At 73.5% G+C, this 55,297-nt stretch carries 59 protein-coding genes, 1 tRNA gene and 1 pseudogene (1 of these 61 cut by a window edge); 16 read left to right on the top strand and 45 right to left on the bottom strand.

The window, feature by feature from the left end:
- From ACIOFR_RS29915 to ACIOFR_RS29725, 39 genes and pseudogenes are all read right to left on the bottom strand, one after another.
- Positions 1-575, bottom strand: the 5' portion of a protein-coding gene (locus tag ACIOFR_RS29915) for a hypothetical protein (protein WP_401002340.1). Its footprint begins 274 nt before the window's first position; the window shows 575 of its 849 coding nt (coding positions 1-575); it begins with the start codon at positions 573-575; its stop codon lies beyond the left edge, outside the window.
- Positions 576-583: 8 nt separating this feature from the next.
- Positions 584-1,510: a winged helix-turn-helix transcriptional regulator gene (locus ACIOFR_RS29910; protein WP_401002339.1), complete on the bottom strand. Its 927-nt coding sequence runs from the start codon at positions 1,508-1,510 to the stop codon at positions 584-586.
- A gap of 49 nt (positions 1,511-1,559) precedes the next feature.
- Positions 1,560-1,919 carry a hypothetical protein gene (locus ACIOFR_RS29905; protein ID WP_401002338.1) on the bottom strand — a complete coding sequence of 120 codons (360 nt, stop codon included), beginning with the start codon at positions 1,917-1,919 and terminating at the stop codon, positions 1,560-1,562.
- Positions 1,920-1,936: 17 nt separating this feature from the next.
- Positions 1,937-2,545, bottom strand: coding sequence for a DUF4913 domain-containing protein (locus ACIOFR_RS29900; RefSeq protein ID WP_401002337.1), 609 nt, complete (start codon positions 2,543-2,545; stop codon positions 1,937-1,939).
- A gap of 381 nt (positions 2,546-2,926) precedes the next feature.
- The gene (locus ACIOFR_RS29895; protein ID WP_401002371.1) at positions 2,927-3,259 is read right to left on the bottom strand and encodes a hypothetical protein; all 333 of its coding nucleotides are present in this window, start codon (positions 3,257-3,259) and stop codon (positions 2,927-2,929) included.
- Positions 3,260-3,383: 124 nt separating this feature from the next.
- Positions 3,384-3,899: pseudogene (locus ACIOFR_RS29890) on the bottom strand (DNA cytosine methyltransferase); the annotation flags it as partial.
- A 182-nt stretch (positions 3,900-4,081) separates the two neighbouring features.
- Positions 4,082-4,621 (bottom strand): hypothetical protein, encoded by a 540-nt coding sequence (locus ACIOFR_RS29885; RefSeq protein WP_401002336.1) that lies wholly within the window; start codon positions 4,619-4,621, stop codon positions 4,082-4,084.
- A gap of 64 nt (positions 4,622-4,685) precedes the next feature.
- Entirely contained in the window at positions 4,686-5,273 is a 588-nt protein-coding gene (locus tag ACIOFR_RS29880; RefSeq protein ID WP_401002335.1) for a hypothetical protein, read from the bottom strand.
- Positions 5,270-5,962 (bottom strand): hypothetical protein, encoded by a 693-nt coding sequence (locus ACIOFR_RS29875; protein WP_401002334.1) that lies wholly within the window; start codon positions 5,960-5,962, stop codon positions 5,270-5,272. The genes ACIOFR_RS29880 and ACIOFR_RS29875 overlap by 4 nt, the downstream gene beginning before the upstream one ends.
- The gene (locus tag ACIOFR_RS29870; protein WP_401002333.1) at positions 5,959-6,495 is read right to left on the bottom strand and encodes a hypothetical protein; all 537 of its coding nucleotides are present in this window, start codon (positions 6,493-6,495) and stop codon (positions 5,959-5,961) included. Before ACIOFR_RS29870 ends, ACIOFR_RS29875 begins: the two co-directional genes overlap by 4 nt.
- Before the next feature lie 68 nt (positions 6,496-6,563).
- Complete coding sequence (locus ACIOFR_RS29865; RefSeq protein ID WP_401002332.1) at positions 6,564-7,169, bottom strand: hypothetical protein; 606 nt, start codon at positions 7,167-7,169, stop codon at positions 6,564-6,566.
- Between the two features lie 43 nt (positions 7,170-7,212).
- Positions 7,213-8,370, bottom strand: a complete 1,158-nt coding sequence (locus tag ACIOFR_RS29860; RefSeq protein WP_401002331.1) for a DnaB-like helicase N-terminal domain-containing protein — start codon at positions 8,368-8,370, stop codon at positions 7,213-7,215.
- Positions 8,371-8,374: 4 nt separating this feature from the next.
- Positions 8,375-9,199, bottom strand: coding sequence for a hypothetical protein (locus tag ACIOFR_RS29855; protein WP_401002330.1), 825 nt, complete (start codon positions 9,197-9,199; stop codon positions 8,375-8,377).
- 74 nt (positions 9,200-9,273) lie between these two features.
- The gene (locus ACIOFR_RS29850) at positions 9,274-9,747 is read right to left on the bottom strand and encodes a hypothetical protein (RefSeq protein WP_401002329.1); all 474 of its coding nucleotides are present in this window, start codon (positions 9,745-9,747) and stop codon (positions 9,274-9,276) included.
- A 63-nt stretch (positions 9,748-9,810) separates the two neighbouring features.
- Positions 9,811-10,632: a hypothetical protein gene (locus ACIOFR_RS29845; RefSeq protein ID WP_401002328.1), complete on the bottom strand. Its 822-nt coding sequence runs from the start codon at positions 10,630-10,632 to the stop codon at positions 9,811-9,813.
- A gap of 238 nt (positions 10,633-10,870) precedes the next feature.
- Positions 10,871-11,704, bottom strand: coding sequence for a hypothetical protein (locus tag ACIOFR_RS29840; protein WP_401002370.1), 834 nt, complete (start codon positions 11,702-11,704; stop codon positions 10,871-10,873).
- 65 nt (positions 11,705-11,769) lie between these two features.
- Positions 11,770-12,180: an XF1762 family protein gene (locus ACIOFR_RS29835; RefSeq protein ID WP_401002327.1), complete on the bottom strand. Its 411-nt coding sequence runs from the start codon at positions 12,178-12,180 to the stop codon at positions 11,770-11,772.
- Entirely contained in the window at positions 12,177-13,943 is a 1,767-nt protein-coding gene (locus tag ACIOFR_RS29830) for a type IV secretory system conjugative DNA transfer family protein (protein WP_401002369.1), read from the bottom strand. Before ACIOFR_RS29830 ends, ACIOFR_RS29835 begins: the two co-directional genes overlap by 4 nt.
- A 139-nt stretch (positions 13,944-14,082) precedes the next feature.
- Positions 14,083-14,637 carry a hypothetical protein gene (locus ACIOFR_RS29825; protein ID WP_401002326.1) on the bottom strand — a complete coding sequence of 185 codons (555 nt, stop codon included), beginning with the start codon at positions 14,635-14,637 and terminating at the stop codon, positions 14,083-14,085.
- 93 nt (positions 14,638-14,730) lie between these two features.
- On the bottom strand, positions 14,731-15,132 hold the full coding sequence (locus ACIOFR_RS29820) for a hypothetical protein (RefSeq protein WP_401002325.1): 402 nt from the start codon (positions 15,130-15,132) through the stop codon (positions 14,731-14,733).
- 17 nt (positions 15,133-15,149) lie between these two features.
- A complete protein-coding gene (locus ACIOFR_RS29815; protein WP_401002324.1) occupies positions 15,150-15,989 on the bottom strand; it encodes a hypothetical protein in 840 nt (279 codons plus the stop codon).
- Complete coding sequence (locus tag ACIOFR_RS29810; RefSeq protein ID WP_401002323.1) at positions 15,986-16,660, bottom strand: hypothetical protein; 675 nt, start codon at positions 16,658-16,660, stop codon at positions 15,986-15,988. The genes ACIOFR_RS29815 and ACIOFR_RS29810 overlap by 4 nt, the downstream gene beginning before the upstream one ends.
- Positions 16,657-17,133, bottom strand: a complete 477-nt coding sequence (locus ACIOFR_RS29805; RefSeq protein WP_401002322.1) for a hypothetical protein — start codon at positions 17,131-17,133, stop codon at positions 16,657-16,659. The genes ACIOFR_RS29810 and ACIOFR_RS29805 overlap by 4 nt, the downstream gene beginning before the upstream one ends.
- A gap of 14 nt (positions 17,134-17,147) precedes the next feature.
- Positions 17,148-17,642 carry a hypothetical protein gene (locus tag ACIOFR_RS29800; protein ID WP_401002321.1) on the bottom strand — a complete coding sequence of 165 codons (495 nt, stop codon included), beginning with the start codon at positions 17,640-17,642 and terminating at the stop codon, positions 17,148-17,150.
- Positions 17,643-17,662: 20 nt separating this feature from the next.
- Positions 17,663-18,673: a hypothetical protein gene (locus ACIOFR_RS29795; protein ID WP_401002320.1), complete on the bottom strand. Its 1,011-nt coding sequence runs from the start codon at positions 18,671-18,673 to the stop codon at positions 17,663-17,665.
- A gap of 201 nt (positions 18,674-18,874) precedes the next feature.
- Positions 18,875-19,834: a hypothetical protein gene (locus ACIOFR_RS29790; RefSeq protein WP_401002319.1), complete on the bottom strand. Its 960-nt coding sequence runs from the start codon at positions 19,832-19,834 to the stop codon at positions 18,875-18,877.
- A 31-nt stretch (positions 19,835-19,865) separates the two neighbouring features.
- Positions 19,866-20,597, bottom strand: coding sequence for a hypothetical protein (locus ACIOFR_RS29785; RefSeq protein WP_401002318.1), 732 nt, complete (start codon positions 20,595-20,597; stop codon positions 19,866-19,868).
- An 8-nt stretch (positions 20,598-20,605) separates the two neighbouring features.
- On the bottom strand, positions 20,606-20,974 hold the full coding sequence (locus ACIOFR_RS29780; protein ID WP_401002317.1) for a hypothetical protein: 369 nt from the start codon (positions 20,972-20,974) through the stop codon (positions 20,606-20,608).
- 49 nt (positions 20,975-21,023) lie between these two features.
- The gene (locus ACIOFR_RS29775; RefSeq protein WP_401002316.1) at positions 21,024-21,476 is read right to left on the bottom strand and encodes a hypothetical protein; all 453 of its coding nucleotides are present in this window, start codon (positions 21,474-21,476) and stop codon (positions 21,024-21,026) included.
- Between the two features lie 280 nt (positions 21,477-21,756).
- Positions 21,757-22,419 carry a hypothetical protein gene (locus tag ACIOFR_RS29770; RefSeq protein ID WP_401002315.1) on the bottom strand — a complete coding sequence of 221 codons (663 nt, stop codon included), beginning with the start codon at positions 22,417-22,419 and terminating at the stop codon, positions 21,757-21,759.
- 46 nt (positions 22,420-22,465) lie between these two features.
- The gene (locus ACIOFR_RS29765) at positions 22,466-22,963 is read right to left on the bottom strand and encodes a hypothetical protein (RefSeq protein WP_401002314.1); all 498 of its coding nucleotides are present in this window, start codon (positions 22,961-22,963) and stop codon (positions 22,466-22,468) included.
- Positions 22,960-23,742, bottom strand: coding sequence for a ParB N-terminal domain-containing protein (locus ACIOFR_RS29760; protein WP_401002313.1), 783 nt, complete (start codon positions 23,740-23,742; stop codon positions 22,960-22,962). The genes ACIOFR_RS29765 and ACIOFR_RS29760 overlap by 4 nt, the downstream gene beginning before the upstream one ends.
- A gap of 94 nt (positions 23,743-23,836) precedes the next feature.
- Entirely contained in the window at positions 23,837-25,363 is a 1,527-nt protein-coding gene (locus ACIOFR_RS29755) for an ATP-binding protein (protein WP_401002312.1), read from the bottom strand.
- 22 nt (positions 25,364-25,385) lie between these two features.
- Entirely contained in the window at positions 25,386-25,796 is a 411-nt protein-coding gene (locus tag ACIOFR_RS29750) for a DUF6238 family protein (RefSeq protein ID WP_401002311.1), read from the bottom strand.
- A gap of 17 nt (positions 25,797-25,813) precedes the next feature.
- Complete coding sequence (locus ACIOFR_RS29745; RefSeq protein WP_401002310.1) at positions 25,814-27,364, bottom strand: SCO6880 family protein; 1,551 nt, start codon at positions 27,362-27,364, stop codon at positions 25,814-25,816.
- A 24-nt stretch (positions 27,365-27,388) separates the two neighbouring features.
- The gene (locus ACIOFR_RS29740; protein ID WP_401002309.1) at positions 27,389-28,795 is read right to left on the bottom strand and encodes a conjugal transfer protein TrbL family protein; all 1,407 of its coding nucleotides are present in this window, start codon (positions 28,793-28,795) and stop codon (positions 27,389-27,391) included.
- Positions 28,796-28,884: 89 nt separating this feature from the next.
- Positions 28,885-29,571: a hypothetical protein gene (locus ACIOFR_RS29735; RefSeq protein ID WP_401002308.1), complete on the bottom strand. Its 687-nt coding sequence runs from the start codon at positions 29,569-29,571 to the stop codon at positions 28,885-28,887.
- Entirely contained in the window at positions 29,572-29,892 is a 321-nt protein-coding gene (locus ACIOFR_RS29730; protein WP_401002307.1) for a DUF6112 family protein, read from the bottom strand.
- Between the two features lie 97 nt (positions 29,893-29,989).
- The gene (locus ACIOFR_RS29725; protein WP_401002306.1) at positions 29,990-31,102 is read right to left on the bottom strand and encodes a C40 family peptidase; all 1,113 of its coding nucleotides are present in this window, start codon (positions 31,100-31,102) and stop codon (positions 29,990-29,992) included.
- 435 nt (positions 31,103-31,537) lie between these two features.
- On the opposite strand from ACIOFR_RS29725, the gene ACIOFR_RS29720 reads away from it, so the two are divergent.
- The 10 genes from ACIOFR_RS29720 (at position 31,538) to ACIOFR_RS29675 (ending at position 40,573) form a co-directional block, all read left to right on the top strand.
- On the top strand, positions 31,538-32,290 hold the full coding sequence (locus ACIOFR_RS29720) for a DNA-methyltransferase (RefSeq protein WP_401002305.1): 753 nt from the start codon (positions 31,538-31,540) through the stop codon (positions 32,288-32,290).
- A 69-nt stretch (positions 32,291-32,359) separates the two neighbouring features.
- Complete coding sequence (locus ACIOFR_RS29715; protein WP_401002304.1) at positions 32,360-33,130, top strand: DUF317 domain-containing protein; 771 nt, start codon at positions 32,360-32,362, stop codon at positions 33,128-33,130.
- 60 nt (positions 33,131-33,190) lie between these two features.
- The gene (locus tag ACIOFR_RS29710; protein ID WP_401002303.1) at positions 33,191-33,946 is read left to right on the top strand and encodes a DUF317 domain-containing protein; all 756 of its coding nucleotides are present in this window, start codon (positions 33,191-33,193) and stop codon (positions 33,944-33,946) included.
- Complete coding sequence (locus ACIOFR_RS29705) at positions 33,943-34,800, top strand: DUF317 domain-containing protein (protein WP_401002302.1); 858 nt, start codon at positions 33,943-33,945, stop codon at positions 34,798-34,800. The genes ACIOFR_RS29710 and ACIOFR_RS29705 overlap by 4 nt, the downstream gene beginning before the upstream one ends.
- A gap of 30 nt (positions 34,801-34,830) precedes the next feature.
- Complete coding sequence (locus tag ACIOFR_RS29700; protein ID WP_401002301.1) at positions 34,831-35,853, top strand: DUF317 domain-containing protein; 1,023 nt, start codon at positions 34,831-34,833, stop codon at positions 35,851-35,853.
- A 182-nt stretch (positions 35,854-36,035) separates the two neighbouring features.
- Positions 36,036-36,632, top strand: coding sequence for a hypothetical protein (locus ACIOFR_RS29695; protein ID WP_401002300.1), 597 nt, complete (start codon positions 36,036-36,038; stop codon positions 36,630-36,632).
- The gene (locus ACIOFR_RS29690) at positions 36,629-37,021 is read left to right on the top strand and encodes a hypothetical protein (RefSeq protein ID WP_401002299.1); all 393 of its coding nucleotides are present in this window, start codon (positions 36,629-36,631) and stop codon (positions 37,019-37,021) included. The genes ACIOFR_RS29695 and ACIOFR_RS29690 overlap by 4 nt, the downstream gene beginning before the upstream one ends.
- A complete protein-coding gene (locus ACIOFR_RS29685; protein WP_401002298.1) occupies positions 37,018-39,132 on the top strand; it encodes a DUF317 domain-containing protein in 2,115 nt (704 codons plus the stop codon). The genes ACIOFR_RS29690 and ACIOFR_RS29685 overlap by 4 nt, the downstream gene beginning before the upstream one ends.
- Positions 39,133-39,196: 64 nt before the next feature.
- On the top strand, positions 39,197-39,670 hold the full coding sequence (locus tag ACIOFR_RS29680; RefSeq protein ID WP_401002297.1) for a hypothetical protein: 474 nt from the start codon (positions 39,197-39,199) through the stop codon (positions 39,668-39,670).
- A gap of 18 nt (positions 39,671-39,688) precedes the next feature.
- On the top strand, positions 39,689-40,573 hold the full coding sequence (locus ACIOFR_RS29675; RefSeq protein ID WP_401002296.1) for a hypothetical protein: 885 nt from the start codon (positions 39,689-39,691) through the stop codon (positions 40,571-40,573).
- A gap of 187 nt (positions 40,574-40,760) precedes the next feature.
- On the opposite strand, the gene ACIOFR_RS29670 is transcribed toward ACIOFR_RS29675, so the two are convergent.
- Positions 40,761-41,663, bottom strand: a complete 903-nt coding sequence (locus tag ACIOFR_RS29670; RefSeq protein ID WP_401002295.1) for a DUF5655 domain-containing protein — start codon at positions 41,661-41,663, stop codon at positions 40,761-40,763.
- Between the two features lie 264 nt (positions 41,664-41,927).
- Between ACIOFR_RS29670 and ACIOFR_RS29665 the strand changes: the two genes are divergently transcribed.
- Positions 41,928-42,641 carry a DUF6083 domain-containing protein gene (locus tag ACIOFR_RS29665; protein WP_401002294.1) on the top strand — a complete coding sequence of 238 codons (714 nt, stop codon included), beginning with the start codon at positions 41,928-41,930 and terminating at the stop codon, positions 42,639-42,641.
- 90 nt (positions 42,642-42,731) lie between these two features.
- Positions 42,732-43,289 carry a hypothetical protein gene (locus ACIOFR_RS29660; protein WP_401002293.1) on the top strand — a complete coding sequence of 186 codons (558 nt, stop codon included), beginning with the start codon at positions 42,732-42,734 and terminating at the stop codon, positions 43,287-43,289.
- Between the two features lie 427 nt (positions 43,290-43,716).
- Here ACIOFR_RS29660 and ACIOFR_RS29655 read toward each other — a convergent pair whose 3' ends face one another.
- Complete coding sequence (locus ACIOFR_RS29655) at positions 43,717-44,100, bottom strand: DUF6011 domain-containing protein (RefSeq protein ID WP_401002292.1); 384 nt, start codon at positions 44,098-44,100, stop codon at positions 43,717-43,719.
- A gap of 615 nt (positions 44,101-44,715) precedes the next feature.
- Here ACIOFR_RS29655 and ACIOFR_RS29650 point away from each other — a divergent pair.
- A tRNA-Lys gene (locus ACIOFR_RS29650) sits at positions 44,716-44,788 on the top strand.
- Here ACIOFR_RS29650 and ACIOFR_RS29645 read toward each other — a convergent pair.
- Complete coding sequence (locus tag ACIOFR_RS29645; protein WP_401002368.1) at positions 44,750-45,178, bottom strand: tyrosine-type recombinase/integrase; 429 nt, start codon at positions 45,176-45,178, stop codon at positions 44,750-44,752. The genes ACIOFR_RS29650 and ACIOFR_RS29645 overlap by 39 nt on opposite strands.
- 598 nt (positions 45,179-45,776) lie before the next feature.
- On the opposite strand from ACIOFR_RS29645, the gene ACIOFR_RS29640 reads away from it, so the two are divergent.
- The 3 genes from ACIOFR_RS29640 (at position 45,777) to ACIOFR_RS29630 (ending at position 48,846) form a co-directional block, all read left to right on the top strand.
- Positions 45,777-45,983 (top strand): hypothetical protein, encoded by a 207-nt coding sequence (locus tag ACIOFR_RS29640; protein ID WP_401002291.1) that lies wholly within the window; start codon positions 45,777-45,779, stop codon positions 45,981-45,983.
- 65 nt (positions 45,984-46,048) lie between these two features.
- The gene (locus tag ACIOFR_RS29635) at positions 46,049-47,467 is read left to right on the top strand and encodes a helix-turn-helix domain-containing protein (RefSeq protein WP_401002290.1); all 1,419 of its coding nucleotides are present in this window, start codon (positions 46,049-46,051) and stop codon (positions 47,465-47,467) included.
- 278 nt (positions 47,468-47,745) lie between these two features.
- Entirely contained in the window at positions 47,746-48,846 is a 1,101-nt protein-coding gene (locus ACIOFR_RS29630; protein ID WP_401002289.1) for a LuxR C-terminal-related transcriptional regulator, read from the top strand.
- Between the two features lie 193 nt (positions 48,847-49,039).
- On the opposite strand, the gene ACIOFR_RS29625 is transcribed toward ACIOFR_RS29630, so the two are convergent.
- The 3 genes from ACIOFR_RS29625 to ACIOFR_RS29615 form a co-directional block, all read right to left on the bottom strand.
- Positions 49,040-50,113, bottom strand: a complete 1,074-nt coding sequence (locus ACIOFR_RS29625; protein WP_401002288.1) for a branched-chain amino acid aminotransferase — start codon at positions 50,111-50,113, stop codon at positions 49,040-49,042.
- Between the two features lie 73 nt (positions 50,114-50,186).
- A complete protein-coding gene (locus tag ACIOFR_RS29620; RefSeq protein WP_401002287.1) occupies positions 50,187-50,570 on the bottom strand; it encodes a nuclear transport factor 2 family protein in 384 nt (127 codons plus the stop codon).
- A 169-nt stretch (positions 50,571-50,739) separates the two neighbouring features.
- Positions 50,740-55,297, bottom strand: a 4,558-nt coding sequence (locus ACIOFR_RS29615; protein WP_401002286.1) for an amino acid adenylation domain-containing protein, incomplete at its 5' end; no start/stop codon positions are given.

Genomic DNA, 55,297 nt, shown 5'->3' with positions numbered 1-55,297 from the left:
ACCAGCCACGCACTGGCGCGGGGCATGCACAGGACCTCCGCGAGCCGGTCGGGGGAGACCATTCGCACGATGTCGGTGCCGCGCCATGCATCGGTGCCGCTCCAGCGGGCTTCGGCGAGGTCGTCGATGGCACTGCTGATGTCCGCGCGGTCGGGCGCTCCGTCCACCGCGACCTGGGCGGCCTCGACCAGGGCCTCGGCGACGGCGGCGGTGATCTCGTCGGGTGCTCCGGCGCTCAGGACCACCCGCCAGTTGGGCCCTTCGGCGTGGAGCACATCCTGCTGCTGGAACGCCTCGGTGGTGGCGAGCACGATCCGGATGCCGCCCCGGGTGAAGCCCTCAGCCCCGTCCCCGGGTAGCGGGTCCCACCGCGCGTCGCGAAGGACACGGCGGGCGGACGCGGTGGGAGTGGCGGTGGCGAGCGCCAGGTAGGCAGGGCGGACGCCGACGAGGTGTCCGCGCTGCCAGTCCGGCCGGACGTAGGGCCTGGTGCCGGGAGGGACGCCCTTGGCGGTTGCGGCGCGGCGCTTGCGGGCCGCGCTGTCCGCGGGAGCGGGAAGGGAGAGGGGTTCCATGCGAGTCCTCAGCGCCGCTGGGCGGCAGTGGAGTTGGCGACGGGAGTGGGCGGCGCGGGCTGCGGGGCCGGCTCGTGACTGAAGACGAGCGCCGCGGCGACGGAGCGCAAGGAGGCGGCCTGGGCGCGGACCGATGCCCGCTCGGCCGGGGACGGCGACACCGCCGCCGCGTGGAACGGCGCGGGCGTGCCCGCCACCGACCGGGCGGGCACGGCCCGGGGGGCCGGCTCGGCGGGCGCGTGGACGCGGGTGCTGGTGCTGTGCGCCGGCCAGGAGCTGCGGTCCGCAGGCGGCAGGTGGCGCTGCGCCCACTTGGTCAGGGCCTTCAGGGGTTCGGACAGCGCCTGTCCGGCCGGGGTGAGCCCATAGAGGTAGTTGCGCGCAGTGCCGGTGCGCTCGACGATCCCGGCCTCCTGCAACTGCGCGAGGCGCTGGTAAAGGTTGCCGGGGTGCATGCCCGCCGGCAGCGTGGTGTCGAGGATCTCGGAGGGGTACACCGGCTCGCCCTCCGCCGCCAACGCCATGATCGTGGCCACGCTGTGGGTGCGGTTGAGCGTGGCCAGCGCCTGCTCGGTGTACGCGCCCAGGCCCGTGCCGGTCTGCGGGGCCTGCTGGTGGGCGGAGGCCCACTGGGTGAACGGGATCTGGACGAACAGGGCCTCGCGGCCGGCGCGGGTGAGAGTGACGGCGGTGCCCGCCGCGCCGCTGCTGCGGGTGAGCAGCCCGTCCTCCTCCATTGCCGCCAGCCTGGAGGCGAGCTGGCCCTCGCTCATCCACGGCGTCTGCTCGGCGAGTTCGGTGACCGGGAGGGTGTCGCCGCTGCGCTTGAGGCGGCGGAGCACGGAGATCGTGTTCTGCGGGCCGAGGATCGACAGGGCGTTCTGCAGCCGCTGGGCCTGGGGGCGGGTGAGTACGACGGAGGTGGAGGCGGGCATGCGTGGTCCTTCGCGGTGATGGGTCGTGCGACGGGCAGGCGCGGGGGTGTCAGGCCGCGGGGCGTGTGGCGCCGAGGAGTTGCAGGCGGCGGGCCGCGGCGTTGTAGACCTGGTGGCCGCTGCGGGGGCCGGCGGCCACGAGGTAGATCCCGCCGCCGGAGCGGGAGGTCGGGGCGGGCGGGCGCTCCTGGTAGACCAGGCGCCAGCACCGGTCGGCGTCGAGGTAGACCTTCCGGCATCCCGTCAGGTCCCACAGGCCGCGCCGCCCGAGGGCCGGTCCGCGCTGCTGGCAGGTCACCAGGCGGCGCAGGTGGTGGACTGCGGCGTCCTGGAGAGCGACGGGGAGGCTGCCGAGGTCGGTGAGCGCCGCCGGGTGGGCGTCGAAGTCGAGGATCGCGGCGGCGGTCACGGGGCGTGGTCCTAGGTCTAGGCGGGCGGGCGGGGCACTCCCGGCTGCGGCAGGGAGTCGGGGTCGGTGAAGACGGGTGCGGGCAACAGGCGGTGGCTCAGGTGGTCGGGGTTGGTGGTGCACGCCGCGAACGGGCCGTCCGGGGACCGGAGTTTGAGCAGCAGTGGTTCCAGGTGGTCGCGCTGCCACACGCTCGGACCAGTGGCGCCGGAGCGGGCGTCCGTCAACTCCTGCCAGGCCAGCCAGCAGTGGTGGATGCGGGCGAGGGCCTCGTCGTGCTCGGGCCAGCGGGTGCACCACGGCCGGCCGGAGGTGATCTCCTGTCCGTACACGGCGAGGAGGATGTGGTCCACCCACGGCACCATCGTGGCGACTTCGGCGGCGAGCGCGTCGTCGTCGAAGGCCAGGATCGTCAGAGGACCGGTGTCCGGGGCGTCGTCGGACGCCTCGCCGTCGGGCACCTCGTCGGTCTCCTGCGGCTCGTACTCCTCGGAGAGCCGGTCGGCGACCACGGCGAGCGAGTCCCGTTCGGCCTGGAGCCGGGCCAGGGTGGCCCGCCACTCGGCGAGGGTCTCCGGGGTGACGCCGGGGCGTCCGGGCAGGTCGGCGGGGTCGGGGGGCGTCAAGGGCGGCTCCGGGAAGATCGGGGGGTTCGTCGATGGGCAAGACTCTGCCCGCCGGCCAACTCCTTGTGCGGGAGATATCGGGTGGTGTATGGGCGCCGGGAATTCAGGCGGAATGGAATTGATGATTCCCGCACAGTGGAATTCCAGGGGTCAGCAACTCGGCTGCCAGTGAAGCCTGTTGGGGGACCACGCCATTCCCCAGGGCGGTGAGCTGGGATGCCCGGGAAAGGCCTGTGATCTGCGTCACCCATCCTTTTTCGAGGCCCATGACCCATTCCACGAATACCGGCGAGAGGCGCCCTTTGGAATCGACCGGTTCGGGTGCCGGGCGGGTGGCGGCCTCCCAGCGGCCGATGGCAGGGGCGTAGGCACCCCAGCGGCTCAGCCGCGCGGATCCGCGCCGTCCATCGGCAGCCGTGTCTGCCCCGGCAGCGGCATCGGGGTGCTGCCGGTCCGGCGCCCCAACACCGTCCGGTCCAGGGTTGTTGGTGTCGGACGCAGCCGCGCTGCGGCGCTTGGCAGCGTGAGGTCGCCCTTGCTCCCTCGCTGGTTCGGGCCGCCCTTCGTGCCGTCGCTGGCCCGCGGCGTCGGCAGGAGATGCTCCACCAGGTCCGAGAGGTTCGGCCCGTGGCCGCCGGCCTTGCGCCGGTCCGGGTGTTGGGAGCCGCCGATGCTGCCGAGGTTCGAGGTCGGGGTGAGCAGCAGCGTGACCACATGCCCGAGGTCCTCCCTGCCGGGGTCCGGACCCTTGAAGTCCCTCGCCCGTGGGGTCGGCAGGCCAGGCGGCGATGAAGACGCGCTCCCTGCGGTGGGGGGCTCCGACGTCGGAGGCGCGTAGAACCTGCCATTTCGCATCGAACCCCGCGTCGGCCAGGTCTGCGAGTACGGCACCGAGTGCCCGCAGATGATGTTCATCGCCGGTGTCTCCCAGACACCACGGGCACGGTTCCACGTCGCCGTCGGAGGGCGCGTTGGCGGGGGTGGACAGCAGACCGCGGACGTTCTCAAGGATCACCAGGCAGGGTCGGAGGATCGATATGGCGCGGGCGATGGTGTGCCACAGGCCCGAGCGGGTGCCCTCGGCGAGCCCCGCCCTGGCACCGGCCACGCTCACATCGGTGCAAGGGAATCCGGCGACGAGCACGCACACCGGCTCGACCTGGCTGAAGTCGACCTTCGTGATGTCGCCCAGGTTCGGGACATCGGGCCAGTGGTGTTCGAGGATCGCGGCGGCGGCCGGGGCGGGATCGGCGTGCCAGGCGATGCTGCCGCCGACGACGGACTGGATGCCGAGGTCGAGTCCGCCGTAGCCCGAGCACAGGGAGCCGATCCGTATACCGTCCGGCCCCGTCATCGGGGCTTCCGGGCGGTCGTGGCTGCGGCGGCGAGCGGGTCGCGGTGGGCGGCGCTCGTCGCGAGGCACTGGGCGGCGTCGGCGAGAGCGGTGGCGACGGTGTGGAGCAGGGAGGACTGCTCTTCGACGGAGAGGGAGGAGGTGGGCAGGAGAGGGCTCCGGTAGGAGGTGTGTGGGGGAGGTCAGCGGTGCCGCGGGGCCGGTGGTGCGGTGGGCGCGGGGGCGGGTGACGGGTCGGTGGAGCGGTTCTTGCGGAACGGAAGGCGCAGGGAGGTCCGCAGTCGGGCGGCGGCTGCGCGCTTGTCCGGTGTGGCGGCCGGTGCCGGGCGGGTGCGGGCGGCGCGGGGCGGCTGAATGTGCTGGCGCAGGTGGAGGGAGGCCGAGGAGAGGGCCTTCGTGGCGTCCCGGTAGAGCCACTTGGCGTGGCCGACGGCGATTTCGGTCGTCGGCTGACCCTGCTGGGCAAGGGCCAGTTCCATGACCTCGCACAGGTGGCGGTCGGCGAGGGCCGACGACGAGGAGGCGCGGGCGACGGCGAGCATGCTGCGGCGGGCGGCAGCCGCGTCCTCCGGGGCGGCGTACGGGTCGGGCTGTCTGGAGGCGGCCTGGAGCAGCGCGGTGCGGATCGTGCGCAGCGTGATCAGTTGCAGGGCCACCAGTCCGGCAGAGGGCAGGTCGGCGTTGTCCTGGGACTCGGACCAGGAGGCCGCGGCCTCGTCCATGAAGTCGGCCAGGAGGATCAGGTCGGGGCGGTCGTCGAGGGCGGGCAGGGAGCGCTCCAGGTGGTCAGCGGTTGCGGCGCAAGGGGATGACGGGCGCTGCGGGGGCGGCGTCGTTGGGCGTGTCCGGGACGGCGGGTTGGACGCTGACGACGCGGGAGCGGGCCAGCGCCGCGCCTGCCTGCGCGCCGCGGTGGCTCGACAGGTCGGTGACGGCGGCCACTGGTGCGGTGGACACGCGGTCGGCGGCCGAAATGAGCTCCCGCGCGGTGGTCGTGACGAGCGCGCGCGCGACGGAGTGGGCGTGGCCGGCCTCGGCCGGGGAGGAGGTCGCGGGCGGTGCGGTCAACAGGCGGTGCGCGGAGTCGGCGACGACGGCCAGGACCTGGGCGGTGCCGGATACGGCGGCGGCGAACGCGGCGAGCGCGGCCCGGTCGGCGCCGGGGTCGGCGGTGCGGAACAGGACCTCGTCACTGGCGTCGGCGGCGATGGCCACCAGGTGGGTCATGGGCCATGCCGTCTCGGCGGGGTGGCCAGCCGGCGAGGGCAGCAGCGTGCGGTTCACGGCCTCCAGCCGGTCGGCCAGGGAGCGCATCACCGCCGACGGGTCGGTGTCGATCAGGGCACTCCGATCATCCGGGGGGACGGGGGTCATCGCCGGGCGGAGGGAGTCTTCGCGGCGGCGGGGGACTGCGAGACGATCCGGGTGGCACCGGAACGGCGGGACGCCGCCTCGGCGGTGGCGGCGGCTTCCTCGGCGAACCCGGACGGCACGATGACCAGGGGCTGCTTGCGGTACTCGGCGCGCGCGGCGAGGAAGCGCGCGGCCTTGCCGTCCGGGTCCGCCAGCGCCCCCTGCTCGCGGGCGAGTTCGCGCTTGCGGACCTGGGCCAGGCCGGTGCGGAAGCGGCGGATCGTGCTGATGGTGTGGGAGAGCATGCCGTCGACCTCGGCGAACTGCTGGGTCACGCGGTCGGCCAGGCCCGGGGAGTAGAAGTGCGAGCGGGTCTCGCCGCGGGGACGGACCTGGTTCGCTAGGTTGCAGGCCTGGTCGAGGATTTCGGTGAGCCGGTGCAGAACCGGGCTTGCCCGGGTGGCGGCGAACGTGGGTCCCCAGTCCTCGCCGACGTTCGCCACAGCGGGCCCGGTGCGGTGCGACAACTGGGCGCGCAGCAGGCAGGCCACGGCCACGTAGTCGGCGAGCGCGCCGATGTCCCGGGCCAGCAGGTCCGGAACCCTGGCGGGCGGGGCCTTCGCGGTGCGCCGCAGGTCGCGGCGGATCTGAGCGAGGTTCGCAGCGAGGTCCGCGAGGCGTTGGACGTCGTCGGCGCTGATATCGCTCATCGCCGCCGCCCGCCCGTCTGGGCGACAACGCCCGCAACGGCGGCAGGCGGCGCGGAGGCTGGGCGCCTCGGGCGGGCAGTGGTGGACGCCTGCCGCTGCGCCGGGGAGGGGAGTTCGGCGCGGATCTCGGTGATCTGCCGCCAGGCGGCGACCAGGGCGTTGTGGGCCAGGGCCGCCGAGTTCAGCACCTGGTAGCCGAGCGCGTCCTCGCGTACGTCGGTTGTACGGCCGGTGCCGTTGTCCTCGGGGCCGGCTTCGAGGGCGACGGCGGCGTCGAGCGCGTGGGCGAGGTGGCGGTTCACCCGCGCGGCGTGGGCACGGCCCGCCTGGAAGCCGCGGACGGCCGTGGTCCGGGCATGGTCGGCGGGCCCGGCCTGGAGGGCCTGGGCCCGGGTGGAGCAGTGCCGCAGCACGGTGAGCATGTGCTCGGCTCCGTCGGCCAGGGCCGCGGGAGAGGGCACGCCCGGGTGGCCGGGCATCGTGTCGGCGCCGTTGAGGGCCTCGGCGACATGGGCCATGACGTTCGCGAGCATGACCAGCTCGGTGTCGAACCCGGGGGTCGTGGGTGGGGCGATGGAAGGCTCCGGAGGTGAGGGCGGCGTCAGCGGCGGTGGCCGGCGGTGATGGGCAGGACGGCGGGCGGCGAAGCCGGGTACGGGGCGGCGATGAACGCGGCTGCCGGGTGGGCAGCGGTGCTGCGGGTGACGGCGGCTCGGAGGCGGCCGGGGGGCAGCGCGGCGCCGTCGCGTCCCGAGCGGGCTTCGCGCCGCAGGCCTTCGCCGGCGTCCTCCAGGGCGAGTCGGGTCCGCGACAGGGCGAGGTTCAGCTCGCGCCCGGCCCGCTCGCGCACGTCGACGGCCCTTGGGCCGTCGAGGCCGTCGACCTCGTAGAGCCGGGCGGCCATCGCACCGGCCCGCCCGACGGTGGCGAGGGCCTCGCCGGCGCGGGCGCCGGCATCGGCCAGTGCACGGGCGAGGGCCCGCTGCGCGGTGTCGGCGTTCGGAGCGCCGGTCAGAGCGGCGGCGGTCCCCAGCAGCACCTGGTGCTGCTCGCCGATCCGCACCGCGTGCTCCCGGAGTTCCGCCACCGAGGGCGGTCCCTGCTCGCGGTAGGCACCGGGAAGGGAGGCGATCAGCTCGTCGATGGCGGTGGCGGCGGCCCGCAGCCGGGTGGAGGCGGGACTTGGCGGCCGGACGGAGGTGGGCATCAGGGGTCCTTCGGCTGGGAGAGGGGAGAGGGTCGGCAGCGGCTCAGTGGCTGCTGCGGATGGGCGCGCGGGCGCAGGCCGCCTGCTGCGCGGGCGACGCAGGGCCCCTCGTCCCGGTGTCGGGGACGGGGGCGAGTGAGCGGGCGCGGGCGGCGTCGCGGCGGTGCTCCGGCTCGCCGGGTTCGCCGACGGGGTTCCCGTCGGCGTCGGCGGTGCCGGTGGCGGCACGCCAGCGCTTCTGCACCGCCTCGGTGCCGCGCAGGGTGCGCAGGGCCGATCCGAGGAGGCGGGCGGCGGGCAGCGAGGCGTCGAGGGACAGCATGCGCACCGTTCCCGCCGCAGTGTGGGCAGAGCGCAGGACGGAGGACTGGAGGACCTGTTCGGCCCAGTAGCCCGGATCGCCGCTGAAGCCGGCCCGGGTGACGGCGCGCACGGCGTCGGCGGTGGTCGCGCCCGAGGCCAGGTCTCCGTGGTGCTGGACCTCCCACAGGACGGTCAGCGGGTCGACCGGCTCGCCGCGGTGGGCAAGTGCGGCGACGGCCCGGTAGACGGCGCGGTGCCCGCGGTCCAGGAAGTCCGCCGGGTGCAGCCAGGGGGACATGTCCCGGATCTCGCGCGGGAGGGCGGTCAGGGACGCGAGCAGCGCCCTCTCGTGCTGCAGGGTCTCCTCGACGGCGGGTGGGGGAAGTTCGAGCGGCCATGGACCGGGAAGGGGCCGCGGGCTCTCGTCCAGCGACCCCCAGGCGTCGGCGAGTTGACCGATGACGGCCCGCAGGTCGCCGGTGAGGCGGAGCGTGTCGTCCATGGCGCCGGTGCGGGCGGCGGCCAGCAGCCGGTGGGCATGTTCGTGCACCTGCCTGCGGACCGCGGTCTCCAGTACCATCCGGCCGTACGCGGCGGCGTGGCCGGTCACGGGGCACGCCGCGATCAGCGTGTGCCCGTACCCGGGTGTGAAGCCGGGGCTGGCCTCGGCCGCCGAGGCCATGGCCCGCGTCGCCCACGCGGAACTCGCCCCGTCGGCGTCCGGGGGAGGAGCGGGGTACCCGGCCGCGTCCTGGGCGAGCAGCACTTCGAAAAGGTCGGCGTGGGCGGGCCGGTAGAAGTGCTCCGGCCGCAGCCAGCCGGCCACGTCGCGCAGCCGCTCCGGCGCCAGCAGGATTGCGCCGAGGACCGCCTGCTCGGCCTCCGTCTGGGGATTCACCGCGTCACCTCCGCGCGCGGCGGGGAGGGCTTGTGGCGGCCTGGGGCTGCAACGCCTGGCCCGCCGTTCTGGGCGGGAGCGGCTGCCTGGCCGGCGCGAGGCCCGTGACGGGGTCGGTGGCGGGCATTGGGGCGGGGGCGCGCGGGTCGATCCGGCGCAGGACGTCTTCCGCCTGCTGTTTGGTGGGGAAGCCGCCCTCGGTGATGCTGTAGGTCGCGCTGCGCAGGTGGATGGTCTCCAGTTGGAGCAGGAATCGGCGGCCGGCCGCGTGGGGGTGGCGGTCGAGCAGCAGTGCCCAGTTGGCCTCGCGCTCGCCGCCGCTGGAGCCGCACGAGTAGGCCATCTGCCGGCCGAGGAGCGTGTAGCGCGGGCCGGATCGGCGGATCCGGTGCTCGACGCGCAGGGTGGCGTCGTCGCCGGGGCGGGCGAACGCGTAGTCTCCGCCGTCCAGCAGCCCGTTGAACTCGTGCGGGGAGCCGAGGCCGTACGGGTCCGGCGGAACAGGGTGGTAGGCGGCGAGGGCGTCGGGGCCCGCCCCGCGCCCGACGAGCCAGTGGCCGGCCCAGGCGTAGGTGACCGCCGAGGACATGCGCAGGTGGAAGGTCCGGGCGGACGGGTCGAGCCGCAGATGGATGCCGGCGGCCCTGTTGGTGCCGGTCATCATCGAGGGCGCGCCGCGGTCGGCGGCTACCAGAAACTGTTCGGTGGCGCTCTGCTGGGAGGCGACGACCTCGTAGAGAGCGGGCTCGGCGTCGAGCCGGTGAAGGGCTGTGGCGCTGGCGCGATCGCCGGGTGTCCAGCCACGCAGTGCGTGGACGGCTTCTTCCATGGACTTCCTGAAGGAGTAGGGGCGTGGGCCCGGCGTCCGGCGCCCGGCAGCCCGGGGCCGGGCTGCCGGGGCGGTCAGCGCGAGCGCTGCGGACGACGGTTGTCCGGGGCCGGAGGCGGGAGTTCCGCAGGGGCCCCCAGGGCGTCCAGGCCCGGAAGGACCGGCGCGGTACTGGCGGCTACGGCGCGGCGGGAGACAGGGCGCGGATTGGCGGAGGCGGCGCGGGCCTGTGAACGCGGTCCGTACAGGTCCTCCAGATAGCCGCGCACCGCCTCCCGCCATGGCCGGCCGAGGAGCGGGCCGAGGACGCGTGCGGCCTCGGTGGGGGCGACGACGTCGCCGATCTGCCGGAACCGGGCGGTGTCCGAGCCGTCCCAGGGGTGGCCGGCGGGCATACCGACGAGCAGGGAGGCCTCGCCGGTGGTGATCCGCCGCTGCGGGTCACCGGCCCAGTACCAGCTGCGGCTGCGCCCGGTGACGGCGGTGGCGGTCGCGTCCGCACTCCACTCGTTGCCCCCGGGCGTCGCCCGGTTCCCGCGGGTGTTCACCCGCACGCCCTTCTGCCAGCCGAGGGCCTGCGCGGCGGTGCGGGCCGGTGTCGGGTCGCTGGGCTAGGCGGTGCGCAGACTCACCCTGTCGTGGCGTCCGGCGACGAAGTAGGTGCGGCGCCGGTGGGAGGCGAGGCCGACATCGGCGGCGTCCAGCGTCTCGTAGTCGCTGGTGTACCAGTCCGCGAGCTCAAGGGCGTCGGCGAGGGCGTCGAGCACGTCGGTGGGCAGAGCGCTGGACTGCTCCATCGCCAACCAGCGAAGCGAGTCGAACTTCGCGGTGAGCGTCAGCGACCAGATCAGGGTCTCGGCGATCAGGCCGATGTCCGGTCTGGTCATCTCGGCAACCGGCTCCCGCACGCCGGCCCTGGACAGGAGCGGTCCGGTCCAGCCGGCGTTGCCGTCCCAGTGGGGGTCGCCGCAGATCAGGCAGGTGTCGCCCTCGCCGCACTCGCCCTCGTCGTGCCAGTGGCCGAAGCTTCCCTCGACGGCCCGCGACAGGACTTCGTTCAGGAGCCGGAGGTTGCGCCCCTCGTGGCCCTCGCGGCTGCCGGCCGGCGTCCAGACCTGGCAGGGGGCGCTGACGATCAGCCCTTCGACGTGGCGAAGGGCCGGGTTCGTGGGGTCGAGGGAGCGGACATCGCAGACGATCCGGCGGTGACCGGCCGCCACCGCGGTCGCCGAGGCGTTCGCGGACAGGTCGACGCCGATCACGTCGAACGCGCCGGGGCGGGGATCGAGGATCCGCAGGCCCTGCTCCCAGCCGGCCGGACCAGCGAAGAGGTTGACGATTCTGGGCGGGTCACCGCTGCGTGGAGGGTAGAGCCAGCGGACCGGCCAGGGATGAGCACGGGCGATCAGCTCGCCGTAGGACCACGGCCCCATTCGGTGGTCGGGACCGAACCACGCCGGTTCACCGGCCGTGGACAGCGGACGGTAGCCGCCTCGCGGGAACGCACTGTCCGGGGTCAAGGGCGGTGCTCCGGCCGGGCGGAGGAACCGCGGGGCCGGGCGCCCCGCCGTGCGGGACGCGCACCGCCACGGGTCTGGTCGCCCGGGGTGGGCAGGTGACGGGCAGAGGCTTGTTCGCGCGTGCGGTCCGGCGCGACCGTGCCGACGGCGTTCATGCGACTGGGCTGCCGGAGCGGCAGGAGTAGGGCGAGCAGCCGTCGGCGGGGCCGAACTCGGCCTCGTCGGCAGCGAGCTGTTCCTCCAGGGCGAGCTGCTCGCGGCGGGTGAGGCGGTCGATCGGCGCCTCGGACAGCGGGACACGGGAGCGGTGAAGGTAGGCCTGGCCGAGCAGGGGCCGGCCGTCCGCGTTCGCCCGGGCGTTCCCGGCGCGGATCTGCGCGTCGAAGTCGACGACGTCCGCCCACTCGGCCGGGTCTCCGTCGCGGATCGCCCGCCACTGGGCATTGCCGTGGAACGGACACCCCAGGCAACTGCTCTTCGGAGTGCTCTCCAGACCGTGCTCGGCGAGCAGGCCCAGGCAGTCACCGCGCGACAGGCCCAGCTCGATCAGCGGAAACCTGTTGCGCGTGTATTTGACGTCGGCATCCTTGGCCCGATGGAACTCGTCGGTGGAAATGCCGATCCACTGCTCGGCGAACACCTCGGCCGGTATTCGCGCCGGATACGGATACCCGAGGATTTCCCGAACCTGCCGCTTGATCGGCTTGATTTTGTATTCGCCGGTGCACTGGCGCCGCGTCATCCCAGGTGAGCCGTCCTTGTTGAGGATGTAGAGCGGCATGCTGGCGAAGCGGTGAGCGGGGTCCAGGGCATCATTTCTGATATTGCCGGAGGAGACCCGGAGAATGGGGATTCCGGCGGGCTGGGCTATCTCCCGCTCGACCCGGTCGAGATGGGAATAGACCGCCTTCGGCTCCCAGCCCGTGTCCGCGAAGACAGCGAAATCCAGCTTCGGCAGCTCGCCGATCGCGGACAGGAGCAACAGGGTGGTCGACTGCACACCTGCCCCCAGGGACAGAGTGCGTACGGTGGGCGCGGTGCCGGTGTCGGTCACGGCGCCTGCCACAGCGAGACGACAACGGGACCTTCGCCCGGCCGCGCCCTGCGGCGGGCGCTGGCTCGCCATCCCGCGCGTCGGGCGCGCGCGGCGCTCTCGTCGTCACGGGCGTAGGTGACGAGCCGGGTGTAACCGAGGGATTCGGCAGCACGGCGGCAGGCGGTGTACAGCGGGGAGTCCTCGACCGGGGCGCCGGTGCCGACGTCGGCGAAGGTGACCTCCAGCGTGGTGCCGTCGTCGAGCAGTCCGGCGGTCGGCCGGTGGGCGACGGCGACAGTGCGAACCCTCCCGTCGTCGTCGGCGCCGGCCACGGCGAACACCCGTCCTCGCGGTGTTCGGCGATGGCGCAGGCGGACGGTGCGGACGGCGTCGCGGTCGCGGACGGGCACGAGGTGGAGGCTCATGCGGTCACCGCCTTGGCGCGGGCACGCTCGGTGATCGCCGCGGTCTGCCGGGCGGAGGCCTTGCCGATCACGTCGGCGCCGCGCTCCTTGTACCAGGGCCGCAACCGGATCAGTGCCGGTTTGACCCCAGTGGCGAACAAGAGCGCGGAGCCCTTCGCGAGCGCGCGGATCTGGTCGGCGGGCAGGATCCGTTCCTGGCGCATCGACACGGAGGTGGAGCGCCCGGACTCGCTGGTGGAGTGCGAGACGGTCTCGACGTCGTGCTCGCCGACGAGCCTGGAGAGCTTGTCGGCGAAGTCCGCGTCGTCGATGCCGGACCCGACGAGCTTGATCGTCGCGGCGGACCACAGGGCGTCCATGCCGACCTCGCCCCACACCCGCTGGCCCTGCCGGTAGGACTGCAGGATCGTGATCGGGATGACCCCGCGGGAGCCCAGGTGCGAGTACAGATCGGGCAGATCGCCGATCTTGCACACATTCGCGGCCTCGTCCAGGATGCACAGCAGCGGCGGGTCGAGGCGTCCGCCGTCACGTTCGGCCTGGACGACCGCGGTGCGCATCACGCTGTCGGCCGCGGCGGCGATCAGTGCGGACGCGCTGCCGCCGCCGTCCTTGCTGAGCAGGTAGAGGGTGTCCGTGCGGGTGACGAAGTCGGCGGGCTTGAACTCCGGCAGCTCGCTGTTGGGGGTGACCCAGGCGGCGATCTTCGGGTCGAGCAGGCATGCGGCGTACTGGCGCGCGGTCTCGTAGATGCCGTCCCTGGTCTCGACCGCACCGGACACCGTGCCCTGCAACTGGGCTGCAATGGCGGACAGTTGGTTGGACTTGAGGATGTCGATCGGGGTGCGGTCGGCGGGCTGGGCGAGCCAGGCCAGGACATCGGTGATCGGGCGCCCGTCGGCGCCGGCCGCCAGGAAAAGGGCCGTCAAGGTGTTGGCAGCCGCGGTGGACCAGAAGTCGCCCTGCTCGCCCTCGTCGACGGCGGCGGTCACGAAGTGCTGGGCCAGGCGCCGGGCTCCGGGGAGGTCGCCGGCGTCGGCGAGCGGATCCCACCACATCGCCTGCTCGGTGTGGGCGATCTGCTGGGGGTCCATCACCCAGACCCGGCCGGCCTCGGCACGGGCGTCCAGGGTGACGGTGTAGGCGTCGCCCGCCGCCTTGTTGCTGGTGAGCAGGACTGGGCCGGGGGCGCTGAGGATCGAGGGGACCGCGAGGCTGGTCGTCTTGCCGGAGCGCGGCGCCATGATGGCGACGGCCACGTCCTCCCACGAGGTGCGGACCTCGGGGCCCCTCTCGCCCAGGGTGCCGAGCAGGATGCCGGTGTCCTCGGGGCGGATCGTGCCGGGCTTGGCGGAGGCGAGGCTGGGGCGCAGGCTCCGGGCCTTGGTAGTGATCTCCTTGGGCAGGAGGACGGCGAGGTCGCGGCTGGTGGCCAGGCCGCTGCTCTTCTTACGGACCTTCAGGTAGATCCGCAGGCCCACGGCGGCGACGCCGAGGGTGACGGCGGCGGGCAGGAGCCTGGCGCCGACGAGCAGGGCGAGGGGACCGAGTCCCGGCCACAGCCGCTGGGGGTGGAGGGCGGCCGTGGTCGGCTGGTAGGCCGCCCACGGGCCCTGCCCGAAGAAGTGGTCGGTGGTGTTGCCGAGGGCCCAGGCGATCGAGCCGAAGGCGATGAGGAGGAGGCCGGCGCCGATCAGGGCGTAGAGGAGGGCGTCGGTGCCGGGGGATGCGGAGGGTGACTTGGGGGAGGAAGCGGGGGGCAGGGTCGTCCTTGCGGGGATGGCCCGGGCGCACGGGACGGCAGGCCCTCAGGGGCCGCGGGCGCGGGGCGGGAGACGGCCGGGCGCCGGGCGCGGTGTGTTCACGCGCCGGGGACCGGGGCCGGGGAGAGGGGGAGGATGCTCAGCGGTGCGGTGCCGCCGGGGCGGGCGTCCCGCTCCATGACGTGGCGCTGCTGCGCAGGGCGGACGCCGGACGGGCCGGTGCGGGCGCGGTGCGGGCGGTGGAGGCGCGCAGGCGGCCGGCGCGGTCGAACGAGGCGAGCTGGCAGGCCGCGTGGGCGAGGGAGAGGTCGCGCTCCAGGTGCGGGGCCGAGCCGTCGGCGCGCATCAGCGGGGCGACGATGCGCGCCTCGTGGCCGCCGATCCGCAGGGCGATCCACCGGCAGGCCGAGGGATCGTCGATGGGCACGATGCCGGTGGCGGCCAGGATCCGGCGGGCGGTCGAGGCCCACCGTTCGTCCGGGAGCGGGGCACTGTCGGGATGGGCGCGGACGGTGCAGTGCCACACGTCCCGGCTGCGGCCCGGCCGCAGGTCCCGCTCGGGCCGCCGCGTGCGCAGGTGGGCGTCCAGTTCGGCTGCGAGGGAGTCCAGTTCCGCGCTGCCGGGAGCAGGCAGTCCGGCGATCGGCCGCCAGGCGTCGAGGACGGTGACCCGGGGGGTGCCCGGCAGGCGCACGGCGTGGTGCTGGGCGGCGACGAGCAGGTCGCGGGTGCTGGCGTAGCGGGTGATGGACGGGATCAGGGAAACGTTTCTCCAGGGGTGGGTGGTTCAGCGTCTGCGCGGGGCGGGTCCTGTGCCGGGCGGCTGGGTCGGGGCCGGTGCCGGCGGGGCCACGGGCCGTGCGGCGCTCGAACGGATCCGGGCGGGGCGGGCGGCCGCGGAGCGCAGGCGCTCGGGTGTGTCGGTGATGTCGGTACCGGCCTGCCAGATCTCGTCGGCGGCGAGGGCGAGCGGCTGCCACAGGTAGTTGCCGCCGGGCGCGTCCTTGACCCATCGGCTGGCGGTGGCGAGGGCGTCGGAGAGCGCTTCGAGGGTGCCGCCGTCGCGGGTGATCGCCTCGACCAGGTCGGCGACCTCGGCGGGACCGGAGGCGTTGCGCAGGTGCTCGCAGACGAGCCGCAGCGCCTCGGTGGCCCGGACCGCGGGGGACGGCTGGGTCGTGGGGGGCATGGTCTCCTTCGGGGCGGTCAGCGGGCCTTGCCCGCCGAGGGCTGCGGAACGGGGTGGTGCGCCGGCTCGGAGGAGGTCGCGGACGGCGCCGTGGACGGGAGGGTGGCCACCCGGGCGGCCTGCGCGCGGGTACTCAGGTCGGACGCGAGGGGCCTGCGGTAGTCCCACGGCCAGTGGCCGCCGATGGCGTACAGGCCGCGCGCGTCGGCGGCGACCTGCTCGTGACCGCCCTCGCCGTCGTACTCCTTGGGCCAGGAGAACTGAAGGGTGCCGTCGGCCTCGAACGCGGCGGTCATCCCGCAGTCGTCCTTGAGCAGGTCGGCGACGATCTGCTCGGCTCCGCTGCGGGTGAACAGTGCGTTGCCGTACGGGTCGACGTAGCCGGCGCTGGGGGTGGCGAGGGCCGGGACCGGGAGGTGGGTGGAGCCTTCCGGCCAGAACAGGTAGACCCGTTCGCCGTCGGCCGTTGCGGGTCCGGTCCACAGGGCCTGCTCGATGGCGTGGCGGTTGGCCGCGGCTTCGGCCGGGCTGAGGTCCTGGGTGAGAAGTTTCAGCGAGGCCGCGAGGTGGGGGCCGGACTTCCCCAGCGCTTCGTCGATGGCCTCCCCGGCGTCGGCGGCGAGGTGGCCGAGTTCGTACAGGTCCTCGGCCGCTGGGTCGGAGCGGTGGGTGTGCTCCAGGCCGTCGAGATCGGCACGGACGGTGACGGCCATGGAGGAGGCGAGTGCCAGCAGGCCCTTGTCGGCGAGGAGGGTCTGGAGCAGGGCCTGGCTGGGAGTGCGCTGCTGGGAGTCCAGCTGGTCGGCGAGGGCGCGCAGCCGCTGGGCGTAGGAGGCGACGGTGGTGGGCTTGCTCATGCGCGGGTCCTTCGTGGGCTGGGGGCGGGTTCGGTGGCTGTCGCCGAGGTGACGGGGACGGCGGTGGAGGCGCGGGCGGCGGGCGAGCGGGTCCGCGCGGCGCGCACCCGCGGCTCCGTCGCGGCGGGCGGGGGATATCCGGTGGCAGCTGCCGCCGTCGCGATGGCGCGCGTGTGGGCGGCGCCGTCCAGATGCCAGGCCTGAAGGTCGGCCCGCTCGTGCAGGGAGCCGCCGGCGCGCAGGGAAGTCTGGGCCCCGGAGGTGAACAGGGCGTGCAGTGCGTCCGTCGTGCTGTACGGGCCGGTGACCATCTGCGCGCCGATGTCGGCGAGGTCGCGCACGTCGTCCATGGACTCGACGAGGGCGGTCAGCTCCCCCAGGCGGGCGGCGATCTCGGCCAGGACCTCCAGGGCCTGCTCGCCTGCGGGGGCCAGTCGGAGCTCGGGGTCGACCTCGACCCGGTAGCCGGCGCGCTCCAGCAGCCGCGCGCCTTCGCCCACCAACGCCCGCAGCACGAGCGGCCCGTCCGTGCCCTGCAGGGCGAGAGGGTGCTCGGCGTCGTGCGGCGGGGCGAAGCCGAGCCGGGCCAGGACGTTACGGGCCCGCTGGTCGGCTCCGGTCGCCTCGGCGGCGCCGAAGGAGCCCGGTGCGATGCGGACCGGCTCGCTCAACGGGCAACGGCGCGGACCGCGGGCGCCACCGCGATGACGGGTGCCGGCGTCGGCGCGCCCGCATGGACGGGCCGGGCGGCGGACTCCGTGGAGTGGCTGTGTGCGGCTGCCGCCCGGGGCGAGAGCGTGGCGGGCTCCGCCGGGAAGGCGAGGCCGTAGCCGGCCAGGCGGGTGCTGATCTGCTCCAGGTGCAGACGCAGCAGGATTGCGGTGGCGCCGGCCTGTACGAGCTGCTCGGCCGTCTGCCGGGCGGCGCGTGTGCCGCCGCCGGCGGTGCTCTCGGCGGCGAGTCGAAGGGTCTCCTCGACCTCGGCGAGCAGGGGCTCCAGCAGGGCGAGGGGCCGGGCGATGTCGGCGGGCAGGCTGCTGTCGGCGAGGGAGTCGCCCAGGCGCCGCACGGCCTGCGCGGCGGTGCGGGCGCTCTCGGCGTCGTCCGGAACGCTGCGTCGGGCGGTGGCGGGGGTGGGGGACACGGTCGGGGCCTCGCCTAGTACGGGTTCTCGGTGCTGCGGTCCGCGTCGGTGGCGGCCTCCAGCAGCTCGGGCAGGTCACCGGCCGGAGCTTCGCGCTGGTCGATCCACCACCCGGCGCGATCCACGGTGCGGGCGCGGCCCTCGACCTCCTCCCACCGCTCCTCCGGGAGCGTGCCCTCGACGACGAGGGCCCGGTAGGCGGCGGTGACGAGCTGGTGGCGCGAGCGCTCGCCCCAGGCGAGGATCGTCTGCGGCCCGGTCAGCGGCGGCATGCGGTACTGCTCGGCCCACGCGGCGGCGGCCTGCTGCTCCTCGGCGCGGCGGGCGGCGATCCACGCGGCCCGTTCCACGCCGTCGCTCTCGCGGTCGGCGCGCCAGCAGTCCGTGCAGTCGCGGCCGGCGAGCCAGCGGGCGTAGCCGGCACGCCGGTCGGCCGGGCGGGCGGACAGGTCGTGCTCGACCTCGTGTCCGCAGGAGTGGGTGACGGGCCATCGGGTCTTCACGGCCAAGTAAGGCTCCTTCGCAGGGTTCAGCGGGCGTGGATGCTGTAGGCGTGGCGGGGGTCGACCGGCTGCGCGGCGGCCTCGACGGGCTGGGCCGCGCCGACCCGGCCGAGCTGGAGGCTGGTGGCGCGGGCGGCCTTGGCACGGGCGCCGAGGGTGGCCCCGACCGGCGGCCGGGCGGCGGGGGCGGCGGCGCGGGTGCGCGCGGGGGAGGCGGCGGAGATGGTCTCCAGGTCCTTGCGGACGCCGCCGAGGGTGGTCTGGGCGCTCTCCAGCACGGCGGAGACCTGCTCGGGGTCCAGGGCCTGCGGGTCGTCGCGCAGCTGCTGGGCGAGGCCCGTGAGGATCTCCTCGATCGCGGCCAGGGTGTTCTGCCGGTTGTTCAGCAGGGCGCCCATCCGGCTGCCGGATTCCGCGGGGGCCGGGTGCACGCGGGTGGCGAACGGGTCCCCTCCGGACTCCGGTTCGGGCCGCTTGCCGGGGCCGAGGTCGGGCGCGGGGATGATCCGGGTGGCGAACGGGTCGTCCCCGGCCGGACGCGGCCGGGAGGGCGCGGGCGGCGCGGTGACCTTGACCAGGTGGGTGTGGAACTGGTCCGCCGTGTTGTCCGGCGAGCGGTCCGGGTCGTACGGCAGGTCGGCCGCCACGCTCAGGCCGGCCGCGCGCAGCCGGGCCACGGTGTCCATGGCCCGCTCGGGGCCGTTGGCCTGCTGCTCGGTGAGGGAGAACAGCGTCGGGTGGCCGGGGACCCGGTAGAAGCCGGCGGCCGCGAGGTGCTTGGCGGCGGCGGGGTCGGCGGTGTTGTTGGTGGCGGTGATGCCGTGCTCGTGGTGGGTGCCCACCGTGACGTCGGCCCGGGCCGACGCGGCGGGACCGGTGACGAGCGGGGCGTCGGGAGCGGGGGAGACACGGCCGGTGACGATCTTCGTGCCGGGCGCGGCGGCGGCCGAGGAGGGGGACGGGTAGCCGGGGTGGGCGTCGTACTCAAACGCCCGGTCCGGGCGGACGTCGGCACCAGTGGAGCGCAGGGCCGCCACGGTCTGGCGGGCGTGGAGCAGCAGGTTGTCGGTCCGGCCGGTGAACGCGAGGTCGCCGCTGGTGCCCGCGAGCGGGGTGAAGCCGTAGTCGGCCAGCAGCCGGCGCTGGCGGTAGGTGGCGTGGTCGAGACCGGTGACGGCGACGCCGTGCTCGGGGTGGCGGGTGATCTGGATGACGGGGCGGTCGGTGATGCGGGGCTCCTAGAGGCTGGCGGCGTGCGTGGGTGCGGTGGAGAGCGCCTGCACGGACGGGGCCGCCTGGATGATGGGGCCGACGCCGAGGCCGCGGGCGGTGACGGCGCTCGCGGCGGTGGCCCGGACGCTGCGCGCGGTCGCGATCGGCGCTTCGACGACGGAGCCCAGGTCGGCGAGGGCGGCCTGCAGGTCGCGCAGGGTGTCGGACAGCCCTGCCGTCTGGCTGAGGGCGATGTCGGCGCGGGCGGCGAGCAGCTCGCCCTGCTCGGCGGGCACCTGGTCGATGAACGTGCTCACGTCGGCGAGCAACTGGGAGAGGTTCGGCAGCGCCCCGGACTTCGGGTCGAGCGCGGTGTCCAGCAGGTCGGCGACGTCCCGGCTGTCGGTGAGCGTGAGCAGGTTGACCTGTTCGAGCACGAGGTCCTCGGCGGCCTCGGCCAGGCGGTCTGCGGAGGCGGGGGGCGTGGCGAGGCCGACGGTGGCGACCTGCAGGCCCAGGCCCTGCAGGACCAGGCTCGCCCTGGCCGCGGAGATCAGCGACTGCCGGTCCCCGGCTCCGGTCGGCGGCAGGTAGATGTCGCGGTCGGGGGCGGACCCGTCGTAGCGCCACCCGAACTGGCGCAGGACGTCGGGCACCAGGCCCTCGGTGGCGTCGGTGGCGGTGGCGGCGACGATCCCCTCGGCCGGGTGGCGTGCGAAGACCACGTCGGCGCCGAACGTTGCCGCGCGGGCGGGGTCTTCCCGGGCGCCCGTTTCGACGGTCAGCTCGCCGGCGTCCAGCAGGTACGCGGCCTGGGCGGCCCGGGAAACGGCGTCGTCGCCGCGGAACTCGTACACCCCGCGGTCGTCCTGGAGCGCGACGGCGCCGTTCTGCTCCAGGAGCCGGTGTGCCGCGTCGGGGGCACGGGGGCCGAGTCGGGCGGTGATGGCGCCGTCGGCGCCGGTGCCGAAGGTGATGTCAGCCATGGAATCCTCGCTGTGGGTTGGGGGTGGGGGATCACCGTCGGCGGGCGGGGGCCGCGGCGGGGGGTGCAGGGGCCGGAGCCACCGGTGCCTGCCGGCTGCTGGGCGCGCGGCTGGCAGCGCGTGCGGCGCGCATGCGGGCTGCCGTCGGCGGACGGGTCTCGCGCAGGACCAGCAGCCGGAACTCCCGGCGGATGTGGCCGGCGAACGTCTGCGGCGCGTCCACGGTGATCGACAGCGCCCCGGTGGGGCGGTGATGGCGCAGTTCCAGGTAGCGCCCGGTGCCGCGGTCGGCGGCGATCATCCATTCGTCGTCGTCGAACGTGCGCCGGGCCTCCACCTCGACCTCGCCCTCGGCGATCTGCTCGGTGACGGCCCGCGTGTCGGAGCTCAGGCGGACGCGGCCCAGCCGCCCGCCGGCCTCGCTCCGCGCCCGGCGGGCGGTCTCTGCGGCGTCGGGGAACGGAGCCTCGGAGTTCAGCCACCCGTAGTGCCGCAGTACGGCGGTCGAACCCTGCTGCGGCTCGTGCCAGTTGCGTACCTCGACGCCCTCGGCGATCAGGCGGCCGATCGCGGCTTCCGCCGCGGCGCTCTGATCGAACATGGGCAGCGAGGTGCCCATGTGCCACGCGCCGAACGGCTCGGACCGCAGGTGGAAGCCGGCATCGGCCAGGACCCGCGTAACAGCCGGCCTGGGGTAGCGCGGAGCCAGGACGAACTCGCCCAGGTCGTAGTTCCAACCGAAGCGAAGCGGCTGCGGTGCCACACGGCCCGTCATCGGCTCCGACCCGGCGCGGCCGGAGACCTCGGTGCGTCGCGGTTCTGCAGAGCCTGGAGGTGCTCCAGCAGATCGGCCTCGGCCTGGTCGCGGGAGGCAGCGGCGTCCTCCAGGACCTCCAACTGGACGCCGAGGTCCGCGAGCAGCCGGTCGTCGACCCGGCGCTGCCGGTCCGCGCAGATCAGCAGCCGTATTCGCTCGAACGCGACGGCGGTCTCCGCCTTCGTCAGCGCGCGATGGGCATCCAGTACCCGAGCCTCGGCGGCGCCGGGGCGCGCCTGTTCGGCGTGCAGCACCGCGATGCTGGCGCCGAGGGCGGCCTCCACCCGGGAGTCGAGGCGGGTCAGGGACGGCGGGACAGGCAAAGGATTCCTTTCAAGCAGTGGTACGGGCAGACGCAGGCGGCGGGCGAGTTCACAGCCCACGGCCCGGCGAAGCAGGCGCTGCCAGGGGCGGCGCGGCAGGCAAGGCCGCCGGGGTCGGCGCCGACCGGACGCGGGCGGAGGTCGAGCGGGCGGAGGCGGCAGCGGCCGGGCCCGGACGGGAGAGGATCGGCAGGGGTGCGTCCAGGCGCCAGGCGGCGGGGGCGTCGGTGAACCGCCCGCGCGGGTCCGTGGACCACGGCACGACCGGGCCCCGCCGGTGCTCGCTCAGCCCGATCACCTCGACACCATGGGCGTGCAGCACGTACGCCCAGCTGAGCCCGGCGGTGGTGCGGTCCGTGATGACCGCCCGGTGCTCCACCCGGCCGTCCGCCCTTGGCCCGGCGCTGTACTGGCGGCCGGGCCACCGGCTGACGCCAGGGGCGGTGCGCACCTCGTCGGGTGCGCCGTCCAGAAGTTCGGCGCCGAGGGCGGACCACCCCACCGGGACGTCGTCGACGAGGTGACGGGCGAGGGCGTCGACGTCCGCGTCGAACCGGTACTGGAACGCGCCCAGAATCAGCGGGAGTTGGTGGCTGGGGAGGCCGTCGCTGTGGCAGTAGATCCCGCGGTAGCCGCTCGGTGTGGGGCGGGCGATGACGGAGCGTGTGGACAGATGATCTCCGAACGTCGGAACGAGGCGGGCCTGCTACCGGCTGCGGCGGTTGTGCGGGTCGGGGCCGCCCTGTTCGGTGAGGGCGGCGGCGGGTACGACGGCTCGGCGCTCACTGGCGCATCCCGGTGGCGCGGGGTGCTGCGGTGAGGGCCGGCGCCTTGGCGGGCAGGGCATCGCGCTGGGGCGGGGCCGCCGCGGCGGACCGGGCGGTCGCGGCATCCGCCCGAGGGGTGTCCGACGCAGGGATTGGCAGGATCGGCTCGTGCCCGAGGACGACCGCCGCCGCATCGAGGTCGTCGTAGGTGATGACGTCGAAGAAGCGGTTGCCCTCGGTGGTGAGCACCGCCGCGGTGCCGTCGGCCGGGTAGCTCGCCAGCAGGCGGGTGGGACCGGCGGCTTGGCTCAGGCGCGCGTGGACCACGAGACGCCCGGCCGCCACGTCCGCGGCCACGGCATGGACCCAGATCGTCCCCGGCAGGCGCGTCAGCGACGGCGCATCGGTCGCGGGCTCGGCCACGGCCTGCCGCTGCTCGGCCTCGCTGTAGAGGCGGAGCACGTCGTAGCCGGCTGCGGTGAGCAGCCGTGTGGCGTCGATGACGAGCCGCGGTACGACCGACGGCGAGGTGTCCCGAGGGGGCCGGTGCAGCCCGGTCGCGTCGTCGCGCACGAGTCCGGCCTGCTCCAGCCACTGACGGCTGGCCCGGTCGACCGGCTCGGCGGCGAGGGTGGCGCCGGCGGGGTCGGCGGCGAAGGTGATGGTGGGTGAGGGCACAGGCCTCCGATGCGGGTGGTCCGGTCGGGCGGGGTGTGACGGGGGTCTACTCGGCGTCGGGGCTGGAGTCCGGGTCGTGGACGTAGCCGAAGACGATCCGTTCCAGCTGGCCGAGGAGCAGGTCGCCGTGCTGGCGGAAGGCGTCGAGGCGCTCGGCGACGTAGTCCTGCCGGTCGGCCTCGGCGCGAGCGACGCGCGCGAGGTTACGGGTGGAGAGCCGTCCCCATTCCAGAAGGTCTGTAGGCGTGGCAAGGTCCATCCACACCCAGATCCCCGAGCCCAGCTTCAGCACGCCCTCGGGGTGGAACATCCCGGACTTCCGCCGGGGGTTGGGGCTGCGGCGCTCACCCCACCCGCGGACCAGGCCGTGGACGAGCTTGTCGAGAGCAGCGGCCTGTACGTGGGCTTCGAGGTCGGTGGCGGCGAGACGCTGGCGGACCTCGGCTTCGAGGTCGCCCTTGCGGAACCGCCCGCTCTGGTCGGTTACGGCGTGCGCTGCCTCGTCGACGATCTCCCACAGCCGGAGTTCGGCAGTCACACTCATGCGGCCTCACGCTCCCGCCACGCCTGGGCCATCTCGGTGAGCGCCACCATGGCCTGCTCGATCACCTCGCCGGTGATCGCCCGGCCGGTCAGCATGAACTGCGGGTCGTAGAGCGCCACGGTGTCGGTACCGCGTGCCTGCGCGAGCGGCGGAACCACCTCGCACAGGAACTGGGTGGCGACCTTTCGCCTGCGGATCTCCTCCTCGGCGCGTTCCTTGCGCTCGGCCCACGCGGCGGGCAGGCTCAAGTCGCCTTCGACGACGCGATCCGCCAGCTCGGGGTCTTCCGCGCGGAGCCGGGCGAGCTGGTTCTCGACGGAGTCCGCCTGGGCCTTGGTCTCCCGAGCGGCCTTGTACGCGTCGTCCAGGCCGACGGCGCCGTTGATGACCTGGTCCACGAGGTCGGGGGCGTGGCGGAGGACGGTCAGTGCCTGACCGATCCGGCCAAGCGAGACGCCGGTCCGTTCAGCGATTGAACGAGCGGACCGTTCACCCGCAGAACGGCCGTCCTGTTCAGCCGCTGAACAGTTCCTCGCTGTGACCATGGCAACCTGCCCCTTGGTCAGGTTGCGCCTACGGATGTTGATCTGCAGCGCGAAGTCGGCCGGGTCCGGGCCGTCGTAGGTGGCGAATCGCGGCTCTACGCCGGCGATCTCGCAGGCCTTGAGGCGGTTGCGGCCGTCGAGGAGTCGACCGCTGGTGTCGAGCATGATCGGGTTGTACTGACCCTTGGCCTTGATCTCTTCGGCGAGAGAGAGGAGTTCCTCGTCGTCGAGCATCGGGAAGGTGTTGGCGGTGGGGTGGAACTCGATGGTGGTGTCCTAGAGTTGAGGGGAAGGGCCGTCGCCGACCGCTGTGTCAGGGCTCGCGCTGTCACACGCTGACGCTGGCTGGTTCGCGAGGCGCGGCCTGCATCCTTGCGTCGGTGTCGAACAGTTCACGCTCGGCCGGATGCAGAAGATGCTGGACCACGAAAGACCTGCCCGCGATCTTGTAGAGGCCCCGGCCGCGGGTGAGGGCGGCGATGGCCTGGGTCTCGACGCCGGTCAGGCCGAGCAGGCTCGCGGTGGCGGCGAGCTGGTCGGGTTCCTGGCGGTAGATGATGCGGGTGGCGCAGTCGCTGAGGAGGCCCTCCGCGAGGGCGCGGCCCCGGGATCCGGCGTCGCCCGCGGACAGCAGGTCCGACAGGCGGTGGATCACCAGGAGGTTGGCGATGCCGAGGCCTCGGCTGAGCTTCCACTGCTGCTGCATGCGCTCCAGCAGCGGCAGGTGGCGCATCAGACGCCACGCCTCGTCGTAGACGACCCAGCGCCGTCCACCGGCGGGGTCGGACAGGGCGGCTTCCATCCATGCGGAGGCGCAGGTCATGGCGAGGATCAGGCCGGTGTCGTCGCCGGCGGTGCCGAGGCTGGAGAGGTCGATGCTGAGCATCGGCGCCGTCGGATCGAACCTCACGGTCGACGGGGCGTCGAACATTCCGGCCAGGTCGCCCTGGACGAGACGGCGCAGGGCGTGCGCGAGGTCCTCAGCCGCTGCGCCGAGGCGTCGCGCGGGGTCTCCGAGGGCGTCGTCGAGGCGTCGGGCGTTGCCGAGCATGGCGGCGACGTCGCCGAGCAGCGGCACCCGGTCGGTACGGTGGGCTTCGGCGACGACCTCGTCCAGCGCGACGTCGAGAGCGGTGTGCTCCATCGGCACCAGGTCGCGGTGCAGCACGGTGCGGGCCAGCGAGGCGAGGAGCAGGAGGCGGCGCTTGCGGACTTCGGTCGCCCACTCGGCCGGGTCGGCAGCGGCAGGCGTCGTGGGGGCGTCGAGCGGGTTGAGCCGGCCGCTCATGCCGGGGCCGAGCGCGATGGTCCGCCCGCCGAGGGCCTCGGCCACCGGGGTCCACTCGCCCTTGGGGTCGCAGGGGATGTAGATCTTGTAGCCGTGGGCGATGCTGCGCAGGGCAAGGGACTTGGCGAGTGCGCTCTTGCCCATGCCGATGACGCCGGCGAGCAACAGGTTCGGATTCGTGAACCCTTCGATGCGGCCGTACAACTCGAAGGGGTCGAACGAGAAGCCGGCTTCGGCGTGGACGTCGCGGCCGATGTACATGCCGCCGGCGCCGAGGCCGCCCTCGGCGAGGAAGGGGAACGCTCCGCTCGCGGTCGCGGTGGTCATGCGGTGGGCGGGGAGTTTGAGCTTGCCGCCGCGGGCGGAGGCGGCGCCGGGGCGGCCGGAGGACGGGTAGACGGGGCGGGCGTCGAGTTCGTCGACCTGAGTCGTGGTGCGTCGGCGGGGCTGGTTGGCGAGGCGGGCCTCGCGGTGGGCGGCGGCGAGGTCGCGGCGGGCCTGGCGGCGGCGGTCCCGGTCGCTGCGGCTGGGCGTGAACAGGGCGCTGGCGCTGGTGTTCTTGGTCAAGGGGCGGGCGCTCTCTCCGGGCTCAGCGGCGGATCAGGTCGGTGGGGGTGCTGATCTGCCGCACGCGGGTGGAGGCCTTGAGGTGGCGCTGGCAGATGGTGAGGTCGGGGGCGCCTTCGGGAAGGCGCAGTGCGCAGGCCTCTCGGGTGGGCGCGCGTCCGTCGGGGCGGGGGGCGGCGTGGTAGGCGGCGTGCAGGTACTCGCTGACCTGCCACATCCGGATCCTGGCGTTGTGGAGCTGGTCGCCCTCGGCGGTGGCGTGGGCGCGGGTGCGGACCGTGGCGTGGTCGAGGAGCACGTGCAGCGTGACGGCGTGCTCGTGCAGGGCGTCGAGTTCGACGCGCGTCAGTGGCTGGTCGCTGGTCAGCTCGGTGTCGCGGTGGCAGGCGAGGGCGGTGGTGGCGAACCCGATCAGGTTCGGCTCGTCGTGCATGGGGTGCCCTTCGGCGGTCAGAGGCGGGCCAGCGGGAGGGCGGCGGCGGTGAAGGCCTCGGCCTGCTGGAGGGTGAGGCGGCGCAGGTCGATCAGGGCGGCGACGGCGGCGGTCTCGACCTGGGCGCAGGCGGCGCTGAGCTGCTCGGCGTCGTCGGCGGACACCACGAGCAGGCCGGTCATGGCGACATCGGCGTGTCCGGCGATCAGCTGGAGCTCGCGTGCCTTCACGTCGGCGTACTCGACGGTGTCGGCCTCGGAGTCGACCTGGCCCCGGCGCACACGCTCGGCGGCGTCGGCCACGATGGTGGCCTTCTTGCGCTGGACGTCCTTGAGGGCGGCGTCGATCTGCTGCGGCGTGTAGTGCAGGGACAGCGTTCGCCGCACGCCCGAGGAGTACAGGAGCTGGTGGAGGAAGCCTGCCGAGGTTTCGGTGCGGGGCCACTGCTCGATCCAGAAGGTGGCGTGGTGCGCGCTGTCGGTGCGGATCTTCTCGGGTTCCTCGACGAGGACGACGGGGCCGGCGGCGGCGACGTCGGCCTCGGGGCGGCCGGAGTCGGACCAGCGTTCCAGGGCGCCGAGGACGGCGGGGTCGTAGGCGGTGCGAACGACGGCGGCGATCTCGCCGGCGGTGAGCCAGCCGCCGGGCACCAGGCCCGCGCCGCGCACGGACTGGTCGAGCGAGGCGGTGAGCTGGGCCAGGACCGAGAATGCACCGGCCAGGCCGCCGCCGGCCTGGTTGATCAGGCGCCGGGCCTCGCGCAGGTCGAGGGCGATGGCGATGTAGGCCTCGTGGGGGGCCGCGGCGGGGCCGGCGGCTGCGAGCAGGTCGGCGTAGATCGGGCCGGCGACCGGGGTGTTGGGCAGGCCGTGTTCCAGCCAGTACCGCTGCAGGGCGTCGCCGCTGTCGGGGACGGTGCGTTCCAGGACCTGGATGCGGGCGATCTGTCCGGAGCGGGACAGGGCGGCGAGTGCCCGGCCCCAGCCGCGGACGTTGTCGGACTGCGTGGCCGGGTCGAGCAGGGCGAAGGCCCGGGAGGAGACGCGGGTGACGGCGGTGAGTGTCCCCTGCTGCTGGTCGTGGACGGCGCCGAGCCGCCCGTCGGGCGAGGTGACCGCGCGCAGCGAGGCGGCGGTGCCGGGCAGGTGCAGCAGGCCCTCGACGGTTGGCCGGGTGGAGGGCCGGGCCAGCCAGATCAGCTGCCCGCGGGTGCGGCGCAGCCAGTAGCGCAGGCCGATCGGTGCCCACTCGGCGAGGGACCGGCCGCGTATGCGGAAGACGACGGCGACGGCGAGCAGTACCCACAGCGGGGTCAGGGCGAGGGCGCCGAGGATGCCGACGGTCATCAGGACGGCGAGCAGGAGGGCACCGCCGAAGGCGGTGGCGACGAGCTGGGGGAGGGTGAGGCCGAGGAGGATGCCCCGGCGGGAGCGGGAGGGGAACTTGATCGTGGCGGGTGTCTCGCTGGGCGTCAGGGGATGCTCTCGGGGTGCGGGGGCGGGGAGCCTGCCCCTGCTCCTCCCGACGGGGCAGGACCGGGAGGAGCAGGCAGAGACGTTTCTGCACATGGGGCGGGGGGAAGCGCCGGGCCGTCAGGGGGACGGCGGGCGCTGGGGGAACGTGAAGCGCTGGCCGGCGCCGGAGGCCGCGCCTGCGGCGGAAGGCCCGGAGGGCTGTGCGATCACGGGATCGAAGGCCGGCCCGGCGGAGGCGGGGGCGGCGGGTGCCGTGGCGGAGGAAGCCGGGGCTGCCGTGCCCGAGGTCTTCAGGGCAGGGGAGCCGGCCGCCGCGTGGGCTGCCGAGGCTGTCGAGCTGCCGGAAGGAGCGGAGGCGCCGGGGGATCCGGCGCGGGTGACGAGCGGTCGGCCCTTGTCACCGTCGGCGCGGTCGGAGCGGCTGATCAGCGGAACGCCGCCGTCGCCGTCGCCGCTGCGCTGCTGCCCGTACTTGAACGAGGTGGGCGCGGCCTTGGCGAGGTCGACTGCTCCAGGACCCTGCGGTGCGGCGCCGCTGCCGGAGGCGTTGGCAGTGGCGCCGGACTGCGTGCCGGGGATCTGGGCCGGGCCCTGCGGGGTGGATCCGGCGGCGCCGGCCCCGGCCGCGGCTCCGCCGCCTGCGCCCATGGCCATCTGTCCGCCCTTCTTGGCGGCGGCGCTCGCGACCTGCAGGCCGGCGGCGGTCGAGCGGTGCAGGTCGTGCGACTGCCCGTCACCGGCCCAGTGGACGAACTTGTAGATCATGAAGGGCGACAGGAGGACCAGGGCCATGACGACCAAGCCGGCGATGATGTCGCTGAGAGCCTGTATGCCGTCCTTGGTGTCGGACTTCCCGAGGGCGGACACGCCGACCAGCATGATGATCGTCATCACGAGCTTGGAGAACACGACGGTGGCGGTCGCCTCCACCCAGCGGCGCTTCCAGTCGCGGGTCGGCTCCCACGGGCCGCCCGCGGCAGCGAACGGCGCGAGGATCACCAGCACGAGGATCGACACCTTGCGGAAGATCATCATGCCCCAGTAGAGGATCGCGCCGACGGCGCAGCCGAGCGCGACCAGGGACGGTACGGCCCAGCCCAGCGGGGTGGTGATGGTGATCATGCTGACCTTGACGAGGCGCCGCACTGCATCGTCCATCGAGGAGTTGGCGATGGTGAACAGCCCACGCGACAGCGCGTCGACGACCACCAGCGCGACGCTGGTGAAGGAGATCGCGCACATGGCGAAGAACACTGAGCTGATGGTGGCGGTGACGGCCTGGCCGAGGGCCTGGCCGTCACGTCTCCAGGCGGCCCTCACCAGTTGAAGCGTGAAGGTCATCACGATCATGGTCAGGGCGATGGGCAGGATGAGGGCGTAGTTGGTGCGGAACCAGGCGGCACCGAGGTCGACGTTGGTGGTCTGGTCGACGGCACGGCTGGCGAGGTCGACGGCCGACTTGGCGAGGTCGCCGGCCGACTTCGCGATCCAGTTGCCGATGCTGGAGGTGATGGAGTCGGACACGCCGCCGACGACGGTGTCGCACAGCAACCCCGCACCCGGAAGATCACAAAATCCGATGGTGTCCTCCTAGTGGTAGAGCGGGACGGGGGTCAGGGGTAGACGGTGGGGGCGATGGCGGCGAGCGTGCAGTCCTTGCCCGGGCGGCACTGGACGGCGAGGGTCAGCGCGCGGGCCTCGGCGCCCCGGCCGCCGTCGCTCCAGGCGATGTCGACCTTGCCGGTGACGGTGACGGCGTAGATGTACGCCCTGGTGAGGGCGGTCGGGTCATTCGCGATGGCCTGGGCGTAGGTCGCGGGGACGTGGGCCTCGATGTCGCGGGCCGTGGAGGTCTGGGCGTTGTCGCGCAGCCGGGACCACAGCACCGGGTCCGGCACCTGGCCCTCGACGCTGGCGCCGTCGGCGTACTCGATCTCCGGGGTGAGCCACAGTCGCAGGCCGGAGACGAAGCCCTCCTGGGTGACCGCGCGGGCGTCGTAGGTCCACAGTGTCTGGGCGAACGCCGCAGCGAAGTCGGTCGGGCTGGTGGTGTGCGGCGGCCGGGCGACGGTGGGGCCCGCTTCCGCGGGCAGGGTGTCCGGCGGTCCGACCGGTGGGGCGGGTGTGGGATCAGGGCGGGCGGCGGGCGAGGGGCCGGCCGGGGGAGGGGCGGTGTGGCCGCCGCCTGCCAGCCGGGCGAGGAGCCCGGCCAGCAGGCCGACGACCAGCAGCACGCCCAGTCCGATCAGCAGCCGGTGCCGCAAGGGCGAACCGCCGCTGGTGGAAAGGGGCTTGGGCACTTACTTGACCTGCGTCCCGAGCGCGGAGAAGAAGGCCACGAGCCCGTTGGCGGCGCCGAGGAGCAGGGCGACGCCCCCGGCGACCATGGCGCCCTGCTTGCCCTTCTGTTCGGCTCCGTGTGATCCCGAGTGGTGGCCCCAGGCCCAGACGACGCCGGCGACGCACATCGCGCCTACGGTCGCGACCACGGCGAACAGGTTGATCGAGGACACGACCTGCTTGAGGACCGTGAGGCCCGGCAGACCGCCCTCGGCCGGGGCGACACCCGGATCGTAGGCGAGGTGGGAGACAGCCTCGGCGGCAAGGATGAGCGACGACAAACGGGTTCTCCGGAAGGGGATTTGGGCGCGCGAGAGCGCGAAGCGGCGCCGTCGCGGCGCGAGAGAAAGAGAGAGAAAAAGGGGGAGAGGCGAAAGCTCAGGGGGCGACGCGGCGGATGTCGGTCACGCCGGATTTCCACGCACTGAACTGAGCGATCCGCACCACGTCACCCGTGTGCGGGGCGTGCACGACGAGGCCGGAACCGATGTACATGCCCACGTGCTCGGGCCCCTTGGGGCCGGGTTCGGTGAACAGCAGGTCACCGGCCCGCAGGTCGCCGAGCGTGACGACGGAGCCCTGCTTGACCTGGTCGTAGGTGACGCGGGCGAGGGTGGCGCCGCCGGCCTTGTACGCCTGCTGCATCAGGCTGGAGCAGTCGCAGCGGCCCATCGGATCCGGGCCGTGGCTGTCGGTGCACAGCCCGCCCCACTGGTACGGCGTGCCCAACTGGCCCAGCGCCCAACGGATCGCGGACTGGACGGCCTGCGGCACGTCGGTAGGGATCTGGTAGCCGGGCGGAAGGGCGCCCGCCGGGATCAGTCCCCAGTCGGTGTCCGTACCCGGCGGTGTGCACGACCCGGCGCCGGCGACGGGCGCGGTGCCTGTCGCCGGGGCGCCGATGGCCGCACCGACCGCCTGCTGCAGGGCGATGGCCAGCGTCTCCCATTGCGCGTAGGCGTCGGGGAATCCGCTGCGCTGCACCTCCTGCGCGGCGACGGTGAGCGGCATCTCCTGCCAGCCCTTCACCTTCAGCAGCGCCTTGTAGAAGGACGTGCTCGCGTACACCGGGTCCATGATCTGCTCGACGGATCCCCAGCCCTGGGACGGGCGTTGCTGGAAGAGGCCGAGCGAGTCGCGGTCGCCGCCGTTCAGGTTCCGCAGCCGCGACTCCTGCATGGCGGTGGCCAGCGCGATCACCTGGGCCCGGGGAGGGACCTGCAGCGCGACACCGGTGGCGACGATCTGTTGGGCCATTGGGATCTGCACGCTCGGCAGATCCAGGCCCGGCACCGGGGTGGTCGGCCCGACCTGGCCGCCCAGGATCTGCTTGACCGCGGCTTCGACCGCCGCCGCGTCCACAGCCTGTGGATTGCCCGAGGTCGAGCACGCGGCGGAGGCGTCCTTGGCGGTGACGATCGCCAGGGGAAGGATCAGCGCGAACGGTGTCAGAAGAACGGCGGCGCCGAGACCGGCGGCGACCTTCTTCACACGGCCCGCCGGTCGGCCGCACCCTTTCGGTCGGCGCCCGGCGGGCGGGCAAAGGTGGAGATGGGCAGGTTGATTCCCGTCACGTGGAAACTCCGATCGTGTGGAGCGCGGGCGGCTCGTCCAAAGGCGTCCCGGCGCAGCGGTGAGAGGGTCGAATGACACCCGAGAGATTGGCGCCCGCAGTAACCGGCGGAAGTTCCCGCTTCCATCGGTGCTGGTCAAGGCACTCTCGGCGTCGGTGAACACGCTAAGGGCCCGCATATCTCCCGTGCAAGGAATTCACGGATATCCGCGAATATGCGTGAATTCCTTGCACGGGAGATATTGCGGCGCCTATGGTCTCTCCAGGCCCGCCGGTGTACCACGCCGCGGGCCTTTCTGTGCGCCGCCGAAAGGCCATGGCGCAGCCTGTTGGCCCCCATCTTGCGAGGTTCCTTGCCCGACTACACCCTCCACCGGGGCGATGCCCTGACCCGCCTGAGTGAACTGGAGAGCGGCTCCTTTGACTGCGTGATCTGCGACCCGCCCTACAACAGCGGAGGCCGCACCACCCAGGAGCGCGTCGGCCGGTCCGCCCGCGACAAGTACACGACCGCGGGCTCCAAGCGGGTCCTGCCGGACTTCCCCGGCGAGAACAAAGACCAGAGGTCGTACGGCTTCTGGCTGTCCCAGCTGCTCGCCGAGGCCTTCCGGCTGACGGTGGACGGCGGCACCGCCTGCATCTTCGCGGACTGGAGGCAGTTGCCGACCACCACCGACGCGATGCAGGCCGGCGGCTGGCTGTGGCGCGGCATCGTGCCCTGGTACAAGCCCTCCGCCCGCCCGCAGAAGGGGCGCTTCACCCAGAACGCCGAGTTCGTGGTCTGGGGCTCCAAGGGAGCGATGGACGGCGACCGCAACCCGGTCTACCTCAAGGGGCTCCTGGAGGGCAGCCAGCCCAGCGGCTCCAAGCGCCAGCACATCACGCAGAAGCCGGTCGGCATGATGCGCGAGCTGGTGCAGATCTGCCCGCCCGGCGGCCGGATCCTCGACTTCACCGCCGGATCCGGGTCCACCGGGGTCGCCGCTCTCCTCGAAGGCCGTTCCTTCCTCGGCGTGGAACTGACCGACCACTACGCCGACATCGCCGAGCAGCGCCTTGCCGAGGCCAAGCTCGCCGCCGAGGAAGCCGCCGTGCAGCCCGCGTAGCCCGCCCTGCTCCTCCGCGCGCCGCCCCATCCCGATCTTGGAGTCGACCTGCCCAGCAACTGCCCCGCCATGCCCGCCGCCGAGCCCGAAACCCCGGACAAGGACTGCTTCGACGGCTGGAGCCTGCACCAGCTCCCGGACGGCGGAGAGGTGTTCGCCAGCCCCTGCCAGCGGGTTCGGCTGCACTTCCCGTCGACACCCGCCTGGGACAGCGCCGTCACCGTCGCCGCCTACAACGGGCCGACCGGCGAGCCGCTGTGGCGCGCCCGCTTCGACGACACCGCGCCCGACACGGTGATCGGCTCGCTGATGTGCGCGCTCGCCCACGACCTCGCGCAGCCCGACCGCTACGACCAGCAGCGCGCGCTCGTGGGACCCGCTGTCGAGGACCCGGACGACCTCCTGGCCTCGGCCAGGCACTGCCCCGGCGCCACCTCGCCCGCTTGGTGCGGCTGCCCCCGGGCCTTCGGCCTGGACCGCACCTACCTCACCCGAGCGGGGTGGCGGCTGTGGGGCCTGCACGACGACGGACGCCGCTGGCACGCCCACTTCGACGCGGCGACACCCGCCCACCTCATCGCCGCGGCCTGCCACCCGCTCGACGAGCACCCCACCTGCGGCTTCGCACCGGAGACGGCCGACGGCCCGCACGCCGGCCGGGCGAGCGCGCCGCTGGAGACGCTGCTCGCCGCCGCCCGCAAGGTCGTCGCCGAGACCGGACGCACCTCGGCGACGGCCCTGGCCGAGGGCCTGCGCGCCCGCGGCATCCCCGTCGGCACCGCGCGGGCCCGCAAGATCGCCGCGCTCCTCAAGGCCGAACGCGCCGCCAGCCTGCTGTAGAACCCGCACGCAGGGCGGCCCCGGAACAACCGGGGCCGCCCCCACCTCTCTGGAGCACCGATGACGCCGCCGCCCGCCCACGACATGCCGATGGTCGTCCACCCCGGATACCTCGCCGGCCCCGGCGACGCCCCGCACGCCCTGCACACGTTCACCAGGGGACGCGAGGACTGGACGCTGACACCGGTCGGCAACCAGCTCGTCGCCGCGCACCAGCGGCACCCCGTCCTGCTGACCCTCGACCCGGACGACGACGGGCCACGCTGGACGATGGCCTCCCTGAGCCACCCCGCCGGCCTGCTCGAATGGCACGCCACGTTCGATGCCCGAACCCCGGCCGAGGTCGTGACGGCCGTGGCCCGCCGCCTCGCCTTCGCCCTGGCCCAGAGCACCGACGCCGAACGCGACCGGCAGCTCTGGGGACACGACCACCCGGTCGCCGGTACCGCGGACGCCCTCGACGCCGAAACCACGCGCGCCCACCACTGGACCCGCGCCGGCGACCTGCGCACCACCCTCACCCTCGACAACCCCGACGGCACCGCCGCCCTGCGCGTCCACCGCTTCGTCGAACGCTCCGGCAGCGACCCGCTCGACACCGTCTTCACCCTCCGCGCCGGGGCCCGCGGCCACCAAGACGACTGGTGGCGAGCCGAGTTCAGCCGCTGCATCCCCACCGCCGTCCTCCTCGCCGCAGTGCGCACCGTCACCGACCCCGGCCACTACGAGCGCCACGCCTCCCAGATCCCCATGCTCCACCGGTCCCTCCTGCGCACCCACCCGGTGGCCCGCCGCCGCCCGCAGGCCCGTCCGTGAGCGATGACCACATCCCGTCGCCCCCGGCCTCCGGAAGCCGGGCCCTGGCTCCCGACACCCTCGTCACCGTCACCCCGGGCCACCTGGCCGGTCCCGGCGACCCCGATGCGGGCTTTGCCGAGTTCTTCGAGGACTGCCCCGGCTGGAAGCGCTACCGTCCGAACGACGAGACCTCGGTCGCCGTCCACGAACAGCTCACCGCCAGGATCGAACTCGACCACGAGGCGACAACCGGACCACGCTGGACCATCGCCTCCTACGAGTCGCCGGTCGGCGAACTCGACTGGCGGGCCACGTTCTGCACCCGGACGCCGGTCGAGGTGGTGATGGCCGCGGCCCGCCAGCTGTCCGCAGCGCTGAACTCCTTCTCGGCGACTGCGAGCGACGAACTCCTGTGGGGCCGGCACCCCCGCCGCGAAGCGATTCTGCAGTCCGTGGCGGCGGGCGACCCGCCCTGGCAGGAGTACCAGCCCGCGCAGGAGTTCATCCGCCCCGACCGTACGGGCGGCATCCGCACACAGGAATCCGGTGCGCACCACCCCGCCTCGGCGGTGGAAGTCACTCTGTGGGCAGGCCCGCGAGGATACGCCGACGCCCGATGGCAGGCCCAGTTCACCCGGAACACCCCGAGCATGCTGATCACGGCCGCTCTCGACGAGGTCGTCCAGCCGCTGCCCGCCACGCGGCTCATGAACCAGGTGCCCGCGCCCAACCTGACGCAGGTCCGCGCCGAGGCGCGGCACCCGCGCCGAGCAGCCGCCGCCGTCCGCGGACGCCACACGTCCCCTGGCGCTCATGCGCTCCGGCCCGGTTCCACCGAGTCGGCCATCAGGCAGGCGAAGCGACGCTCGTGACCGACCCAGTGCCACAACGGGAGAGCACGAATGCCGTTCCGGCGGTCGTACCGAACCGGGCACCAGCACCGCAGCCGTGGCCGCGCCCGCGGGCGCGGCCACCAGGACCACCAACGCTCCTGCCGCGCTTCCGAGCAGGAGCCGGACCCGCCCACCGCCAAGGCCCCACCCCCGATCCCTACGGAGACCCACCTGACCTCCACCACCCAGGCCGCGGCAACCGAGACCGACGGAGACACCCACGTCCACCCCGTCTACCTGGCAGGCAGCCGCTACACCGGGGACTTCGCCCTTCAACCGCTCCTCGACCTACCGGACACTCGGGCCCACAACGACGAGTACGGCAACTTCTACCTGACCACCGCAGACGGTCGGATCCGCATCGGGTTCATCCCGGAGCAGGACTGGGACACCCTGTGGCAGCTCGCCGTCGCCCCGGGGCCCTTCGCCGACCCCCACTGGGTGGCGAGCTTCTCCGATGACACACCGACCGAGATCGTCACCGCCGTCACCACGAAACTCGCCGACCTCTACCGGCCGAGCGAGGACGCATGGCTCACCGAGCGCACCGCCGGCCCACTGGAGTGGATCGCACCCTACGCCGCAGCCGGCTGGACCGCCCACGAAGTCGATACCGGACAGCTCACCCTGCACTCACCCGACACCCTGGCCAAGGTCACCTACAGCCTGCGCCCGCTCGCCCGCGAGGACGCCGAACAGGCCGGCCAGGACGGCCGGTACACCATCGGCACCGTGTCCAGGACAGGCTGGTACGGACGGTTCAGCAGCGGCACACCGTCCCGGATCCTCGACGCCGCCTCCGCCGCCATGCTCGACCCCGCCCCCATCCCGCGCTACCGCAGCGAACTCGGCCCCTACAGCCGACGAACGGCCTCGATCACGCCGATCACCCCACCGGCTCCCACCCCGGCCGACCTCCAGCGGGCCGCAGCCCGAGTCCGCACCGCCCCGAGGATCCTCCTAGCCGCCCCCGCCGACGCCAGCACCCGGCTCGCCTGGACCACGACCACGCCCGGCCCGAGACGCCGCTGACCCCAGCCGCTACCCCTTCCCGTGCAGCGCCGCCGCGCCCGACGCCTGCACCGCGGCCGACAAGGAGAAACCCCATCCCACCCACCTACACGATCAGCCGCTCGGCGACCACCGGCACCATCGCCGAAGGCCCCTTCGACGACCTCGCGCTCACCCTCCTGCGGCGCGAGGGTTTCAACGACATGCACATCGCAGGCGGCACGCTCCACGCCCAACTGCCCCACCACCTCAGCGAGCAGGACCAGAACCGGGCAGCCTCCTCAGCGGCGAGTCTCCTGCACGCCAACGGCTTCACGGTCGACCTCGACCCGGCACTCGGCACCCCGCCGCCCACCGCCGCCTTCGTCCCCACCGCCGTCCCCGACCCGGCAGCCGCCCTCGCCGACCTGACCCACCGCCTGAGCACGGGCGACACCGGATACGACGGAACAGCACGCCTCACCCAGGCCGTCCTCGGGCCCGACGGCGCCCTCGCCCAGCTCGTCGCCTTCACCGAGGGCGCCGCTGCCTGGAGCGCGAGGCTCGGCCACGGGCCGGGCGACGACCTGTCCGACCTCCTCGCCGAGAGCGCCGACACCCTCGGCGAACTCCAACGAAGGCTTGGCGACACCGCGACACGCATCACCACCATGGGCGCCAGCTGGGAACCACACCGGTCCAGCCCCCGCCAGGCAGCAGCCACCGCCGGAACCCACTCGACCAGTACCGGCACCACTCCCGCGCCGCAGACACCGGTACAGGCACCGTCGGCAGAACCCCACCCCGGTCGGCGCCGATGACCGACACCACCCCATCCCTCGTCACCTTCGGCACGTTCGGCACCACCGTGGTGGCCGTCGGGGCCCGGCCCGAGCGCCACCCCGACGCCGCCCGCCAGCTGGAGAAGGCCGGCTTCGCCTACCGGCCGGACGCCGGCGTGCACGAGCTGCCCGCCGAGACCCACCCCCAGGACGTCGTCCTGCGCATCGAGTTCGCGGCCGACCTCCTCACCGCCGCCGGGGTCGACGGCCTCGGCATCGACCCCGACCTGACCCGGCTGCTGGAGCAGCAGGCCCGGCACCTCGCCGCACAAGCCCACACCGCAGGCCTTCCCGGCCCGGACGGCCCACCTGCCCCGACATCCCGAGACCCGCACGGAGGTGCCCCGTCGCCGACCCGGACACGATGATCGACGTCACCCCCCGGTACCTGGCCGGGCGCGACTACAGCAACCAGGTCTTCGACCGGCTCGTCACACGATGGGGGTGGGGCCGCGCCGATGCGACCGAACTCAACCAAGAGTTTGGCTGGAGTCCCGACCATCGATTCCGCCTCGGGGCCGGCCAACTCGACCCCGGCGCGTGGTGGCGCATCGCTGCGGCGAAGGAACCGCTCGGGCCGCCCGAGTGGCAAGCGGGCTTCTCCCAGGAGACCCCGCCCGAGATCGTCCTCGCCGTCACCGAGGAACTCGCCCGCACCGGCTCGGCCATCGACTGGACCGGCGAGAGCCATCCGGCGCTCAAGGCCCCCACCGACCGCCGGACCCTGATCCACACCCTCCTCGACGCCGGCTGGCGCAGCACCTACCGCGACGGGCGCCTCGACCTGGAGGCCCCCGACCACCTCGCCCGCGTCCAGATCCGCATCGACCCGCACGGCGACCCGTTCGACCTGATGAGCCAGCCCCACCTGTACGTCGAGGTCGGCCCCCGCGACACGGGGGGCTACCCGCCGTACTGGCAGGCCATGCTCACGACGACCGCCCCCACCGTCGTCGTCGACGCCCTCGCCCAGGCCCTCACCGACCCCACCCCCCTTCAGCGCGACCGGGACTGGGTGGACGAGGAACTGCTCGCCCACCTCGGCCACACGGTCGATGGTGTGCTCGCCGACACCGATCCACAGGCTCCCGAGCCGCGCGAGGCTGCCCGCCCGTACACCGAGACGGACCTGCGGGAAGCGGCAGCCGAGGTCTGCGAGGAAGCGCTGGAGTGGACCGAGGACCTCGACCTCACACCCGACATGTACATCGAGGACCGGCTCATCCCCAGCAGCCGAACCGGCACCCCCACGACGTGGGGCCAACTGCCGTCGGAGCAAAAAGCCCTGGCGTACCTGCTGGTGACCGACATGGTCGTCGCGGCCGCGGCGAGTGCACCGGCACTCCTCGACCTTCCCCTGGGCGCCAACCTCGACCCGCTGCCCGCGAGCCGAAAGCCGACCCCGCCCCTCGCTGCGAAGCTCAGCGAACTCGCCTTCACCATAGGCGACCTGAAGGACGCGGCAGCCTACGCCGCTGCGGCGCAGATCAACGGGGTGGACCTCAGCGGAATCGCCGATTCGCTGCACGACCGGCCGGTCGGCGACGGCACCAAGTGGACCTGGGGATCACTGCCGACCGCCCAGCACAAGCAGGCGCTCCACGAGATCGACCGCCTGCTGACCGGGGCTGCCGAGCGCACCCCGGAGCTCTTCGCCCCGGACTTCAGGCCCGCGCCGCTGGCCCTCGTCACCCCGGTCTACCTCGCCGGCCCCGGCCATGACCGCACCTCTGCGGCCAAGCCCTTGACCGACCAGGGCTGGACCACTGAGGAGCAGGGCGACACCACGGTGTACACCAGCCCGTGCCGACGGCTGTGCGCCCAGTCGACCATCGACGATAAGGGGACGAGCTGGACTGCCTCCCTCCACTACCCGCTGGGCGGCGAGGAGGTCTGGCGGGCCAGCGCGGACCGCCGCACCCCGCCGGAGATCGTGGCCGCCCTGCACACCGTCCTCGCCGCCAACGCGGCCGAGCTGGTCCGGCCGTCCCGGCACACCGCACACGGCCTCGCGCCGGTCATCGCCGCAGGCTGGCACGACAACAGCACCCGCGAGCACCTGATGTGGGACTCGCCGGACGCCGAGACGGCCAGCGTCTACCGCTGCACCGCCCCCGCCGGGCAGATGTTCGCTGGGGAGAGCCGCGCCTGGCAGATCAGCGCCGGCAAGCTCGGTCCGGGCGAAGTCGAGGGCTGGACCGTCGAGATGTCGGAGAACATCCCGGCCCCGCTGCTGGAAGCCGTCACGGCCGCCATGACCGACCCCACACCGGTGGCCCGCCTCGGCCGCGACCTCACCTCCGAGCACCTGCTGTACCTCGACGTCCGCCCGCTCGTCCCGCAGACCCCGTCCGGCCCGTCCGGCCCGTCCGCGCGGACGCTGGCCGCCCGTACCAGGACAACCAAAGCCGCGCCCGCAGCAGTACTCACCGGAGAAGTGAAGAGCGCGGCGCCGTCCGGGCACCGCCGCCTCTGCTGACCGTCGCCCCTGACGAGGAATCCTGAAGCCCACCCATGCCACCGTCCTCACCGTCCTCGCCCCGTTGGCAGACGGTCTCGCCACCGGCCGCCAGGCCGTCGCCCGCCGGGGCGGCGTACTGCTCACCGCCGAACTCGCCCAGGCCGGGATCCGGGACAACACCTACAACGGGATCCTGATCCGCGCCGTCCTGCTGGAGAACGGCGCCGAACTGGGCTCGAACCGCTTCGACTTCGACGCCCACGGCACCGTCCCCCGCACCGGCTTCGTCCACACGCTCCACGACCTCGACCGCATTCACCGCTCGGGAGAGCTCGACCCCCAACCCCTGCGCAGCGCAATCGGCCAATACCTGGAGGTCTACGCCGTCGCTCCCGCCGAGCCGCCCCCGCAACACGGCGACGCCCAGGTCGCCACACGTGCCGCAGCCGCCCGGACCACGAGCCCAACCCTCCCCCTCCGGTCGAGCGACACCACGCCCGCGCCCGCTGCGCCACCCATCGACATCACCTCAGGTCCGGCAAGACGGAGCTGGTGAACTGGCCCGAGGTCACCCATGAAGCAGTGCGGGGCTCAAAGCCCTGCACTGGCACCGACGCAACCTGGAGCCCCCGTTCCGGACTTCCACTTCCACGACTGGACACCCGCCGACGATGCGAGCGCCGACGCGCAGGATCAGTTCCTCAAGGCCGACTGGTTCTATGCCCACGGGACGTACGACTTCCTCTCCCGGAGCGTGAGCCGCGACAGCCTCGACGAGTACCTGATCTACGCAGACAGAGGCGCCGACTGGGACTACCCCGGCGTCAACCGGATCTTGTGTGCGCACATCCGCCTCGACCCGGCCGAGCGCACGTTCACCATCGACAAGGCGGGCCGACCGACCTTCGAACTCGGAGCCGCCTGGCTGATCAGCCGCGGCGCCGACCCCGCCGTGTTCCGCTCCGACGTGGGCACACCCAGAGGCCCAAGCACGCTGCAGGAGGCCCAACTCCTCGAACACCTCAGGCTGTTCGGTGATCGGTACCACGTTGTCAACCACGACACCGACACCCACCAGCAGTACGAGACCTGGGCCATCCTCAAGGACACCACGGCGGACCCCGAAGACCAGAGCCGCCTCCTGCTCCTCGAACAATGGCGCTGGGACGAGCGGACATGCAAGCGGACAGTGCGACTGGCCGAGTTCGATTCCTACGACGCGATCGCGGAGTGGCTCGAGGACCGCGCAGTTCCCCTGACCACGGCCCAGGGCCGGAGCACGGCCGTTCCGGAGAGCCTTGTCCCGATCACCGGGGCGCTGGAACGCCTGCCAACAGTCGCTCGGCCGGGGCAGATCCACGCGGCGCGGATCCGAACCCTTCCCCCGGGCACCGGAAGAAGCGAAGCCCTCGGCCCCGTGCACGGCCATCATGCGAAGCCCGCAGGCCGCAGTCGCTGAAGCTCCACGGGCGTGCCTGGGCGGGCAGACGCTCGTTGGGCACCGAGAGCGCCCCCATCGGGTCGCGAATCGCGCCCTGCTCCACGCCGGACCGGCTGCCACACCCCCCGGCGGACCGGGCCGGGCAGGCGCGAAGCGCTGGGCGGGCGGGCCGCAGGGCCCGCCCGCCCAGGATCCGGCGCGGCGCTCAGGCGACCGCGTCGAAGCTCGCCCGCAGCAGCGGCATGGCCCGGTCGAGGTCCGCTGCCGAGCCGATCCGAACCTCCAGGTCCCCGGTCCCGTGGTGCCCGATCCTCGACACGTCCCGGGTGAACCCCGGCTCCAGGGGGACGGACTTCGGGTCCAGGCGGAGGAAGACCCGGAGTCCCCCGGAGAGCACCTTCACCGTGGCGAAGTTCCCGCTCCTGCGGTAGGCGATGTAGTGCCGCAACTCCACGCTGTGGGCGTCACCGAACGCCAACAGCCGACCGTCGAGCTCCTTGTACAGCGTCTGGACCTCGACCGGTGTGCTGGCCAGCCGCTGAGCGACCGTACGGCGACCGGCAGCCGGTGCGGCGGCGCTGCCCTGACCGGCCCGGGACGAGGCGCCGGCCGTGGAGGCCACCAGGTCCAGCGACAGCAGCTCCTCGCCGAAGTACTGGTACTCGACCAGGTCGATGCGGCGGCCGATCTCGCCAACGGCGTGCCGGTCGTAGCGGCTGTATGCCGCAGCCACACAGATGATCCGCGGGCTCGTCCAGTCGACCTCGTCGACCGCAGCGGCACCGAGCTTGCGGGATACGAGCGCCTCGAAGTCGGCCTGGTGGTCGCGGAGCCAAGCCATGTAGAAGAGGCCCTGGTTGATGACGTTCTCGTCACGCCCGCGCTTGTACTCCACCACCACCGGCGACCCGTCCTCGTCCAGGCCCAACGAGTCGATCCGCCCGGCGTGCACGGGACCCGTGGACACCTCCGAGTCCAGGAACCGGACACCGAGCAGCGCCGCCATGTTGCGCTCGATGTAGGCCTGCAGCTGCCGCTCCAGCGCGGCCGCCGACGCGGCGATCTCCTCCGCCAGGCCGCCGTTGGTACGGAAGAGCCTCAGCCCCATGCTTCCCCCTTGCGCCTCGCCGCCGGCCCCGCCCGGCGTACAGGAAAGCCACCCTAGTTCCCCGAAAGCGGGCAAACCAGGTCATGTTGCAGATATCTCACTTCTCGTCATGTCGGAATACCAATTCGTTGCGGCCGGTCTTCGTAGGCATGCCTGACGGTATTTCGACCCGGAGATAGGCAGCTGACGACTGCTGGTGGCGCATCGTATTCTTCGGTGATTGATGGACTCTGGACCTCCGAAAGGTGCGGGGAGGGCGGCCCGGTGGCGGACGGTGACTATGGGAACGAGGACCGGAAGAAGGTCCTAGAGGCGTGGGCCGGGGCGATCGGGCGCCCGAGTGGCGCGCACTACTCGCCGTACTCCCGCTGCCGGGAGTGTCTGACCAGCGTCGAGTGGCGGATGACCCTGCGTGGCAAGTGGGTGCCCTTCCAGCCGAAGGACTACCCCCGCGACCGGATGCCGGCGCGAGTGGCCTGGAGTGAGGACGAGGACGGGCTGATGAGGCCCGGCCGCCGCGCCGCCCGTTGCCGACTGATCCACTACGCGGTCTGTCCGGCCCGCATCGGAACCTTGGAGCCCGAACTTGATGCCATTCGGAGAATGCTGGGAGTCCGGGGCCGCAACTTCCGAATAGACAGCGGGGAGGACGAACCCCTGCGCCTGGTGTCGAACGAGTACGGGCTCTCGGTCGCCGCCCAGGAGGAAGGCGCGCTGTGGACTGCCGAGGAAGTCGCCGGGCAGCAGCCGCGCGTCGAGGTGTCGCGATGGGACAACTGGCTCCAGGTGCGTCCCCAGAATCCGGCCTCGCTCAGCGACGAGATCTATGTGGCGCTGAACCGCATGGGGGAGCGGACCGAGGACAGCTGGAGGATTCCCCGGACGCCCAAGAACGAGGGAGCGCTGCGACGGTTCGCAGTCCGGAACGACTGGACGTGGGCCGACCTGCCCGGAGCGGGCCCCGCAGGGACAGCTTGATCCGGAGGCCGGAGCCGGCAGTGCCACGGTGCGGCGCTCATCACAGATCAACAAGGTCGCGGCCGAGGGTGTGATTCGTACACTTACATCATGATCCTTGTCGAGTCCTACCCGGACGCCGCTCCTGTCGCAGAGCTGGTGGAGGCGCTCCAAGCAGTGGCCCCCGGATGCGCGAGCCTGGCCCAGCAGGAGGCCTTCGGTGACCTGCTCGCCGGAGGCGAGAAGGTGTTGCGGGTAACCCCGCACGGGCAGTGGGACTCGTGCTCGACGGGCGCGCCGCATCTGGCCTACACCGTGCGGTGGTCCGAGCCGGAGCAGTGCGGTGGCCCGGCCTCTGCCATCGACTGCCCCTACTGCGTAGAGAACGTGCTGCGGGAAGAAGTCCTCGCTGATCACTCGGGCACACGGGTGTCGCACACCTGGTGGACGGATCTGAACCTGGCCGCCGTCTTGACGGCACCCTTTGACGGTCGGGGCGAAGCGGCCTCGACAACCGCCCACCCGGCGCCCGAGAATGCCGGCGGCTCTACGGAGTCTCCGCGCCCATGGGGCGCCTGGGTCGGACTTGCTGAGGCCATTCTCGGGACCTACGAGGCTGGGGCCCGGCAGGAGTCTGGCAAGAGGCTGCTGGTCGCCATCGGGCGCTGACGCTCAAGCGGCGGAAGCCGCCCGTGACGCGGGATGTATGCGCGCCGTCGTCGAGTGCCCGACTTCGCGAGGAATGCCTGGGGCTGGGCGGGGTTCCAGCGCTCGCTGAGAGGTCCGTTCTGGAGCTGGTCCGCTCCGACTAGTCGAAGAGCCCGTAGATCTCCCGCCGCGAAGCCTCCACGGCCTCCGCCCGAGACAGCCTGCGCCCTCCCCGGCCGAGGGCCCGCTTCCATGCGGCGCTCAGCAAACGAACCACAACACAACACCTCCGTGCACGATCAATATGGGTAAGTCTATCCGGCCATGTACGCCGCGCCTGCCGGGCGACGACTGCCTCGCCATCCATGCCCACCAGAAGCCCGCTGACCGGCGTGAACAGGACGGTTCCCGCACACGAGCATGTGCGGGGACCGTCGTCGTTCCGGGGTCAGAGGAGTCTGTAGCGAGCGCAGGTCGGCCCGTATCCGGCCTGCCGAGATAGCTCATCGGTGAGGGGACGCCCGCACTCCTGGCATGTCGAGGAGGGCCCCCCGCTGGTCGGCTGGCACGACGGGGACGGCGTCAAACCTTGGCCGTTCGGCTGGCCGCGGCCGAGGGCGGAGGACACCAGAGTAGAGATGGCGACGGTTGCAACAGTCGTAGCGATCGGTCCGAGGTGCGGGCGGGCCGCCGCAGCGGCCCTCACGGTCCGTGCACGGACGTGGGCGGCGGCTGTTCGCAAGCGGGATTCCTGCTCCTGCTGGCCGCAGTCCGATGCGGCGACGGGGGCGGTGCGGGGCGTCCACCACCGGTGCGGGGAGTCGTCATCCATACTGCGGCCCTTCGCATCTTGAGGGTTGGTCAAAGACATTGTGAGGGCTTCCCGCGCGGAACGGGCTGGGCTCCTGGAATTCAGGGGCTCGGACCTCGGCAGGATCTGTAGGAGACGGCCTAGACCCGCCCCTCGTCGGCGACCGTCGGAAGCTGCTGGACCGGACGGAGTCGGACGTATGGCTGGTGACGACGGAGGGTCGCGCGGCAGATTGGGTCGCGCTGGGACTTTCTGTCGCTCGCCGGTGGCTTTGCCTCGACGGCAGGCGCGGAGCGAGGCCCGTCGCCCCGGAGCCGTGGCGGCTGACCGAACTGGATTGGCGAAGCTCCTGAGCCAGGGCTTGTGGTCACCCGCCAAACCGCCGGCTCTGCGGCAGAGTGGCGACCTGGGGCGGTTGGCGACGCGTCAGCTCCCCTCCCGCGGTGTCCATGATGTGTCCGGACGCCTGCGGATGATCCGGGACGCGACGGCACAACCTTGATCGTGCCCACGGAGGAGCGGTGAGGATGCATCGCAGGACGAACCTCGCTAGGCAGGGCGCACCCTGTCTGATCTGCGCAAACGCTGGACAACGCGGCACGCGGCGGCACGCTCTGGCATACTGTCGCCGTTGTAGGGCCGCTAGCTCAATTGGCAGAGCTGCGGACTTTTAATCCGTAGGTTCAGGGTTCGAGCCCCTGGCGGCCCACTGGATCGAGGGGGCTATACCCCCTCTGACCTGCAGCGTAGCACCCCGACTACTTCGAGTGGCCGGGGTGCTGTTGCGTTCTGGGGCCGTCTGCGTGAGCACGGCGTGAGCGGACGACGAATCAACGCCGGGTGCGGGGGCGGACCGGGTGTCCGTGAGCGACCGCGCCCGAGGCGCGAGAGCGGCGGCCGCCTCGGCCCGGGCGAAGGCCGGCTCGGATAGCACGCTCGCGTGGACGTCCGCCGTAGTGGTGACGGAGGAGTGGCCGGGCACCTCCCGGACCGCCAACAGGTCGGCCCCGGTCGCGAGGAGCGGCGTCGCCGCGACACGGCGAAGGTCGTGGAGCCGGATCGGTGGCAGGCCGGAGAGTGCGACGAGCCGCTCGAACATGTCGGTCGTCTCGCCGGGGTGCGGCCGGGTGCCGTCCGCGTCGGTGTGGACGTGGGGATCGGCTCCTCGACGCCCAACCGTCCTGCACCGGGCGTGTGGTGACCGTCCGGGAGGGCGCGGTGTGTACCCGCCATCGTGCACGTGGGCGCCGCGCGTCGCCGGTCGGTGCGGGTTGCGAGCCGCTGAGAATCGGCGCGTTTCCGGAGGGAATTCCACCGCTTTCCACACGCCACTCGAATACCGCTCGCACGCCGCTCGAAGCGGGCCCGGGCCGAACTCACCGGGGGCTCGGGCGGCAATCCCCAAAGGCCGCGCGGGGCCGACGAATTGCGACAGGGACGGATTACGAGGGGGTCCGCGGCCCCCGCCCCGACGGACGCCCCGGACCCCCTCGCGACCGCGACACGGCGGGTGAACCCGCAGCTCAGCGGCTTGCTCCGGGATCGCGGCCGGCGGCCGGCCGCCCGCCGCGGCCCCCCTCGCAGACGCGACATGACGAATAGCGAGGACTTCGACGGCTGTCGTGGCCCGGCGCACTCAAACAGACTGAATGCGCCGGGAGATCCCCGGAACACCACACCAGACCAGGATGGTTCCGATGTCCGCCGCTGCCCGCTTCCGCCTCGCCGCCGCCTCCGTTCTGCTCTCCGCCGCGCTGGCCGTGCTCGCCCTCGCCCACCAGGCGCCCGGGGTCGCCGGCAGCACCCGCCCGGTCGCCGACACCGCCGTTCCCGCCGCCGTCACCGCGCCCGTCGTCCCCACCCCCTCCCCGTCCGCCAGCGGCAACGACCTCGGCTGGGGCTGACCCCGCCGCGCACCCCGCCGCGCACCCCGCCAGGCCAGTCCGCGACCCCAGGAGGGAGAAGCACCGTGACGCACCTCGCGCCCACCCCCGCACCGCAGCCCGTGCTCACCCGGCACCCCGACCCCCTCGGACCGCCCGGACTCGGCACCCTGATCCGGAACCACCGCCACCGCGCCGGAATGACGCAACGCCAGCTGGCCGATCTCTCGACCCTGAGCGTCCGCGCGATCCGCGACCTGGAGGCGGGCAAGGTCCGCCGACCGCGGCGCGAGACCGTCCGCCTGCTCACCGATGCCCTCCGGCTCGCCGAGCCCCAGCGCCGGGCCGTCGAGGAGGCGGTGCTGCGCCTGCACCTGCGGGACGACCCGGCCGGCGCCGGCGCCGAGGACGACCGGATCGGCCCGGTCCCGCTCGCCCTGGCCACCCCGGACGGCGCCGTGATCGGCCGCGAGGACGAACTGACCTGGCTCACCCGGGCGGTGGGACACCAGCGGCAGCGGTTCGTGTCCGTCGTCGGGCTCAGCGGCATCGGCTCCAGCAGGCTCGCACTGGAGGCCGCCGGCCTGCTGCGGGAGGAACTCGGCTGGCCCGTCCTGTGGTTGGACGCCCGGCACCTGGCCGGCGGCGACCGCGGCGGCATCGGATGGGAGGTCCCCTCCCCGCCCCCGCTGCTGCGGCAGGTGGTGGAGATGCTCACCGGCCCGCCGGAGCGCGCCGCCGAGGCCCGCGCCGGACTGCTTCCCGTGCTGGGCGTCGGCAACCGCGTGCTGGTCCTCGACGGCCTCGGCGCGGCCGACCTGCGCGGCGACCGGCTGACCGAGCTGCTCCAGCGCTGCCCCGGCCTGCGGGTGATCACCACCGGCCTCGCCCCGCTGCACCTCCAGGGCGAGCAGGTGCTCCCGCTGTCCCCGCTGGCGGTGCCCCCGCCGTTCGCCGTGCCCGCGCCGCCGTCCGCCGGCTCCGGCCGGGACGCCGCCGAGGCGTTCTCCGCCGTGCGGTTGTTCGCCACCCACATGCTGCGGGTCCGGCCCGGGTTCGCGCTGCACGGACCGCAGTTGGACGCCGTCGTCGACCTCTGCCGGCTGCTGGACGGGATCCCCCGGGCGATCACCTACGCCGCCGAGTGGTGCCTGATGCACTCGCCCCGCCAGCTCGTCGACCAGGTGCGGGCCGACCCGCTGGGCCTCAGTGCGCCGTCCTCCGTCTCCGGCCCGTCGCTGCACCTGTCCCTGCAACGGAGCATCGACGCCCTGGACCCCGAGCCCGCGCTGCTGCTGCGCTGCCTGGCCGGCCTGGTCGGCCCCTGGACCCTCGGTGACGCCCACGCGCTGGTCGGCGGCACCTGGGCCGGGCTGAACCGGACGGTCCACCGGCTGGTGGTCCGCGGACTGGTCAGGCACTGCGGCTACGACGAGGAGGACCGCTTCGTCGTCCCCGCACTGCTGCGGCTGGCCCTGGCCTGCCGGGCGCCCGAAGGCGGCTGAGGACGGCTGAGGACGGCGGCGGATCCGTCCGCGCGGCGGCTCCCCGGGCCCCGGGTGGCCGGATTCCTCGGGTGATCGAACGGCTGTCGAACTATGCGGCGTGATCGTCGGCAAAGTGTGGCACTCTTGCGACTTGTCGTTGGCTCCACCAACCGTGCGACTGCGCACCAGGCAGCCCGCACAACGGCCGCGTTCCGGTCCCCCGCACATGCCGCGCGACCGGAGCCGGGGGGGACGTCGAGCCGGCGGGCACCGAGTCCGAGGGGGAAGGAACGCCGTTGGAGAGCACGCCGTCCACGCCCGGCGCCGGCATACCGCGCCTGACCCGGGCGGAGGCCCGCGCCTACGCCCACGCCGTCGATGCCGGCTCGATCACCCCGGACGCCCTGCTCGCCGAGCTGGGGCGCACCGAGCCCGGGACGGACGGCGAGCCCGTGGTCGAACGGCTGCTCGCCCTCCACCTGCTGCGCCGTTCGGCCACCGAACCCCGGCAGCTCGTCCCGGTCTCCCCGCACCTGGCCTACCAGGACCTGGTGGCCTCGATCGAGCGCGAGATCTCGCAGCTGCAGCGCGAGATGGAGGTGACCCGGGCCGACCTCGCGCCGCTCCAGGAGGTCTACGAGCGCGGCAACGCCCAGCACCTGCGGGTGGAGGCGGTCCGGGTGGTCACCGACCTCGCCGAGGTGCGGCGGATCATCACCGAGCTGGCCGGTGAGTGCCAGAGCGAGGTGATGACCTCGCAGCCCGGGGGCGCCCGGGACGAGGAGGTCCTGCACGAGTCCCTGGCCAAGGCCGAGGCCCTGCTGGAGCGCGGGGTGGGCATGCGCACCCTGTACCAGCACTCGGCCCAGTTCAGCCCCGCCACGATCACCTACGCGGAACACGTCGTTCCGCTCGGGGCCGAGATCCGGACACTCGGTGACGGGTTCATGCGGATGATCGTCTTCGACCAGCACACCGCGATCCTGCCGCTGCGCGACGACCCGTTGGGGGCGCTGATCGTCCAGGAGCCCAACCTGGTCGGCTTCGCCGCCGCCACCTTCGAGCGGGCCTGGACGATGGCCCTGCCGTTCCCCAGCCGCTACGACCGCGACCAGGTGATGGCGATCTCGACGGACATCAAGATGGCCGTCATCCGGATGCTCGCCCAGGGGTTGGACGACAAGGTGATCGCCCGGCGGATGGGCATCTCGCTGCGGACCTGCCAGCGGCACGTCGCGGAGATCATGGAACGCCTCGGCGCCCGCAGCCGGGTGCACCTCGGGTTCCTGATCAGCGAGCGCAACGTGTTCGGCCACCGCCCGCACAGCGAGGGCGACTCGGTCCTCTCGCTGAAGCCGGGCGAGCCGGCGCCGGGCGAACCGGCGGCCGGGGGCTGAGCGGGCCACCCCGACCCTGAGCGGGCCGCCCTGAGCGGCCGCCCTGAGCGGGCCGCCCGCGGGCACCGGCGACGGACCGCCCGGGCACGCGGCGGGCCGGGCCCTCCGCGCACGGCGCGGAACGCCCGGCCCCGGTACGGCGGCCGGTCCCCGGCGGGGGACCGCCGGCGGCTCACCGGCTCACTCCACCGGCTCACTTCACCGGGTGGAGCCAGCCCTCCGGGTCGGCCGCCGCGCCGTGGTGCAGGTCCGTCAGCGCCTTGCGCAGCGACAGCGTGACGGGGCCCGCCGCACCCCCGTTGACGGCGAAGTCGCCGCCCAGCCGGTCGTGGACCTCACCGACCGGGGTCACCACCGCGGCGGTGCCGCAGGCGAACATCTCCGTGATCACACCGGCCGCCGCCTCGGCGCGCAGCTGGTCCAGGCTGATCCGCTCCTCGCGCGGGACGTAGCCGAGCCGCTCGGCCAGCGTCAGCAGGGTGTTGCGGGTGACGCCGGGCAGCAGGGTCCCGGTGAGGCGCGGGCTGATCACCTCGGCGCCGGCGCCGCTGCCCCGGACGAAGAAGAGGTTCATACCGCCCATCTCCTCGATCCAGTGCTTCTCGACCGCGTCCAGCCACACGACCTGGTCGCAGCCGGCCTCCTCGGCGGCGAGCTGGGCGCGGAAGGCGGGACCGTAGTTGGCCGCGCACTTCACGTCGCCGGTGCCGCCGGGGGTGGCCCGCGGGTAGTCGTGGTTGATCCACACCTTGACGGGCTTCACGGCCGCGCCGAAGAACGCCCCGGTGATGAAGGCCATCATCAGGAACTGGTACTCGCGGGACGGGCGCAGGGCGAGGCTGGCGTCGGTGCCGTACAGCAGGGGGCGCAGGTACATGCTGAGCTCGGGGTCGTCCGAGAGCCAGTTCGCGTCGGCGGCGACGACCTCCTCGGCGGCCCGGAGGAACAGTTCCTCCGGCATCTCGGGCATGGCGAGGCGGGCGGCGGAGCGGCGGAAGCGGGCGGCGTGCATCCGCGGGCGGAAGATCGCCATGCTGTCGTCGGCCAGGCGGTACGCCTTGAGGCCCTCGAAGACGACCTGTCCGTAGTGCAGGCCGATCATCGCCGGGTTCATCGGCAGGTCCTCGCGCAGCCGCAGCTGCGGGCGGGACCAGCCGGCCTCGGGGGAGTAGGTGACGCTCACCATGTGGTCGGTGAACAGCTCGCCGTGGACGGGACGCAGCGGCTGGGGGGCGGAGATCGGGAGGGCGGTGTCCTGCACGGTCATGATCGGGCTCCTGAGGGTGTCACGGGAATTCGGTGGAGGTGGTGGTGCAAGGTTCGGGGGGGATTCGAGGAGGTCACATCGGGGGCATGAAGTAGTAGGTGTCGCGGCGGGAGAATCGGCCGTCGGGCGCGAGGGCGAAGAAGTCGGCGAACCGGAAGGCGACCCGGGTGCCGTCCTTGAGTACGCCGCGGAATTCGCCGTGGACGGCGACGCCGTCGCGGTCGGCCATCACCTGGGCCAGGCGGTGCGAGCCGGTGTCGATGACCCGGCCGGCGGTGTAGAACTCGCTGATCTGCGCGTGTCCGGCGAAGGGCTGCTCGTGGCCCGGGCGGAAGTAGACCGCGTCCGGGGTGAAGAGGGCCACCAGGCCGGCGACGTCCCCGGAGTCCACGAGGTCGTAGTAGGTGCGGACCTGCTCCTCGGCGGGGCGGGTGGCGTTCTCTTCCTGCTTCAGCATGGCGACTCTCCTGACGGTCGGTCAAGTCGGTTCGGGGATTTTTCTCCGGCAATTTCCAGAGCGTTTCCGGGAATGGCGGAGCAGCGTTCCGGGTCGCGGAACGAGGGTGCGGAGAAGGCTGTCCGACGGGTGGGGGAATTCGCATGGAAAGGGAATTCCCCCACCCGTCCTAGGAGGCCACGGGGTCGGCGGCCCGCAGCCGGGCGGCCAGCACCGGGCCGATCACGGCCAGGGCCTCGGGGCTCGTCATGGTGCCGTGCGTGACGGGCACGTCGTACAGGTCGGTCCGGCCGCCGGTGTGCGGGTGCCACGCGGCGGGGTCGGGCGCGTCGGGGGCCCGGCCCAGGGCGGCCCGGAAGAACAGCAGGTCGCCGTCGAGGCGTTCGGGCACCGCGCGGCTGCCGAGCGCCATGTGGGTGGCGAAGACCTCGGCGAGCACGGTGAGCCGGCCGCGGTCGAGGCCGGCCAGCGGGCTGCCGGGGTCGGCGGCCGACCGGACGAGGTCCTCCGGGCCCACCGGGCCCGACCCGGGGCGCGGCAGCCCCAGGGAGTCGAGCAGCGCCCCGAGGAGCTCGGGCGAGGACGGGTCCGGGATGCCGGTCCCGTACGGGTCGCGGCCGGGGTAGGCGTCCAGGAGGGCCAGCAGTGCCACCTCCTCGCCTTCGGCCCGCAGCCGGACGGCCATCTCCTGGGCGAGGACCCCGCCGAACGACCACCCGAGCAGGTGGTACGGGCCGTGCGGCTGGATCCGGCGGACCTCCCGCAGGTGCGCGGCCGCGAGCTCCCGTACGCTTCCCGGCGCCGCGCCCGTCGCGGGGGCCGGTGCCACGTCCGTCGCGGGGTCCGGTGCGGCCAGGGCGGGTGACTGGAGGCCGTACACCGGCCGCTGCCGGTCGACGTACGGGAGCAGGCCGGCGTACACCCAGGAGATCCCGGCGGCCGGGTGGACGCAGAACAGCGGCTCCCGGGTGCCGGAGCGGCGCAGCGCCAGCACCGGGTCGAGGGCGCTGCCGTCGCCGGCGGGGGTGTCCAGCCGTTCGGCGAGCAGGGCCACGGTGGGTGCCAGGAACAGCCGGCGGACCGTCAGCTCCCTGCCCAGCACCGAGCGCAGCCGGCCGACCAGCCGGGCGGCGAGCAGGGAGTGCCCGCCGAGCTCGAAGAAGTTGTCGTCGACGGTGACCGCGGGCAGGTCGAGGACCTCGGCGAACAGGCCGCACAGCACCTCCTCGCACGGGGTGCGCGGGGCCCGGCCGCCGGCGGCGGCGGTGTGCACCGGGGCGGGCAGGGCCCGGCGGTCCAGCTTGCCGTTGGCGGTGCGCGGCAGCGCGTCGAGCGCGACCACGGCGGACGGGACGAGGTAGTCGGGCAGCCGGTCGCGGGCCAGCGCGGTCAGCGCGGCGGGCTCGATCCGCTGCCCGGCGACGGGGACGGCGTACGCCACCAGCCGCTTGTCGCCCGGCCGGTCCTCGCGGACCACGGCGGCCACCTGGGCGACCGACGGGTGGGCGGCCAGCGCGGCCGCCACCTCGGAGGGCTCGATGCGGAAGCCGCGGATCTTCACCTGCTCGTCCCCGCGGCCGAGGTACTCCAGCACGCCGTCGGCGCGCCGGCGGGCCAGGTCGCCGGTGCGGTACAGCCGCGCCCCGGGCGGGCCGTACGGGTCGGCGACGAAGCGCTCGGCGGTGAGTCCGGGCCGGCCGAGGTAGCCGTGCGCCAGCCCGGCGCCGCCGAGGTACACCTCGCCGGGCACACCGGGCAGGACCGGTCGCAGGGCGGCGTCCAGGACGAGGGCCCGCTTGTGGGCGACCGGCAGGCCGATCGGGACGCCCGCCGCGCCGGTGTCCTCCGGCCGGACCGTCCGGCAGGTGGTGAATCCCATGCTCTCGGCCGGGCCGTACCCGTTGACGATCCGCAGGTCCGGCCGGGCCGCCAGGGCGGCGGCGAGGTGCCGGGCGGAGGCCGGCTCGCCGCCGGTGAACGCCGTCCGGACGCTGCCGAGCTCCGCGAGGTGCTCGTCCACCAGGTAGTTGAACAGGCTGGCGGACAGCTGGAGCATGGTGACGCCGTGCTCGGCGGTGAGCGCGGCGACCTCGGCCGGTTCGGGCCGCGACCCGGGCTGGAGCACCACCGCACCGCCGTGCAGCAGGGCGCCGAACAGCTCCAGGGCGAAGGCGTCCCAGGACACCGGGGAGCACTGCAGGAACACCTCGCCGGGGCCGAAGGCGGCGTAGTCCTGGCCGAGGTAGGTGGCCAGCAGCGCGCGGTGCGAGGCGGCGACGCCCTTGGGCGTACCGGTGGATCCCGAGGTGAACATCACGCACGCCACGTCCTCGGCGCCCGCCCGGTGGGCGGCACCGGCCGGCGGGCCGTCCGGGAGCCCGGCGAGCGCGGGGTCGTCGACCTCGACCGCGGTGACGGTGGCGGCGAGACGGCCCCGCAGCCCGCCGTCGGTGACGACGGTCCCGGCGCCGCTCGCGGTGAGGGCGGCGGACAGCCGCTCGGGCGGGAACTCGGTGTCCAGCATGGTGTAGCCGGCCCCGGCGGCGAGGGCCGCCAGCACGGCCACCACCTGGCCGCGGCCGCGGTGCAGGTGCACCCCGACCAGGTCGCCGCGCCGCACGCCGTGCGCGGCCAGGTGTCGCGCCAACCGTGCGGCGTCCGCGGCGAGTTCGCGGTAGCCGGTGCGCTCACCGGCGGAGATCAGCGCGGTCGCGTCGGGGGTGCGGGCGGCCTGCTCGGCGAACCGCTCCCACAGTGTGGTGTCCGGGACCTCCACCGGGTCGGGCAGGGCGCCGGTCAGCTGCTCGCGCAGGCCGGGCGGGAGGAGGTCGAGCTGTCCGACCGGCCGGGCCGGCGCCGCGACGGCCGACTCCAGGAGCCGGACGAACGCGTCGAGCATCCGGGCGGCGGTGGGCTCGTCGAAGAGGTCGGTCGCGTAGTCCAGCAGCAGTTCCATGCCGCCGGGCTCGCCGTCGCCGCCGCGGAACTCCTCGACGCCCACCGTGAAGTCGAACTTGGCGGAGCCCCGCCCGACCGGTATCGGCTCGGCCAGCACCGTGCCGAAGCCGGGCGCCCCGGCGGTGGCGGCGGTCTGCTGGTTCTGCAGGACGAGCATCACCTGGAACAGCGGGTGCCGGGCCGGGGACCTGGCCGGGTTGACGGCCTCCACCAGCCGGTCGAAGGGGATGTCCTGGTGGGCGTACGCGGCGAGGTCGGTCTCCCGGACGCGGGCCAGCAGCTCGGTGAAGGTCGGGTCGCCGGAGGTGTCGGTGCGCAGCACCAGGGTGTTGACGAAGAACCCGACCAGGTGGTCCAGTGCCTCGTCGGTGCGGCCGGCGATCGCGGAGCCGATCGGGATGTCGGTGCCGGCGCCGAGGCGGGTGAGCAGCGCGGCGAGGGCGGCCTGCATCACCATGAACATCGTGACCTGGTGGGTACGGGCCAGCCGGTCCAGCCCGCGGTGGCGCTCGGCGTCCAGCAGGACCTTCACGGCGTGGCCGCGGTGGCTGGGCACGGGCGGCCGCGGACGGTCCGCGGGCAGCCGGGTCTCCTCCGGCAGGTCGGCCAACTGCTGCTTCCAGTAGGCGGACTGGCGGGCGGAGCGGCTCTGCGGGTCCTCCTCGTCGCCGAGCAGTTCGCGCTGCCAGAGGGTGTAGTCGGCGTACTGGACGGGCAGCGGCTCCCAGTCGGGTGCCTCGCCGGCGGCCCGGGCGCGGTAGGCGGCGGCCAGGTCGCGGAGCAGGACGCCCAGCGACCAGCCGTCGCTGGCGATGTGGTGCATGACCAGGACGAGCACGTGGTCCCCGTCCGCGACACGGATCAGCCGGGTCCGCAGCGGAAGGTCGGCGGCCAGGTCGAAGACCCCGGTGCAGGCGGCGTCCACCGTACGGGCGAGCGCCTCCTCGGTGTCCTCGCCGGGCCGGACGGTCGGCGTGGTCACCGGCAGCGGCAGCAGCTCCAGGGCCTCGGCGAGCGGGACGATCTCCTGGGCGGGCCGGCCGTCGTGGGCGGGGAAGCGGGTGCGCAGCGCCTCGTGGCGTCCGATCAGGTCGCCGAGCGCCTGCGCGAGCGCCGTCCGGTCGAGCGGGCCCCGCAGCCGCAGTGCCGCGGGGAGGTTGTAGGTGGCGCTCGGCCCTTCCAACTGGCCGACGAACCAGAGGCGTTGTTGGGCGGGGGAGAGGGGGAGGGTGGTGGGTCGGTCGGTGCGGCGGAGGGTGGGGCGGGGGTCTTCGGTGCCGGTGGTGTCGAGGTGGTCGGCGAGTCCGGCGACGGTGGGGGTGCGGAAGAGGGTGCGGATGCCGAGTTCGGCGTCGAGGGTGGTGCGGATGCGGCTGATGAGGCGGGCGGCGAGGAGGGAGTGGCCGCCGAGGTCGAAGAAGCTGTCGTCGATCGTGACCGCCGGCAGGTTGAGGATCTCGGCGTAGAGGCCGCAGAGGATCTCCTCGCGCGGGGTGCGCGGCGGGCGTCCGTGGGAGCCGGCGGTGTGCACCGGGGCGGGCAGGGCGCGGCGGTCGAGTTTGCCGTTGGCGGTCCGCGGCAGGGTCTCCAACTGGACGAACGCTGCGGGGACCATGTACTCGGGCAGGAGGTCGGCGCAGTGGTGGCGCAGGGCCTGGGCGTTGAACTCGTGTCCGGGTGTGGGGACGAGGTAGGCGGTGAGGCGTTTGTCGCCGGGTCGGTCTTCGCGGACGAGGACGGCGCATTGGGTGATGGTGGGGTGGTGGCCG

Source organism: Kitasatospora sp. NPDC088346 (assembly GCF_044740765.1).
Classification (GTDB): domain Bacteria; phylum Actinomycetota; class Actinomycetes; order Streptomycetales; family Streptomycetaceae; genus Kitasatospora.
Note: the sequence above shows the minus strand (reverse complement) of the source record. Positions and strands in the feature narration are given on the sequence as shown.

Bases quoted from the DNA above. Each gene is read 5' to 3' on its own strand.
- ACIOFR_RS29910 (WP_401002339.1), bottom strand. From the start codon at position 1,510: ATGCCCGCCTCCACCTCCGTCGTACTCACCCGCCCCCAGGCCCAGCGG.
- ACIOFR_RS29885 (WP_401002336.1), bottom strand. From the start codon at position 4,621: ATGGACGAGGCCGCGGCCTCCTGGTCCGAGTCCCAGGACAACGCCGAC.
- ACIOFR_RS29880 (WP_401002335.1), bottom strand. From the start codon at position 5,273: ATGACCCCCGTCCCCCCGGATGATCGGAGTGCCCTGATCGACACCGAC.
- ACIOFR_RS29875 (WP_401002334.1), bottom strand. From the start codon at position 5,962: ATGAGCGATATCAGCGCCGACGACGTCCAACGCCTCGCGGACCTCGCT.
- ACIOFR_RS29870 (WP_401002333.1), bottom strand. From the start codon at position 6,495: ATGCTCGCGAACGTCATGGCCCATGTCGCCGAGGCCCTCAACGGCGCC.
- ACIOFR_RS29865 (WP_401002332.1), bottom strand. From the start codon at position 7,169: ATGCCCACCTCCGTCCGGCCGCCAAGTCCCGCCTCCACCCGGCTGCGG.
- ACIOFR_RS29855 (WP_401002330.1), bottom strand. From the start codon at position 9,199: ATGGAAGAAGCCGTCCACGCACTGCGTGGCTGGACACCCGGCGATCGC.
- ACIOFR_RS29845 (WP_401002328.1), bottom strand. From the start codon at position 10,632: ATGGGGCCGTGGTCCTACGGCGAGCTGATCGCCCGTGCTCATCCCTGG.
- ACIOFR_RS29835 (WP_401002327.1), bottom strand. From the start codon at position 12,180: ATGAGCCTCCACCTCGTGCCCGTCCGCGACCGCGACGCCGTCCGCACC.
- ACIOFR_RS29820 (WP_401002325.1), bottom strand. From the start codon at position 15,132: ATGCCCCCCACGACCCAGCCGTCCCCCGCGGTCCGGGCCACCGAGGCG.
- ACIOFR_RS29815 (WP_401002324.1), bottom strand. From the start codon at position 15,989: ATGAGCAAGCCCACCACCGTCGCCTCCTACGCCCAGCGGCTGCGCGCC.
- ACIOFR_RS29790 (WP_401002319.1), bottom strand. From the start codon at position 19,834: ATGGCTGACATCACCTTCGGCACCGGCGCCGACGGCGCCATCACCGCC.
- ACIOFR_RS29765 (WP_401002314.1), bottom strand. From the start codon at position 22,963: ATGAGTGTGACTGCCGAACTCCGGCTGTGGGAGATCGTCGACGAGGCA.
- ACIOFR_RS29760 (WP_401002313.1), bottom strand. From the start codon at position 23,742: ATGCTCGACGACGAGGAACTCCTCTCTCTCGCCGAAGAGATCAAGGCC.
- ACIOFR_RS29750 (WP_401002311.1), bottom strand. From the start codon at position 25,796: ATGCACGACGAGCCGAACCTGATCGGGTTCGCCACCACCGCCCTCGCC.
- ACIOFR_RS29745 (WP_401002310.1), bottom strand. From the start codon at position 27,364: ATGTGCAGAAACGTCTCTGCCTGCTCCTCCCGGTCCTGCCCCGTCGGG.
- ACIOFR_RS29715 (WP_401002304.1), top strand. From the start codon at position 32,360: ATGCCCGCCGCCGAGCCCGAAACCCCGGACAAGGACTGCTTCGACGGC.
- ACIOFR_RS29710 (WP_401002303.1), top strand. From the start codon at position 33,191: ATGACGCCGCCGCCCGCCCACGACATGCCGATGGTCGTCCACCCCGGA.
- ACIOFR_RS29700 (WP_401002301.1), top strand. From the start codon at position 34,831: ATGCCGTTCCGGCGGTCGTACCGAACCGGGCACCAGCACCGCAGCCGT.
- ACIOFR_RS29695 (WP_401002300.1), top strand. From the start codon at position 36,036: ATGCACATCGCAGGCGGCACGCTCCACGCCCAACTGCCCCACCACCTC.
- ACIOFR_RS29690 (WP_401002299.1), top strand. From the start codon at position 36,629: ATGACCGACACCACCCCATCCCTCGTCACCTTCGGCACGTTCGGCACC.
- ACIOFR_RS29685 (WP_401002298.1), top strand. From the start codon at position 37,018: ATGATCGACGTCACCCCCCGGTACCTGGCCGGGCGCGACTACAGCAAC.
- ACIOFR_RS29675 (WP_401002296.1), top strand. From the start codon at position 39,689: ATGAAGCAGTGCGGGGCTCAAAGCCCTGCACTGGCACCGACGCAACCT.
- ACIOFR_RS29670 (WP_401002295.1), bottom strand. From the start codon at position 41,663: ATGGGGCTGAGGCTCTTCCGTACCAACGGCGGCCTGGCGGAGGAGATC.
- ACIOFR_RS29660 (WP_401002293.1), top strand. From the start codon at position 42,732: ATGATCCTTGTCGAGTCCTACCCGGACGCCGCTCCTGTCGCAGAGCTG.
- ACIOFR_RS29655 (WP_401002292.1), bottom strand. From the start codon at position 44,100: ATGGATGACGACTCCCCGCACCGGTGGTGGACGCCCCGCACCGCCCCC.
- ACIOFR_RS29645 (WP_401002368.1), bottom strand. From the start codon at position 45,178: ATGTTCGAGCGGCTCGTCGCACTCTCCGGCCTGCCACCGATCCGGCTC.
- ACIOFR_RS29640 (WP_401002291.1), top strand. From the start codon at position 45,777: ATGTCCGCCGCTGCCCGCTTCCGCCTCGCCGCCGCCTCCGTTCTGCTC.
- ACIOFR_RS29625 (WP_401002288.1), bottom strand. From the start codon at position 50,113: ATGACCGTGCAGGACACCGCCCTCCCGATCTCCGCCCCCCAGCCGCTG.
- ACIOFR_RS29620 (WP_401002287.1), bottom strand. From the start codon at position 50,570: ATGCTGAAGCAGGAAGAGAACGCCACCCGCCCCGCCGAGGAGCAGGTC.